49 protein-coding genes and 2 rRNA genes (2 of these 51 only partly in view) are annotated in these 57,671 nt (G+C 45.7%); 20 read left to right on the top strand and 31 right to left on the bottom strand.

What is annotated here, in order from left to right; translation table 11 throughout:
- The 5 genes from pgl to FN124_RS16255 form a co-directional block, all read right to left on the bottom strand.
- Positions 1-221: the 5' portion of a 6-phosphogluconolactonase gene (gene pgl / locus FN124_RS16275; protein ID WP_142685850.1), read on the bottom strand. Its footprint begins 505 nt before the window's first position; 221 of the gene's 726 nt are visible here — the first part of the coding sequence; the start codon lies at positions 219-221; its stop codon lies off the left edge, out of view.
- Between the two features lie 45 nt (positions 222-266).
- Entirely contained in the window at positions 267-1,772 is a 1,506-nt protein-coding gene (zwf, locus tag FN124_RS16270) for a glucose-6-phosphate dehydrogenase (RefSeq protein WP_142685849.1), read from the bottom strand.
- A 24-nt stretch (positions 1,773-1,796) separates the two neighbouring features.
- Positions 1,797-3,215 (bottom strand): NADP-dependent phosphogluconate dehydrogenase, encoded by a 1,419-nt coding sequence (gene gnd / locus FN124_RS16265; RefSeq protein WP_142685848.1) that lies wholly within the window; start codon positions 3,213-3,215, stop codon positions 1,797-1,799.
- 143 nt (positions 3,216-3,358) lie between these two features.
- Positions 3,359-5,938 (bottom strand): phosphoenolpyruvate carboxylase, encoded by a 2,580-nt coding sequence (locus FN124_RS16260; RefSeq protein ID WP_142685847.1) that lies wholly within the window; start codon positions 5,936-5,938, stop codon positions 3,359-3,361.
- Positions 5,939-6,287: 349 nt separating this feature from the next.
- The gene (locus FN124_RS16255) at positions 6,288-7,127 is read right to left on the bottom strand and encodes an energy transducer TonB (RefSeq protein WP_142685846.1); all 840 of its coding nucleotides are present in this window, start codon (positions 7,125-7,127) and stop codon (positions 6,288-6,290) included.
- 1,031 nt (positions 7,128-8,158) lie between these two features.
- Between FN124_RS16255 and FN124_RS16250 the strand changes: the two genes are divergently transcribed.
- Positions 8,159-8,740 carry a YitT family protein gene (locus FN124_RS16250; protein WP_142685845.1) on the top strand — a complete coding sequence of 194 codons (582 nt, stop codon included), beginning with the start codon at positions 8,159-8,161 and terminating at the stop codon, positions 8,738-8,740.
- A 44-nt stretch (positions 8,741-8,784) separates the two neighbouring features.
- On the opposite strand, the gene FN124_RS16245 is transcribed toward FN124_RS16250, so the two are convergent.
- Positions 8,785-9,840: a cellulase family glycosylhydrolase gene (locus tag FN124_RS16245; protein ID WP_185937234.1), complete on the bottom strand. Its 1,056-nt coding sequence runs from the start codon at positions 9,838-9,840 to the stop codon at positions 8,785-8,787.
- A 186-nt stretch (positions 9,841-10,026) separates the two neighbouring features.
- Here FN124_RS16245 and FN124_RS16240 point away from each other — a divergent pair, with 186 nt between their 5' ends.
- On the top strand, positions 10,027-11,148 hold the full coding sequence (locus tag FN124_RS16240) for an acyltransferase family protein (RefSeq protein WP_142685844.1): 1,122 nt from the start codon (positions 10,027-10,029) through the stop codon (positions 11,146-11,148).
- Positions 11,149-11,257: 109 nt separating this feature from the next.
- Entirely contained in the window at positions 11,258-12,043 is a 786-nt protein-coding gene (locus tag FN124_RS16235) for an SDR family oxidoreductase (RefSeq protein WP_142685843.1), read from the top strand.
- 192 nt (positions 12,044-12,235) lie between these two features.
- Here FN124_RS16235 and FN124_RS16230 read toward each other — a convergent pair whose 3' ends face one another.
- Positions 12,236-12,886: a hypothetical protein gene (locus FN124_RS16230; RefSeq protein ID WP_142685842.1), complete on the bottom strand. Its 651-nt coding sequence runs from the start codon at positions 12,884-12,886 to the stop codon at positions 12,236-12,238.
- Between the two features lie 130 nt (positions 12,887-13,016).
- Here FN124_RS16230 and FN124_RS16225 point away from each other — a divergent pair, with 130 nt between their 5' ends.
- Positions 13,017-14,252, top strand: a complete 1,236-nt coding sequence (locus tag FN124_RS16225) for a glycoside hydrolase family 88/105 protein (protein WP_142685841.1) — start codon at positions 13,017-13,019, stop codon at positions 14,250-14,252.
- 56 nt (positions 14,253-14,308) lie between these two features.
- Here FN124_RS16225 and FN124_RS16220 read toward each other — a convergent pair whose 3' ends face one another.
- From FN124_RS16220 to FN124_RS16205, 4 genes are all read right to left on the bottom strand, one after another.
- Positions 14,309-15,739 carry a SusD/RagB family nutrient-binding outer membrane lipoprotein gene (locus FN124_RS16220; protein WP_142685840.1) on the bottom strand — a complete coding sequence of 477 codons (1,431 nt, stop codon included), beginning with the start codon at positions 15,737-15,739 and terminating at the stop codon, positions 14,309-14,311.
- Positions 15,740-15,752: 13 nt separating this feature from the next.
- Positions 15,753-18,935, bottom strand: a complete 3,183-nt coding sequence (locus FN124_RS16215; RefSeq protein ID WP_142685839.1) for a SusC/RagA family TonB-linked outer membrane protein — start codon at positions 18,933-18,935, stop codon at positions 15,753-15,755.
- Between the two features lie 345 nt (positions 18,936-19,280).
- Positions 19,281-19,670 (bottom strand): hypothetical protein, encoded by a 390-nt coding sequence (locus FN124_RS16210; protein WP_142685838.1) that lies wholly within the window; start codon positions 19,668-19,670, stop codon positions 19,281-19,283.
- Between the two features lie 197 nt (positions 19,671-19,867).
- On the bottom strand, positions 19,868-20,701 hold the full coding sequence (locus tag FN124_RS16205; protein WP_260607471.1) for an N-acetylmuramoyl-L-alanine amidase: 834 nt from the start codon (positions 20,699-20,701) through the stop codon (positions 19,868-19,870).
- A gap of 54 nt (positions 20,702-20,755) precedes the next feature.
- Here FN124_RS16205 and FN124_RS16200 point away from each other — a divergent pair, with 54 nt between their 5' ends.
- Complete coding sequence (locus tag FN124_RS16200; protein ID WP_142685837.1) at positions 20,756-21,736, top strand: lysophospholipid acyltransferase family protein; 981 nt, start codon at positions 20,756-20,758, stop codon at positions 21,734-21,736.
- Between the two features lie 45 nt (positions 21,737-21,781).
- Positions 21,782-22,813 carry a fatty acid desaturase family protein gene (locus tag FN124_RS16195; RefSeq protein ID WP_142685836.1) on the top strand — a complete coding sequence of 344 codons (1,032 nt, stop codon included), beginning with the start codon at positions 21,782-21,784 and terminating at the stop codon, positions 22,811-22,813.
- Here FN124_RS16195 and FN124_RS16190 read toward each other — a convergent pair.
- The gene (locus FN124_RS16190) at positions 22,761-23,465 is read right to left on the bottom strand and encodes a DJ-1/PfpI family protein (protein ID WP_142685835.1); all 705 of its coding nucleotides are present in this window, start codon (positions 23,463-23,465) and stop codon (positions 22,761-22,763) included. The two genes, FN124_RS16195 and FN124_RS16190, sit on opposite strands and share 53 nt — an antisense overlap.
- 68 nt (positions 23,466-23,533) lie before the next feature.
- A complete protein-coding gene (locus FN124_RS16185; protein WP_142685834.1) occupies positions 23,534-24,430 on the bottom strand; it encodes an aldo/keto reductase in 897 nt (298 codons plus the stop codon).
- 1,477 nt (positions 24,431-25,907) lie between these two features.
- Here FN124_RS16185 and FN124_RS16180 point away from each other — a divergent pair.
- Entirely contained in the window at positions 25,908-26,861 is a 954-nt protein-coding gene (locus FN124_RS16180) for an ADP-ribosylglycohydrolase family protein (RefSeq protein ID WP_142685833.1), read from the top strand.
- Positions 26,862-26,990: 129 nt separating this feature from the next.
- Positions 26,991-27,812, top strand: a complete 822-nt coding sequence (locus FN124_RS16175) for a DUF6515 family protein (protein WP_142685832.1) — start codon at positions 26,991-26,993, stop codon at positions 27,810-27,812.
- A gap of 71 nt (positions 27,813-27,883) precedes the next feature.
- Here the strand turns inward: FN124_RS16175 and FN124_RS16170 are convergent, their stop codons facing one another.
- Complete coding sequence (locus FN124_RS16170) at positions 27,884-29,557, bottom strand: TPM domain-containing protein (RefSeq protein WP_142685831.1); 1,674 nt, start codon at positions 29,555-29,557, stop codon at positions 27,884-27,886.
- 73 nt (positions 29,558-29,630) lie between these two features.
- Between FN124_RS16170 and FN124_RS16165 the strand changes: the two genes are divergently transcribed.
- From FN124_RS16165 to FN124_RS16150, 4 genes are all read left to right on the top strand, one after another.
- On the top strand, positions 29,631-30,155 hold the full coding sequence (locus FN124_RS16165) for a hypothetical protein (RefSeq protein ID WP_142685830.1): 525 nt from the start codon (positions 29,631-29,633) through the stop codon (positions 30,153-30,155).
- 183 nt (positions 30,156-30,338) lie between these two features.
- On the top strand, positions 30,339-31,427 hold the full coding sequence (locus FN124_RS16160; RefSeq protein ID WP_142685829.1) for a hypothetical protein: 1,089 nt from the start codon (positions 30,339-30,341) through the stop codon (positions 31,425-31,427).
- A 99-nt stretch (positions 31,428-31,526) separates the two neighbouring features.
- Positions 31,527-31,991, top strand: a complete 465-nt coding sequence (locus tag FN124_RS16155) for a VOC family protein (RefSeq protein ID WP_142685828.1) — start codon at positions 31,527-31,529, stop codon at positions 31,989-31,991.
- A 305-nt stretch (positions 31,992-32,296) separates the two neighbouring features.
- Complete coding sequence (locus tag FN124_RS16150; protein WP_142685827.1) at positions 32,297-32,932, top strand: DUF5710 domain-containing protein; 636 nt, start codon at positions 32,297-32,299, stop codon at positions 32,930-32,932.
- Here FN124_RS16150 and FN124_RS31170 read toward each other — a convergent pair.
- The 3 genes from FN124_RS31170 to yhdJ all read right to left on the bottom strand — a co-directional run bounded on the left by FN124_RS31170 (position 32,927) and on the right by yhdJ (position 35,752).
- Entirely contained in the window at positions 32,927-33,778 is an 852-nt protein-coding gene (locus FN124_RS31170) for a tetratricopeptide repeat protein (RefSeq protein WP_221887821.1), read from the bottom strand. The two genes, FN124_RS16150 and FN124_RS31170, sit on opposite strands and share 6 nt — an antisense overlap.
- A gap of 69 nt (positions 33,779-33,847) precedes the next feature.
- Entirely contained in the window at positions 33,848-34,885 is a 1,038-nt protein-coding gene (locus FN124_RS16140) for an endonuclease/exonuclease/phosphatase family protein (RefSeq protein ID WP_142685826.1), read from the bottom strand.
- Positions 34,886-34,924: 39 nt separating this feature from the next.
- Positions 34,925-35,752: an adenine-specific DNA-methyltransferase gene (yhdJ, locus tag FN124_RS16135; RefSeq protein WP_142685825.1), complete on the bottom strand. Its 828-nt coding sequence runs from the start codon at positions 35,750-35,752 to the stop codon at positions 34,925-34,927.
- A 192-nt stretch (positions 35,753-35,944) separates the two neighbouring features.
- Between yhdJ and FN124_RS16130 the strand changes: the two genes are divergently transcribed.
- The gene (locus tag FN124_RS16130) at positions 35,945-36,583 is read left to right on the top strand and encodes a Pr6Pr family membrane protein (RefSeq protein WP_142685824.1); all 639 of its coding nucleotides are present in this window, start codon (positions 35,945-35,947) and stop codon (positions 36,581-36,583) included.
- On the opposite strand, the gene FN124_RS16125 is transcribed toward FN124_RS16130, so the two are convergent.
- Positions 36,584-37,606: a glycoside hydrolase family 5 protein gene (locus FN124_RS16125; protein WP_142685823.1), complete on the bottom strand. Its 1,023-nt coding sequence runs from the start codon at positions 37,604-37,606 to the stop codon at positions 36,584-36,586. It abuts the gene before it with no gap.
- Between the two features lie 12 nt (positions 37,607-37,618).
- Positions 37,619-38,488 (bottom strand): response regulator transcription factor, encoded by an 870-nt coding sequence (locus FN124_RS16120; RefSeq protein ID WP_142685822.1) that lies wholly within the window; start codon positions 38,486-38,488, stop codon positions 37,619-37,621.
- Here FN124_RS16120 and FN124_RS31795 point away from each other — a divergent pair.
- From FN124_RS31795 to FN124_RS31885, 3 genes are all read left to right on the top strand, one after another.
- Complete coding sequence (locus tag FN124_RS31795; RefSeq protein WP_142685821.1) at positions 38,426-38,605, top strand: AraC family transcriptional regulator; 180 nt, start codon at positions 38,426-38,428, stop codon at positions 38,603-38,605. The two genes, FN124_RS16120 and FN124_RS31795, sit on opposite strands and share 63 nt — an antisense overlap.
- Positions 38,606-38,732: 127 nt before the next feature.
- Positions 38,733-39,770, top strand: coding sequence for a TonB-dependent receptor (locus FN124_RS16110; protein WP_142685820.1), 1,038 nt, complete (start codon positions 38,733-38,735; stop codon positions 39,768-39,770).
- Positions 39,764-40,288 (top strand): outer membrane beta-barrel protein, encoded by a 525-nt coding sequence (locus tag FN124_RS31885; protein WP_142685819.1) that lies wholly within the window; start codon positions 39,764-39,766, stop codon positions 40,286-40,288. Before FN124_RS16110 ends, FN124_RS31885 begins: the two co-directional genes overlap by 7 nt.
- Positions 40,289-40,420: 132 nt before the next feature.
- Here FN124_RS31885 and FN124_RS16100 read toward each other — a convergent pair whose 3' ends face one another.
- Complete coding sequence (locus FN124_RS16100; protein WP_142685818.1) at positions 40,421-41,548, bottom strand: tetratricopeptide repeat protein; 1,128 nt, start codon at positions 41,546-41,548, stop codon at positions 40,421-40,423.
- A 257-nt stretch (positions 41,549-41,805) separates the two neighbouring features.
- Here FN124_RS16100 and FN124_RS16095 point away from each other — a divergent pair, with 257 nt between their 5' ends.
- Positions 41,806-42,234, top strand: coding sequence for a hypothetical protein (locus FN124_RS16095; RefSeq protein ID WP_142685817.1), 429 nt, complete (start codon positions 41,806-41,808; stop codon positions 42,232-42,234).
- A 15-nt stretch (positions 42,235-42,249) separates the two neighbouring features.
- Here FN124_RS16095 and FN124_RS16090 read toward each other — a convergent pair whose 3' ends face one another.
- The 9 genes from FN124_RS16090 to FN124_RS16050 form a co-directional block, all read right to left on the bottom strand.
- Positions 42,250-42,996, bottom strand: a complete 747-nt coding sequence (locus FN124_RS16090) for a LytR/AlgR family response regulator transcription factor (protein ID WP_142685816.1) — start codon at positions 42,994-42,996, stop codon at positions 42,250-42,252.
- A 16-nt stretch (positions 42,997-43,012) separates the two neighbouring features.
- Entirely contained in the window at positions 43,013-44,926 is a 1,914-nt protein-coding gene (locus FN124_RS16085; protein ID WP_142685815.1) for a histidine kinase, read from the bottom strand.
- 354 nt (positions 44,927-45,280) lie between these two features.
- Positions 45,281-46,132, bottom strand: coding sequence for a VOC family protein (locus tag FN124_RS16080; RefSeq protein WP_142685814.1), 852 nt, complete (start codon positions 46,130-46,132; stop codon positions 45,281-45,283).
- Positions 46,133-46,190: 58 nt separating this feature from the next.
- Entirely contained in the window at positions 46,191-46,949 is a 759-nt protein-coding gene (locus FN124_RS16075; protein ID WP_142685813.1) for a helix-turn-helix domain-containing protein, read from the bottom strand.
- A 72-nt stretch (positions 46,950-47,021) separates the two neighbouring features.
- Positions 47,022-48,404: a tRNA uridine-5-carboxymethylaminomethyl(34) synthesis GTPase MnmE gene (gene mnmE, locus FN124_RS16070; RefSeq protein WP_142685812.1), complete on the bottom strand. Its 1,383-nt coding sequence runs from the start codon at positions 48,402-48,404 to the stop codon at positions 47,022-47,024.
- 133 nt (positions 48,405-48,537) lie between these two features.
- Complete coding sequence (locus tag FN124_RS16065; RefSeq protein ID WP_142685811.1) at positions 48,538-49,374, bottom strand: energy transducer TonB; 837 nt, start codon at positions 49,372-49,374, stop codon at positions 48,538-48,540.
- 38 nt (positions 49,375-49,412) lie between these two features.
- Positions 49,413-50,027: an ExbD/TolR family protein gene (locus FN124_RS16060; RefSeq protein ID WP_142685810.1), complete on the bottom strand. Its 615-nt coding sequence runs from the start codon at positions 50,025-50,027 to the stop codon at positions 49,413-49,415.
- A 63-nt stretch (positions 50,028-50,090) separates the two neighbouring features.
- Positions 50,091-50,744 (bottom strand): ExbD/TolR family protein, encoded by a 654-nt coding sequence (locus FN124_RS16055; protein ID WP_142685809.1) that lies wholly within the window; start codon positions 50,742-50,744, stop codon positions 50,091-50,093.
- A 68-nt stretch (positions 50,745-50,812) separates the two neighbouring features.
- A complete protein-coding gene (locus FN124_RS16050) occupies positions 50,813-51,667 on the bottom strand; it encodes a MotA/TolQ/ExbB proton channel family protein (RefSeq protein ID WP_079470957.1) in 855 nt (284 codons plus the stop codon).
- A 736-nt stretch (positions 51,668-52,403) separates the two neighbouring features.
- Between FN124_RS16050 and FN124_RS16045 the strand changes: the two genes are divergently transcribed.
- The 3 genes from FN124_RS16045 (at position 52,404) to FN124_RS16035 (ending at position 57,001) form a co-directional block, all read left to right on the top strand.
- Positions 52,404-54,965, top strand: coding sequence for a zinc-dependent metalloprotease (locus FN124_RS16045; protein ID WP_142685808.1), 2,562 nt, complete (start codon positions 52,404-52,406; stop codon positions 54,963-54,965).
- Between the two features lie 138 nt (positions 54,966-55,103).
- Positions 55,104-56,129 (top strand): LacI family DNA-binding transcriptional regulator, encoded by a 1,026-nt coding sequence (locus FN124_RS16040; RefSeq protein WP_142685807.1) that lies wholly within the window; start codon positions 55,104-55,106, stop codon positions 56,127-56,129.
- 32 nt (positions 56,130-56,161) lie between these two features.
- Positions 56,162-57,001 carry a hypothetical protein gene (locus FN124_RS16035; protein WP_142685806.1) on the top strand — a complete coding sequence of 280 codons (840 nt, stop codon included), beginning with the start codon at positions 56,162-56,164 and terminating at the stop codon, positions 56,999-57,001.
- A gap of 113 nt (positions 57,002-57,114) precedes the next feature.
- Here FN124_RS16035 and rrf read toward each other — a convergent pair.
- A 5S ribosomal RNA gene (rrf, locus tag FN124_RS16030) occupies positions 57,115-57,226 on the bottom strand.
- An 84-nt stretch (positions 57,227-57,310) separates the two neighbouring features.
- Positions 57,311-57,671 (bottom strand): 23S ribosomal RNA (locus FN124_RS16025) (it continues 2,526 nt past the right edge of the window).

Below are 57,671 nucleotides of genomic sequence, written 5' to 3'. Positions count from 1 at the left end.
TCTCTTTCATCTCCCCAGAAAAAATGTATTTTCTCCCAGGGTATTACCATATTGTAAGGAGCTTTCGCCAGGAGGCTGTATAACTGCTTTGGCGTATTGCCGCCCGACAGTACAAATGTGAACCGCTCCTGGGTTTGCAATACTTCCAGTATGTAGTTACTGATCCATGCCGCTACATTTTCACTCAGTTGGGCAGGATCTTTTGCGATATGTAGTTCCATAAAACAAAAAGAATTACGGACCATTATACAAATGGTCCGTAATCATTATTTAGTAGGTAAATTAATCCAGGTATGACCGTCGCGGGCAACGAGTGCATCGGCATCGTCGGGTCCCCATGAATCGGGTGCATAGTTCGGAAAGTCTTGCGGCATGCGGTTTTCCCATGTTTCCAGGATAGGCATGATCACTTTCCAGGCAGCATCTACCTGGTCGCCGCGCATAAACAGGGTGGCATCTCCTTCCATTACGTCCAGCAGCAATGTTTCGTATGCTTCCGGCGCATGTTCACCATTAGCGGCATCGTAATTAAAGGTCATGTCTACCGGGTCAAGCGTCATGGTCTGACCGGGACGTTTTGCCTGGAAGCGGATCCGGATATCCATTTCCGGCTGAATGCTGATGGTGAGCCTGTTGGGGCGCCATGTCTGGGCAGCTTCAATCGGGAAGGAATAAGGAGGTGCTTCCTTAAAGGTGACAATAATATTGGTCGCTTTCTGATGGAGGTATTTACCGGTCCGTACATAAATCGGAACGCCCTGCCAGCGCCAGTTATCGATATAAAATTTAACCGCTGCGTAGGTATCGATATTGGATTTGGGATCCACTCCTTTTTCTTCGCGGTAGCCGGCTACTTTATTTCCTTTCATCCAGCCGGAAGAGTACTGTCCGCGTACGGCATGTTCATGTACTTTATCCGGTGTAATGCGGCGGATGGCGTTGAGCACATCCACTTTCTTGTTACGCACTTCGTTGGCATCAAAAGATACCGGTGGCTCCATGGCAAGGATACACATGATCTGCAGGATGTGGTTCTGCACCATATCACGCAGGGCCCCTGCCCTTTCGTAATAACCACCCCGGCCTTCCAATCCTACGCTTTCAGCGGCAGTGATCTGGATGTTATCGATGTAGCTGCGGTTCCATACCGGCTCAAACAATGCGTTTGCGAAGCGGAATGCCAGGATATTCTGGATAGTTTCTTTACCGAGGTAGTGATCGATACGGTAGATCTGCTCTTCTGTAAATTTTTTCGCCAGCAGTTCATTCAGCTCATGCGCACTTTGCAGGTCATGGCCAAATGGTTTTTCCACTACAATGCGCGTACAATGTTTATCGGAACAGAGGTTCAGCTCCCCTAAACGGGTGGCTATATTCGGCACCAGCTGCGGCGCTACGGCCAGGTAAAAGATAACGGTTGGATGTACGCCCCACTCTTCTTCCTTCTTTGTTACAAAATCGGTGATCTTGCTATAGGATGCAGGATCTTCTGCATCCATCTGCAGGTAAGTAACATGATTACTGAAATCTTTCCAGTGACCATTCTGCTCGCCCTTCCGACGGGAAAACTTACTGATCCCTTCCAGCAGGTGATTATTATAGTCTTCGTTGCTGTAAGGGCTGCGGCCCAGGCCTGCAATAGCAAACTGCTCGGGCATCCAATCATCCAAAAAGAGATTATATAACGCAGGCGTTAGTTTCCGGTAGTTTAAATCGCCACTGCCTCCGAATATGAACAGGATGGACGCAGGCGGGCGTTTATGGATCTGCATATGTTTAATTAAAGATGAACATTTTTAGTGTTGCTGCCATTCTGTATGGAAAGTGCCTGGCATATCGATACGCTGGTAGGTATGTGCGCCGAAGTAATCGCGCTGTGCCTGGATCAGGTTGGTAGCCATGCGGCCGGTACGGAATGCATCGAAATAAGACAGCGCAGACATGAATCCGCCTACGGGCACTCCTGCGGAGGCAGCCTGGGCGATTACGCTGCGGGTGTTGCTTTCCACCGATTGTACCAGGTAAGCTACGCCTTCATCCAGCAGGATATTGGCCAGGTCGGCATTTTTCTGGTAAGCCTGGGTAAATATTTCCAGCAGGGAAGAACGGATGATACATCCTCCTCTCCATACTTTCACCACTTCCGGCAACGGGATCTCCATTTTCAGGTCGGCAGAAGCTTCTCTCAGCATAGCCAATCCCTGTGCATAGCTCAGGATGGTAGCAAAGTAGAGGGCATCATGTACCTGTTTGATCCACATTTCTGCGTCGGCGTGAATAGTATTTTCAGGAGCTTTATAGATCGCTTCGGCCTGCAGGCGCTGCTCTTTGTAACCGGAGAGGGTACGCATAGCCACAGCAGTATCAATTACAGGTACGGCTACCGGCAGTTCCATAGCATCCTGTGAGGTCCATTTACCGGTTCCTTTGGAACCTGCTTTATCGGAGATCACATCTACCAGGCGCTTATCGGATTTATCGTCGTTCTGCAGGAAAATGTCGGCGGTAATTTCCACCAGGAACGATTGTAATGCGCCCTGGTTCCAGTTCTTGAACACTTCATGCAGCTGATCGTTGTTCAGTCCGGCCCCTTTTTGCAACAGGGTATAGCTTTCACTGATCAGTTGCATAATGGCATATTCAATACCGTTGTGCACCATTTTCACATAGTGACCGGCGCCTTCTTTACCGAGATAAGCCACGCAGGGAGTACCCTTTACCTTGGCGGAAATTGCTTCCAGCATGGGTTGTACCTTTGCATAGGCATCCTTGTCGCCACCAGGCATAATACTTGGGCCGGTACGGGCGCCCTGCTCACCACCGGAAACACCGATACCCATAAAATGGATACCTTTTTCGCGGAGATGTTGTACACGGCGTAAAGTGTCCGTATAGTGGGAGTTACCACCATCTATTACTACGTCGCCCTGCTCCAGCAGCGGCAACAGGGAAGCTATCACGTCATCTACCGGCTGACCGGCGGGTACCAGCATCATTAATTTGCGGGGACGTTCCAGCAACTGTACCATAGCGGCCAGCTCTGCAACACCTTTAACGGTAGTACCGGGGGTAGCGGCTGCTTCCAGTGCGCTGTTCTTGGCAGCGTCTTTATCAAAGCCGATAACGGAAAAGCCATGATCTGCCATGTTGAGCAACAGGTTTCTGCCCATTACGCCGAGGCCGATCATTCCAAAGTCATATAAGCTGTTTGCCATATATAGAGAAGTTACTTAAGGAGGTGTAAAAGTAGGGAAGAATTACGAAATACGTATTACGAATTACGGAGTCAGATGGAGACAGCCACCGGTATTACCTTCACTGTATCCACATAACTCCGTAACCTGTTTATGAATCATATTTATGCCGAGTTCCTGCCTGCGTTGATAATACCAAAAGAGCAACGCATAATGAGCTTTTCGTAGGTTTCCCTGCCATGCCCGTTGTCGGGATGTGAGTCCAGCTCCCGTATCCGGGTAAGCGCATACTGCTGGGTAGTGAGCAGCGGCAGCACAATTCTTTCCCTCATCTGGATAGACAGCAGGTCGATAGGGCTGCCGGCCATCAGTTCAGATTCATTGGTAAGCCGCAGCAGGTATTTTTTAGTCAGCTCAAATTCATTATAGATCATCTGCCATACCTCTCCATATTGCGGATGTTTCTCCAGGTAGGCAGTGAGCGGGAAATAGCTCTTCTTCATCGCCATTACGCAGTTATCGAGCAGGGTCCTGAAAAACAGGGAGTGTGCGTATAATGCTTCCAGTTCTTCCCATTTGCCTTGCTGGTCCAGCTGTTCCAGGGCGCTGCCCACACCGTAGTAGCCGGGTACATTTTGTTTCAGCTGGCTCCATGCGCCCACGTAAGGTACCGCTCTCAGATCATTGAGATTGAGCTTGGCAGAGGCATTACGCTTGCTGGGGCGGCTGCCTATATTGGCTTCCGCATAATACCGCAGGGGGCTGGCATGATCAAGATAGGCCAGGAAATGCGGATGCGTCTTTAATTTATTGTAAGCTTTATAGCCTTCATCAGCAAGGGATTGCAGCAAATCTTCTTCCGCTTTGCTGAGTGTTACTTCCCGTGAAGAAAACAGTTCATTGCTGATGCCGGCATGTATCAGCTGTTCCATATTAAACTGTGCAGCGTCTATGGTGCCAAAGTTGGAGCTGATAGTTTGCCCCTGTATGGTTTGCTGTATTTCCTTATTGGCAATATTCCTGCCCATGGAAGCATAGAACTGGTGGGTTTTTCCGCCGCCGCGTGCCGGGGGGCCACCCCTGCCATCAAAGAACACCACGTTGATGCCATAATCTTTGGAGATAGCGGTAAGTTCTTCTTTCGCCTTATAGATGCTCCAGTTGGCCATCAGGTATCCACCATCTTTTGTACCATCGGAGAAGCCAAGCATAATAGTTTGTTTACATTGGCGGCGGCGCAGATGTTCCCGGTAATCGGCGTTTTCATACAGCTCTTTCATCACCTGTCCTGCATGGCGCAGGTCATCGATGGTTTCAAACAGCGGTACAATATCTACTGTCATTTCCTCTTTCTTCCAGCCGCTCAGCAGGAACAAACCGTATACTTCCATTACATTAAGTACACTGGTACTATGACTGATGATATATCGGTTGCAGCCTTCTTCCCCGTTGGCTGCCTGTATTTCCCGGATAGCAGCAATGGTTTGCAGCGTATCCTGGTGCAGCGGGTTTTCCAGGGATTGGGGATCTATAGCCTCTTTTATATTAAGTAAAGCACTGATCTTTTCTCTATCATCCAGGGAGGTATAGTTATCCGGCAGCGCCGCTGTTCCGGCGGCTACGGCTTCCAGTACCGCTTCATGAACGGAGCTGTCCTGGCGTATATCCAGGGAAGCAAAGAACAACCCGAAAATCTCCACTTTACTAACCAGGTTATCCACCAGATGGACGAACAGCCCATTCAGGTCGGCCATGATCGTATTTCGTATATCCGCGAGCGTGTCCAGTATTTCCTGGCGGCTGATATCAGCTTTATGCCCTGGCAGGAACAGGTTGCGGGATAATTTGGATTCCAGTGCGGCCACTACATTCTCCACTCCTTTAAAAGTAAGGCGGCGGCGCAGGTTGCGGACTTCCCGGAAATAGCATTTCATGATGGAAGCACGAAGGGCAGCGGCCACTTCAATGGTGGTAGGCGCTTTTACAAACGGGTTCCCATCACGGTCGCCGCCAGGCCAGAAACCCATGCGGATCACGGCATTCTCACTACTGATAGCCCCCGGGAACTGTGCCCGGATAGACGACAGGATGCGGCCGGCCGACTGGTAAAAAATATTTTCGAGGAACCATACCAGGCTGATGGCTTCATCGTATGGTGTTGGTTTTTCCTTTTTGAAGAAGGGCGTTTTACCTAGCTGTTGCAGGTACATATTTACCTGGCTGGTATTTTCATCAATGAGCGCTTTAGACAGATCATTAATAATTCCAAGTACTTCACTGGGATAAAACTGTGTAGGATGCGCAGTCAGCACCAATCTCACGGAAAAATCCTTCAGTTTCTCCTTCAGCTTGTCCTGGGCCTGCTCCTGGATCACTTCAGATTGCAGATGCCGTAAAGTGCCGGCGCCCTGCAGATCGCGGATGTTCCGGAAAGCAGCATCTTCAAGCGCATCAAACAGTACTACCTGTCTTTCAGCATATTGCACAAAGCGGAACAACAGGTCCGTTCGCTGTTTTTCATCTGTATAGGTGGTATACTGAGAGAAAAAAGAGTTCATAATCTCTTCAGGGCTGTTGCCTTTGGAATATCCTTCTTCGCAATGAAGCAGGAACAGGGACAGGAAGATACCTGTCTTTTCCACGCGGTGGAAAGGCAAAGAGGTGAAGAGGCTATTATACAGCTGAAACTTGGTCCCAACAAGGTTTTTGAACTGTTGCAGCGAATTATTTACCGGCGCTTCCATACTAATTATCCGTTTATAGTGCTAAAGAAGAAGACTAAGCGGCTGTTAAATTAATAATTATTATGGTAATTTCTTAGTTTTTTGATTTTTGTTTGACATAAAGTGATAATGTTTGAATATTATCTAATAAGAAGCAGCGGTCTTAAAAAGCAATCCCGGCCGCTAAATGCGGACCGGGACTGGTATCAGGAATCAGAATGCGCCGGTTTATGGATGTAGGCCGGGATAAACAGGATGATAAAAACTTAAAGAGATAATAATATAGGAGGTCACACCGTCATAACGATGACAGCATTTTCCTGGTTAATAATAAAGTTTAATTGAAATGAAAAAGCGGGGGAACTATTTATTAGTTGTCGCTTAACGTGAAACGAACCGGCAAGTTAAAATATACAGCCACATATTCCCCGTTCTGTTTACCGGGTCTCCATTTAGGCATTTTGCTAACCACCCGGATAGCTTCTTCTTCCAGGCCTCCACCTTTTGCAGCACCGGTTGTTTTAACCTGGGAAATACTACCGTCGCGGTTTACAATGAACTGAATAAATACTGTTCCCTGTATGCCGTTCTCCTGGGCGGTGTGCGGGTACCGGATGTTATTGCCAAGATATTTGGCCAATGCGGCTTCACCACCTGGAAATTCGGGCATTATTTCCACGAAGGTGCGCGGCGCATCGGGATTGCTGGCCGGGGGTGCTGCCACTACGCCGACACCTCCGCTACCATTGGCTTTCAGGTCAATATCCGCTCCTCCTTCCACCCCATCTGAAGTAGTAAATCCTACTACGTTATCCTCCTGGTCAGCAATCTTTGGTGGCATTTCATCGGGAGGCACGTCTGTATCAACAATCACGGGTGTAGTGGCCCTGATAGATGCGGCCAATGGCGGGGGCGCGGAGTTTACCGGTGGCGGGGGAATGGTAACAGGAGGTTCCGGCGGCATTTCCAGTGTTTTCAATTCAATTTTCTTTTCCGCCAGCACAGGCCGGTGTACTGCTTCAGCCGCCATCAAAGTGTTATTCAACACATAGCCGCCAATCATTACCAGCATAATAGAAGCGGTGCCCATTACTGCATTGCGAACGCGCCCGTCGTAACGACTGCGCAATTCATAGGCCCCATAATCTTTGTTCCTTCCATAGAAGAGAATGTCGAGGAAATCATTCCCCGGGATTTTAGCTGAGTCCATGGTAATATGTTTTTTTAATTAGATGATGCAGTAAAATATTTTCCATAAGGTTTTTGAAAATATATTTCAGGGAGATGGGTAACGGGACGGGGTATATTATATTGGAACAATTGAACGGGGTATATAAAATAGAAGTCCCGACACGTGTCGGGACTTGCTGGCACTGGGGACCTTACCTGAAAACAAGTGGTTCCTTCATTTTAATTAGGCTTTCCGAAAAAAGTATAGGCGTCTACGTTATTATGTATCAGCCCCGACTGCTTCCGGAAAATATCTTAATGAACGGTTGGCTGGAAGCAGTCTTCAATGATCCGATAATGGCTTCAGTTCCCGGGGCAATCACCAACAAAACCCACCAGTAATGTTTGAGGCAACGCCCCTTTTGAACTGAAGTTGATCGTTTAATCTCAATGGATAGTAACCCAATTCTATTTCGCTACAAACACACAGCTAGCGTGTATTCGTATACGTTATATTTTCTTTCACGCTGCTTAACCGGTTTGCCTGTAAAGGCATTGAGGCCGAACAGATGACATATATCTTCATGTTGAAAAAATGAGAGAGGTCTGGTTTAAGATTTCAGTTGACAAATGCCAGGAGGATGCGGGGAGGTACGTTGCTGATAAATTTACCACCAATAAATTTGCAGCACACCTTTCCCGCAAGCCTGACCAGGCATTCTATTTACAGCTTACAGAACGCAAGATTTTTTCTTCAACAGCGGCTACAATAAGCGCCTGCTATCTGAATGTAACGGGAACTGGTGATATTTACCACTGTATTTTGCGTGTGGTATCGCATTCCACTAGTTAGCGTGTGCCTTTTCATAGTGTATTTTTATTTACACATTTTTCAATAATGATGGCAGCAACACCTTGCTGGTGGATCAAAGGATGCCGGAAGCGTTTGCCTGATGCTTCCCTGTGGTGGTAGATCTTATTAGTCTACTGATTTGGTAGACAAATATACATCGAGTTTTATTAATTCCAAATATTTGCCTGATTTTTTTCTGATTTTTTTGTTTTATCAGCATGGGTAACTCAGCCCTTTGTCTCACTGAAAACACATTCACACCGGTTACCACCAACCCGCTACTGGCGGCTATATTTGCCGGCCTGCTGGTAGGCATTGGCATTGGCCTGGTATTCCTGTCAGGCGGTACCACAGGCGGCTCCGCTATTGTGGCAAGATTATTCAATAAATATTTCGGCTGGTCGTTGGGTAACGCTATGCTCATTTTCGACATTGTTGTGATCATATCTTCTTCCTTTATAATAGGCATAGAAAAAACCATGTATACCTTTATTGCGGTATACATCGGGGCCAGGGCGGTAGATTATATTGTAGATGGCCTTAACACCAAACGCGCCATTACCATTATCTCCGCACGAACAGAAGCCATTGCAGCAAAGATCACCGGCGAAATGAAACGCGGCACTACCGTATTGCACGGGCACGGAGCCTTTACCGGCGCGCCCAAAGAAGTATTATATGTGGTGATCGGCAAACAGGAATTTATGCGCCTCAAGTCACTGGTGCAGGAAACGGATCCCGAAGCTTTTGTTGTGATACACGAAGTACATGAAGTATTGGGAAGGGGATTCTCAAAATAGTTTGGCAGCAGCTTACAGGATATCCTGTAAGCTGCCGGCCTATATTACTTACCGGTTAGCCCACGGATCACTTTCACTTCCTCCTCGCTGTAAGGCGTTCCATCCGGACGGAAAATATCATGAAACCAGGTAGGAGGCTCGCTGCCATCGGGCATTGGAGTGCTCCAGGCATATTTGGTATTGGTTTTACCAGCTACCAGTCCCCAGTTAATGGCGCCGATATTTTCCTTTTTCAGCAAAGGCATAATATTATCGAAACGGCTGCTGCGGGTACGGGCCATATATTCAGTACAGATCAGCGGCCTTCCTAACCGGCGCAAGGTGTCAATATCCCGTTGATGTTCTTCCGGCGGGGAATAGTTATGATAGGTGATCACATCTGAATGCGCCTCCTGGAATGCCGACAGGTCTTTAAGCTTCCAGTCCCAAATACCGGCTGATAGAGGCTGTGAGGGATTCACCTCTCTTCCCCAGGCAAACACTTTTTCCAGCAGGGGTAAGCTTTTGTTACCATGGCCGGAATTGCCGGGCTCATTATAAAGATCCCATAACAGGATACGCTTATCGTCAGCAAAAGATGTCAGTATATCTTTCACATATCTTTCCAATGTATCTACCAATGCGGGGCGCTGATGGATAGCCAGGCCCGGATCCTGCACCCAGCCTGAATTGTGGATACCCGGCCTGGGCGCCCGCTGGGGACCGGCCTGGTAAGTGCTGTCCCAGCAATCATCAAAAAATACGAATAAGGTGGAGATGTGATGCCTGTCGGCGATGTCCAGGTAAGTACTTATCCGTTGCTTAAAACCTGCAGAATCAACCACCCAGGGCACATGGTGCAGGTAAACCCGCATGGTGTTCAGCCCGATGCCTTCGGCATAGCCCAGCTCCCGGTTAATAGTAGCGGTATCAAAAGTTGCAGCCTGCCACATTTCCAGCTGGTTAATAGCTGTACTTGGAATAAAATCGCTTCCCCTGATCCAGTCTTTGCCTGCATACCAGGCATTGGCCTTTTCCTTTGACCATAAACCTTTTTCGGGTTGTTTGCAGCTCATCTGGATAAGCACGGCCACGCACAACGCAATAAATCGGTAATTCATAACGTAACTTTTTAGTGGAGTTACCAAAATAGTAATTATACGTGTCTCACGTTAGTCCATATGTCTCAATTTGTTACTCTCCCCGGGAATTCATATTTGGATTTTGAAATTTAGATGTATATATTGTAGTCAGCTCAACGCTCTTTCATTCCTTACCATCTTATCAACCAATACAATTAAAGGGAAATGACACAAAGCTCTCAACGCTTTTTACCGCTGGATGTATTCCGCGGGCTAACTGTTTGTTTCATGATCATAGTGAATACAGGCGGTACTGGTGGAACTTACTGGCCACTCGACCATGCTGCCTGGCATGGCTGGACACCAACCGACCTGGTATTTCCCTCTTTCCTTTTTGCTGTAGGCAATGCCATGAGCTTCAGCATGAGGAAATATGAACAACTGGGAAATTCAGCGGTGCTGGGAAAGATATTTAAACGTACCCTGATCATTTTCCTTCTCGGATACCTGATGTACTGGTTCCCGTTTGTACATCATACCGATAACGGGCTTGTATTCAAACCATTCAGCGATACCCGCATACTGGGTGTGCTGCAGCGTATTGCCTTATGCTACTGTATTGCTTCCCTTCTCATCCACTACTGCTCTAAAAAAGTGGTATGGGCTGTAAGCGCCGTATTCCTCCTGGGATACTGGGCTATCATGTGGTATTGCGGCACCCCAGGTGAACAGTACACCATGGGAGGCAACGCAGGTATCCTGCTCGATAAACTAATTTTAGGTGAAAGCCACATGTACCATGGTGAAGGCATTGCCTTTGATCCCGAAGGTATCCTCAGCACTATTCCCGCGGTGGTAAATGTAGTGGCAGGTTATTACACCGGGCTGTTTGTTCAGCAGCAAGGCAGAACGAAAGTGGGCCTGGGCCGCATGGTGGGCATGGGTATATTGCTGTTGCTACTGGCCTATGCGTGGAACACAGTATTCCCCATCAATAAAAAACTATGGACCAGTTCCTATGTATTACTTACAGTAGGAATTGATCTGCTGTTATTGTCACTGCTGATTTTTGTGATAGATATCCTCGGCTTTACCAAAGGCAGCGGTTTCTTTACGGTATTTGGCAAAAACCCTTTGTTCCTTTATCTCCTGTCGGAAGTGCTGGCTATCCTGTTCTTTTTCTTTATGGTGAATGGCGATTCACTCTACAAGTGGATCAATGACACCATCTTCCAGCCATTGTCGCCGGGTAAGTTCGGATCGCTGCTGTTTTCGCTGGCGTTCATGCTCACCTGCTGGCTGGTAGGGTTTATCCTCGACAGGAAAAAGATCTATGTTCGCGTATAAATAATATCATCTTACTAAAATAAAGGGAGAAGGGAAGGTCAGCGATCTTCCCTTCTCCTTTTATATACATAACACATTTTTTGCTACATTGTACATAAAATAATTACGGATGGACCTCTCACTTAAAGGAAAAACAGCGCTCGTGTGCGGCAGCTCTCAGGGCATAGGACTGGCTACAGCAACAGAACTGGCTTTGCTGGGCGCTGAATGTATTTTATTTGCAAGGAATGAAGACCGGTTAAAAGCGGCGCTGTCAACACTTAGTACGGCCAGCGGGCAGCAACACAGCTATGCAGTGGCGGATTTTTCCGATATAACACAGGTAACGGCTGCAGCAGAAAAAATCGCGGCAAGCGACCCCGTTCATATACTTATCAATAATACCGGCGGGCCTGCAGGAGGTCCTATCCTGGAAGCCGGCGCTGCTGCATTCACCGCCGCTTTTTCACAGCACCTGCTGTGTAACCAGGCTTTGGCCCAGATATTTGTACCCGGAATGATCAGCGCAGGTTTTGGCCGTATTATCAATATTATTTCTACTTCTGTAAAAGCACCCATAAAAAACCTCGGAGTATCCAATACTACCCGGTGGGCGGTTGCTGCCTGGTCCAAAACCCTTGCCACAGAACTGGCGCCACATGGGATTACGGTGAATAATGTGTTACCCGGCTCCACCTCCACGGCCAGGTTGGAAGGATTATTTAAGAGCAGCGCGGCTGCGCGCAATGTATCGCCCGAAGTGGTAGAAGCTGAATGGCTGAAAGAAATTCCGATGCAGCGTTTTGGAAAAGCCCATGAAATAGCTGCGCTGGCGGCATTCCTGGCATCGCCCGCTGCGGCTTACATTACAGGTACCTCCACTGCTGTGGATGGAGGGAAAACGCCGGTTGTCTGACGCAGGATTAAACTGATTACGCTGATTACGCTGATTTGATTTTTGTAGGATTTTATAACTGATTTAAAAGGACCTGGGGAGATTTAGGCGGATATATTGGCTTAAATCTCCCCAAATCCTTTTAAATCCAAAGTAATCAAATCAGCGTAATCAGCGTAATCAGTTTAATCCTGAGTCAGACAAAATCCGCTCTTAACAAGGTATAAAATTGACCACCCTTACCAGGCGGCCATTTTCAAAATGTAGCTGCACACTGCTATCATTGTCTTTATTATAGGAATCACGGAGTATGATCATATCTTTTTTACCCTCGTTTTCTGCCTGCAATACCGCATTGGGATAAAAACGCTTTACATCTTCCCAGGTAGTGTTGCGGGTGAGCGTAACTTTCCCCGCGGTGAGTGAATTGTTATCTGTAAAAACAAATTCCTCGCAAGCCAGTGAATCCTTACAATGTTCAAAAGTGGATCCGTCTTTATAGAAAAAATCAAAATCTTCCTCAAACTGCGATCCGCAAACATCTTCCCCATTGGCAGAAACTATGCTGTCTGCCGCACCTATGGCTGCTTCCAGGCGCTGCCTGGTGGTAAACAACGGCACTTTATTATTAATAAGCGCTTGGGCAAAAGGGAAAACTTCAATCTGCTCCCAGGAAATATTACGCCTGATCTCCTGCAGGGAATCTTCCTCGTCTGTAAGCGGCCGGATGTTTTCCGAAGGCGCCGCTACCGCAATGTTATCTGCTTCTTCTATACTGTTCTGCCGGCAGGCTGTTAACAGCAACAAGGCCATAGTAAACAAGTATTTTCGTTCTTCGTATAGCCTATACCGTATTTTACGCATGATCCCGATAATTTAAAACCGATCTTAAACACATAATTAAAATAAATTATATTAAGATCCAAGTATTTTTCATGCAATCGTTTGCATAAATCGAGAATGCAGGTTATATTGTACTAATAAAGTTCCGCATATGAAAAAGCAAACCCTTCTCTTCCTGGGCCTGGCCTTACCATTTACCGGTTTGTCGCAGGATAACTCCGCCGATGCTGCAGTTGTAAAAAAAGTAGCCGACTATGCAATTGCCCACGCCGCCTTCCGGTTCAAAGGAGATAATAATGAAACCTGGAGCAGCAGCAGGGAAATACCTGCCGGTACAACGGCCAGGATATCAGATCACCTGAGTGAATGGCATTATCCCAATGGTGTGTTAAATATTGCTATGACAGATCTGGGGGAATACCTGAACGATAAAAAGTATACCGAATTTTCGCAGAAACATGTAGCCTTTGCGTTCGACAACTACGCCTATTTTGAGGCACTCAGTAAAAAAGGAGTTAAATACAAAGGTTTTCCTTTTAACCAGTTAATCAATACCCGTGTACTGGATGATTGCGGCGCCATGGGAGCCAGCCTGATAGACGTTTACGAAAAAATAAAAAGAAGCGATTACAAGGCTTATATCGATAAAGCGGCCAACCATATCAGCAAAGTACAGGAAAGGCTGCCCGACGGCACTTTATGCCGGCCTTACCCTTACAAATGGACCCTATGGGGCGATGACCTGTACATGAGCGTTCCTTTCCTTGCACGCATGGGCAAGCTCACCGGCAACAACTCCTACTTCGACGATGCCGTTGCCCAGGTAAAACATTTTTCACACTACCTCTGGGATGAACGGAATGAATTGTATGTACACTATTACTATGAAGACCTGAAAAGGCAGGGCGTTGCGCACTGGGGCCGTGCCAACGGGTGGATCATGCTGGCAAAGGTGCAGCTGCTCAATTACCTGCCCGTTAATCATCCCGGCAGGCAGGAGGTGATTGCAGATGTTACCCGGCAGATCCTCGGCATCGCCAGATACCAATCGGCCAGTGGCCTGTTCCACCAGGTACTGGACCGTACAGATTCCTATACGGAAACCTCCTGTACCGCCATGTTTGTATATTCTATTGCACGCGGCGTAAATGAGGGCTGGCTCGATAAACGTTATATCACTATTGCGGAAAGGGGCTGGGAAGGATTGGTAAAAGAGAAAATACAGGAAGATGGGCAATTGAAAGACGTTTGCATTGGTACAAACACTTCGGCAGATCTTTCTTTCTATTATAACCGCCCAACAGAATTAAACGACTTTCACGGTATAGGACCCGTGATAGAGGCTGGTATTGAAATCATGCGCTACCGTGCAAATAACAAAAAATAAAAAGTGACGGATCTGCAGGAACAGCTCCTGCAGATCCGCCACCCTGAATACTTCTGTTAGTACATATCAAACCATACCCTGGTAGTCAGCAGATCCGCCCCCTGGCGGGCTACAGCTGCTTTGTAATTGGCGCCGTTCAATGCCTGCTCGCTAGAAGGATATGATAAACGCAGCGGCATTTTACCCTGTAATGCTCCGGTATAAGCAGGCTTTAACTGCGGATAATCCAGCCGCCTCCATTCTGCAAAGGCTTCCAGTCCTTCGCTGAATAATGCCAGCCACTTCTGCTCTCCTATCGATTTTTTATAGTTATTGGCATCATATGCTACAGCAGGCTGTGCAAGGTAAGTGTCTACCTGCGTACCTGTAACACCATACTGTTTGAAGGATGCACGGATAGCCTGTGCGTATAAGTCGGCCGCATTGCCGCTGATCAGGTTGCGCTGTGCCGCTTCCGCCAGGATAAACAGTTGCTCTGCATAGGTGAACACATAGGCAGGCGCCTGCGTAGCTGTAAACGCTGCACCAATATCAGAGGTTTTACTGAAGCCCAGGCGGGAAGCTGAATCGGCCGACAGTCCATTCGTAACACCGATATATGCATTGGTATCAGCTGGTAGTGCAGCGTATATGCTTAACCGTGGGTCGTTCAGCGCTTTCAGTTTATCGATCACAGTTTTACTGATGCGATAATCGTTCCTTGTTTCCCTGTTCCGGCCCACCGGGTTCTGGTTGGGAGAAGTGAGGTAGTTTAGTTTTACCTCACGGTCGCCGGCAGCCAGGAAAAAGTTGCCTTCCGCAGCCAGTTCGGCAAATACTGCCTTTGCAGCAGCCGGATCGCGGTCGGCCAGCCGTAATGCAATACGGGAGCGAAGCCCGTTGGCAAATTTCTTCCAGCCATTCATATTTCCCGCCAGTAAGGAGTCTCCGAGGATAGGATTGTCTGAGGGAGAAATAATGCTTACTGCATTCTTCAGTTCAGCCAGCAATCCCCTGTATACTACCCGCTGACTATCATACACCGGTGTAAGGTATTTATCAATATTGCCTGCCTGTGTGTAAGGAATATCTCCGTACAAATCAGTAAGCACCTGGAAAATCCAGGAACGCATGATGATGCCCACTGCTTTGTAATTGGGATTGTGCAGGGTATCTCCCAGCTCTGCCAGTTTGGTAAAGTCTGCTATACCCTGTGCATAGAAATTATTCCATACCGTCTGGATATTGGTAGAAGCGGGAATATAACGGTCCGGATCAGGATATTGGATCTTAGCCCAGTATTGTATATACAACAGGGTGGTTTCCATGGTGGCATCGCTGCCCCAGTAAGTATCCACGTTGGCTTTAATACCGTTGCTCAGCAGGTAGTCCGGCTGCACAACGACAGGTTCATTCGGATTTATATTAGTGCGCTCCAGGTCCTTCTGGCAACCGGCCAGCCATATTGCAGCGATTAATAAAGAGAAAGATATCAACAACTTTTTCATAATCATTCAATCATTAAAATGAAACATTCAGGTTAAAGCCAAAGCTGCGGGTAGTAGGTATCTGCAGCGTTTCCAGTCCCTGGCCATTACCGGTATTGAAGGCTGTTTCAGGATCTATGTTTGGTGTGTTCTTATGCAGGTATCCCAGGTTCCTGCCTACCAGTGCCACATTCACCGCCTGTAATCCCCACTTCTTCACCAGCGAAACAGGTAAGGTATACCCTACTTTGATTTCACGCAGCTTCACAAAAGAGGCGTCGTATACGGCGCTTTCGTTCAGGTTGCTGCTGTATACGGCTTTATAGTAGTTCTGTGCAGAAAGGATGGCGGTGTTTTTCTTTCCATCTGCTGTATAGCCGTCAAAAATGATCCCGTCGTGCTTTACGGTAGCTCCGCCTGGTGCGGTAGCATTATGGTCCGGCAGCTGGATATTTTTTGAACCGTCGTTATAGTAAGGCAATCCCCCGTGCTCTTCGTCGCGGCCAGGCATTGTTGCGGCCAGTACGCCTGTGCTCATACCTGTAGCGTTGGTTCCCGACCAGATGGAGCCGCCTTGTTTGGTATCTATCAGGAAGCTCAGGTTAAAGCCTTTAAAGGAGAAACTATTGTTAATGCTCCCTGTCCATTTTGGCGTATAGTAGCCCAATATTTTTTTACTCGGGTCTACTGAAGGAGTGCCATCTGCATTCACCAGTATCCTGTTCTCGCTGTCTCTTTTATAAGCAGTACCGTAAAGGGCGCCATAGCGTTGTCCTTTGCTGGCCAGCACCTGGATATTACCCGAGCTGCCAAGTACATAGTTGGTCAGAAATCCATCTGCATCCAGTTCTATTACTTTACTCACATTACGCGCATAATTGATGTTCGCATCCCAGCGGAAGCCAGAGCGTGTAGAGATGGGCGTTAGTCCCAGCATTACTTCCACACCATGATTACTCAGCTCACCTGTATTCAGTAATTTCTTCAGGTAACCGGTAGTGGAGCTTACATCCGCCAGCAGGATCTGGTTGCGGCTATGAGAGCTGTAGTAAGTAACATCCAGCCGTACGCGGTTATCGATGAAACCGGCTTCCACACCTACTTCTGTTGAAGTGGTAATTTCCGGTTTAAGATCTTTGTTCAGATACTTGTCTGATACAGTGAGTAACGGCAGCGAGCCAAACGGTTGGTTAAACGGATAGGTATTAATTTCCTGGTAGGGATCTGTATCCTTTCCTACCTGTGCCCAGCCACCACGCAGTTTCAGCAGGGAGAGCGCCGGGCTCTGGATATGCAGGGCTTCCGACAATATCAGGCTGGCGTTTACCGAAGGATAAAAATATGAGTTGTTGCCTCTTGGCAGTGTAGATGACCAGTCGTTGCGCGCCGTTAAATTCAGGAACGCATAATTGCGGTAGCCTACCTGTGCCGCTGCAAAACCGCTGTATACTTTCTGCCTGTTGAGCAGACTGGTAGAAACAAGCGGATCGCGGGAGTTATTCAGCGTATATACATCTTTTACAGCAAGACGGGGCGCCTGCTGGTAGTTCTGTTCCAGCTGGTTGGAGCGCAGGTTGGCGCCGGCAAGTACATCTATATCAAAATCACTACTCAGCTTTTTCTTTGCATTCAATGTAAACTCCCCGTTTGTTTCACTTACTGCATAAGCGTCTTCTGTATAGGAGCCAAATGGCGTACCATTGGTATAGTAGGCGATCTTATACTTGCGTCTGTCCTGGTAGTAGTCAGTACCAATGCGGAAATTGGCGGTGAGCCAGTCCACGATCTGGTATGATAACCGGGCATTGCCCAGGAAGCGGTTACGCAGCATGCCTACTGTATTTTCATTCTGGATCCAGTAGGGATTGCTGTAATAGCTATGGTTCCAGTTGTAATCTGTACCATCTGCATTCTTATAATTTTTCAGTTTGCTCACATCTACCTGGCGGCCAAACCAGATGAACTGGAGAGTAACGCTGTTACCGCGTCTGCCGTCCACACCAGGAAGATTATCAGCGGAGCTGCGCACATAATTAGCGTAAGTGCTGAGTGTGAGTTTCGGTGTAATACGGAAAGTGTTGCTTGCAGTGAAAGTATTACGGGTAATACCGGTGTTGGGTAAAATACCGCCTTGTTTGGTGTTATTATAAGAGAAACGGTAATCCAGTTTTTCGTTGGTACCACCTACAGATAAACCATTGTTCAGTGTATACCCCGTTACATAAAAATCTTTCACGTTATCAGGATGTGCTACAAATGGTACGGCTTCTCCATTGGAAAAGAATTGCGGGATCAGGCGACCATCCATTTTGGGTCCCCAGCTTTCATCCACTCCATCATTGATACCACCGCCTTTACCGTCTTTATAAGAGAATTGTCCGCCGGTACCCTGACCGTAAGAATTCTGAAAGTCGGGCAGGATCAGGAGCTTATCAATGGTAGCGCCGGAATTTACGGTAATGCCCATGCCTCCTTTCGTATCTTTCCCGGTTTTTGTTTTGATCACAATTACACCGCTGGATGCGCGGGAGCCATATAATGCAGCTGCATTGGGGCCTTTCAGCACACTGATGGAGGCAATATCATCGGGATTGATATCGGAAATGGCGTTGGCAAAATCGCGGCCTGTTCCTATGCCTAACTGGCTGTTGTCTACCGGTACGCCATCCAGCACAAACAGGGGCTGGTTATTACCGGCGATGGAGGTTTCTCCGCGGATAACGATACGGGAAGAGCCGAGGTTACCCTGGCTGTTGGTTACCTGCACACCGGCTATTTTCCCGGACAATGCATTCACGAGGTTGGTTTCCTTTGCTTCAGAAAAATCTTTTGATTTCAGTTCCTGTACGGCATAACCGAGTGATTTCTTTTCGCGGGAAATACCCAACGCGGTTACTACTACTTCTTCCAGCTTCCTGTTACTGTTTTCCAGGGAGATGTTGATCACTTTATTGTTTCCAACAACTGCAAACGTTGTTTCAAAGCCTAGTGAGGAGAATTGCAGCGTATCATTCACCTGTGCGCTGATCGAATATTTTCCATCCGGATCCGATTGTGTGCCGCGTCCTGTTCCTTTCACCTGAACGATTGCGCCGGGTATGCGTTGTGCGTCTGAGCGGGATGTGATGACCCCGTTCACCCTGATTTCCTGGGCCATGCTTTGCTGCAGCCACAATAAAGCGGGCAGCAGCCATAACAGCCTTTTTACGTAATTCATGCTTTGTACTTGATTTATAAGTTGACTCAGATCTTTGCGGAGATGGTACACCGTTCAGATTTTGGCATTTGTTGTTTGGTGTATAATCAATTGGTGATATCGGGGGCAAAAGTAAGCCACAATTATTAATCTACAAAATTTATAGACTATATAGATTGAAAAATACCAGTAGAAGAACATGCTAAACATTTAGCAGAGAATACCCGGTGGGAGCAGATCCTGGCGATAGGAACGGGTTGTTGTATAGGATAAAGTGCCCGGAAAACACTTAACAGAATGAATAAAATAATCTTCGAAAATTTACCGGGAAAAATATCTCCCGGTAAATCATCTTCAAAACATCAGCTATTTAGCTTCCAACAATTTTTTCAGCTCAGCTTTACAATCTTCAATAGTTTGCCAGATCATCCTGTCTTCACACAGAGTGCCTTTGTATTTAATGGTCACCTTTGTTTTGCGCAGCACTACCTGGTAATACTCCGGTGCATCGGGAGAATTTTCCCAGGTAATCTTGCCATTTTCTTCAATACCACCCGCAAGTTTATCTTCTATGATATCATTTACCTTTTTGTGCAGATTATCTGCAAAATCGTAGCTGACATCAGTTTTTACAAGGCAGGAAGAATCATTGGCGTAGTAATTCTTTTTCAGGGCGGCGGCCTGTTTATGAGGCCAGCATAATAGTGCGGAACTGGCTGCAGCCAGCAATAACGGGAACCTCAAAGAATGTTTCATAACAAGAAAGATTAGTATAACATGGAGAATAGGTATATATAACAAGTCCGGGTAACTATCTCTTTGATTGCTGATCTTGGTTTTTATCTCTCTTCAACTCATTATTCATTATCAATATATGATATTTATCTCACTTCACAAAATAATCCTGTGATGCGCGTAGGGGTAAAAACAGAGTTGCGTGTCTTCCTTACAGATCATTGATATTGCTGCTGCAGGTTGAACAGTATTTTCCTGCCGGCATCATTAAGCCCGGGAAGGCTGTCGCCCGGTATAAAATGGCGCTTAAAGGCCATGATAGCGGCCGATGAGTCTTTCACATCGTAACCGATGAGCCGGAGTGAAAGCAGCGGATCGAATGATTCGGGTACAACGGTGGCGCTGGTATCTTTATACCAAAGTCCAAAGCCTTTATCCGCCAGTTGCTTCCATGGGAACCATGCGCTGGGATCTACTTTTCTGCCAGGTGCAATATCGCCGTGACCAATAAAGTTGGCTGCAGGAATATTATATCGGTGCTGCAGTGTATCCAGCAATACCAGCAGGCTGCGGATCTGTGCAGAATCGAAGGGCTCTTTGCCGTTATTGTCCAGCTCTATACCGATGGAAGATGAATTGATATCCGTAAGGTTGCCCCATTTGGCAATACCTCCGTGCCAGGCGCGGAGATAATCGTTCAGCATATGATGGATGGCTCCATTGCGGCATATCACATAATGAGCGCTTACCTGGGTCCTTTGCAGGGTAAACGTTTTCAATGTTTGTTCACACGAATTCTGAGCAGTATGATGTATAATAACAAGATTGGGCTTACGCATATTGAAGTTCACCGTTCCCACCCAGGACGGGGATTCAATGCCACTGGCGCCATTCAGCGCTCCAGGTTGTTGCCGCAGCGTTTTTGCATAGGACCTGGCTTCCTGCCGGTACACCTTGTTAGTAGCAGCATACGGATTTCGGGCACAATAAGAAAGGCCGCCAATCATTGCCAGCAGGCAGCTATATCTCGCAAATCGGGCTATGGTCTTCATCTGCATCTGTTAAAGTTTATACAACACTACACAATAAAGATACTAAATGAACCAATGCGCCGTTTTTTTCATGGATGCTATGAAAAGTGTTCTTTAAGCCATACATTTACATTTTCAATAATACTTTTCGGAGTATCAAAAACCTATGCCATATTGTCTGCTATTGCCTACTACTTGCTGTTACCACTGATTTACGCGTTATCGCTCCTGCCATTTCGTGTTCTTTACCTGGTTTCCGACGCAGTATACCTGTTATTGTATTATGTGATGGGCTACCGTAAAAAAGTAGTTCTCCGGAACCTGCGCAATTCTTTCCCGGAAAAGAGCGATGCGGAGATCCGGCGTATATGTAAGGATTTTTATCACTATCTGTGCGATCTTTTTCTCGAAACATTTAAAACTCTTACCATCAGCAAAACAGCGATGGTGAGGCATTGTAGCTTTACGCCAGCCACGGTGGAGCTTTTTAACCGCCTCGAAGCGGAGAAAAAGAGCGTAGTGCTGGTAATGGGGCACAAAGGCAACTGGGAATGGGCGGGCAATACGTTCAGTATCCTATGCCGGCAGCAATTGTATGTAATTTATCATCCGCTGGCCAATAAACATTTTAACGGGCTCATGTACCGCATGCGCACGCGTTTTGGTACCAAGCTGATTGCCATGCAGGATACCTTCCGCGATATGGTACAAAACCGTGGCGAAGTAAATGCCACTGCATTCATTGCCGACCAGGCGCCTCAACCTAAAACTGCGCAGTGGCTCAGCTTCCTCCATCAGGATACCCCTGTTTTCAAGGGTACGGAGAAAATAGCACAGAAAATGAACTACCCGGTGGTATATGTAACGGTACAACGTGAGAAAAGAGGTTATTATACTGTTTCTGCAGAACTACTCACTGCATCGCCGGCAGAAGAAAAAGATGGGGCGATCACTGCCGCGCATACCCGCAAACTTGAAGAAGATATTGTTGCCCAGCCGGCCACCTGGCTCTGGTCGCACAAAAGATGGAAACATAAACGCACTGCGGCTATATAATTTCTTTACATTACTAAAACTATAGACAGATTATCCTACAACAATATGCTGGAAGGTAAAAAACTGATATTGGCTACAAAGCCATATGCGCGCGAAGAAAGGGCCAAAAGCTGGCTCTATACAATATCAACGCTACTGCTGTTGATAATGGCTTTAACAGGCACCCTGGCATTACCTTACCTGGTGTTGAAAATAATGGCCAGTATTCTTTCAGGATTACTGATTGTAAGGATGTTTGTTATTTATCACGATCATCAGCATCATGCCATCCTGCATAAATCGTGGTTAGCAGAAGTGATCATGGTTACTTTCGGGATTTATGTGCTTGCCCCGTCCAGTATATGGAAACGCTCACATGATTATCACCACAAGCATAATTCTAAATTATTCAGCGCCAGCATTGGCTCATATCCCATTATTACCCGCAAAAAATTTGAATCCATTACACCGGCAGAAAGAAGAACTTACCTGTTCAGCCGCCATCCGATTACCATTGCTGCCGGCTACCTGTCGATGTTTATGATAGGCATGTGTGTGCAGTCTTTTGCCAGCAGTCCCCGTAAACACCTCGACTCTTTACTGGCGCTCATCATCCATATTGGCGGCAGTGCGGGGATAATTTATTTCCTGGGCTGGGAAAGCTGGCTACTGTTTGTACTGGTTCCATTTACCATTGCCTGCGGACTTGGTGCATATCTTTTTTACGCACAACATAATTTCCCGGGTGTCACATTCAACGTGAACAAGGACTGGTGTTACGATAAAGCAGCGCTGCTTTCTTCGAGCTATATGGTGATGAGTCCTGTTATGAAGTGGTTTACGGGCAATATTGGTTATCATCATATTCATCACCTCAACGCACGTATACCATTTTACCGTTTACCGGAAGTAATGCAAAACATCCCGGCCATGCAACAGGTTAAAACCACCAGTCTTGGTTTTCGTGATATCTGTGCCTGTTTCCGGCTGAAAGTATGGGATCCTGAACAAGACCGGATGATCAGTTTGCGGGAAGTACGAACCATCAGGAGGGCTCTGCTGAAGAGGGCGCCCGATCCTGCAATAGTTGCCGGATAATTTTCTTCCGGGTTTCCAGCATATACGCGGTCTGCTCTTTTGCATGCTGCAATACCGGCAACCCTGCAGTATGCGGGGAGCCAGCCCTAAAAGGCGGAGCCGGGTTATACTCAAGCTGCAGCTGTACAATTTTGGCGGCTTCATCTCCACCAATAAGGGCAGTCAACACCAGCCCGAAATCAATACCGGCGGTTACACCTCCTCCGGTAATACGGTTCCTGTCTTTCACCACTCTTTCTTCCAGCGTTTCCACACCAAACATCCGCAGCAGCTCCAGCGAACGCCAGTGTGTAGTGGCTTTAAACCCATCCAACAGCCCGGCGGCTGCAAGCATCAAAGCACCGGTACAAACGGAAGTAATATACTTTGCCTTTACAGCCTGATCCCTCAGGAACTGCAAAATCGCAGGGTTAGTGAGTAAGGCATTGATTCCTGCGCCACCGGGAACAAAAATAACATCCAGCTGCGGGCAATTGGCCAGGGCCACTTCCGGCTGTAAAAGCAGGCCCCCTTCTGCCTGGATAATACCAGTGGTTTCACCGATAATAAGCACTTCAAAGCAGGGCGCTTTTACAAATACATCATAAGGGCCTGTAAAATCAAGGATCGTTAACCCCGGGAACAATAACATTCCCACTTTCAGTTTTTGCATAGCAACATGCTTTAAGATGGAATACAATATAACGCAGACGGTATGAAAACAAGAAGCAGCGGATCGTGTTATCGATGCTGCTCATAAGTATTTATTGCTACTGCCTGTTGTAATTTCTTTATTTCTTCCGGCAATAAAGCGGAGGCATTTACTGCGTTCAGCGCATCTTCCAGTTGAGCAGGGGTACGTATGCCCGCAACGGCACTTGTTACGGCGGGTTGTTGCAATACAAACCGTAACGCAGTTTGTGCTGCGTGCCTTGAAGAAGTACTTGCCTCCTTCACCGCAGCAGCTGCTGTTGCAACCTCTTTCGCCGTATAGTTGAGGTAGGCTGCTGCGGGTTTATCAACCAGCAGCCCTTTGGCCACGGTGCCTCTTGCCAGCACGCCGATATTATTTTCCTGTAACAGCGGGAAGACCGTTTCTTCCGGCCGCCGGTCCAGCAGGCTATATTGCATCATTATGCTCACTATGTGCGACCGTTTAACATATTCACGGATCACATTGGGGCGGATGGAAGAGATACCGTACCAGCGTATTTTCCCGTGCCGTTGTAAAGTTTCAAAAGCATCTATCGTATCGTCGATGGGATCATCAATAGTTCCGCCATGCAGTTGGTACAGATCAATATAGTCTGTTTGCAACCGCTGCAAACTTGCCTCCACAGCGGCCATGATATAGTCTTTACGCGGATTCCAGTCCCACCCGCTGCCGTCTTCCCTCCACTGGTTTCCCACCTTGGTAGCGATGATAACAGATGAACGCCTGTCTTTCAGGGCTTTACCAACAGTGATTTCATTTTGCCCATATTCATACAGATCGGCGGTATCAAAAAAATTAATGCCCCTGTCGCAGGCCTGATGAATGAGACCTGCATTGGCGGCATCATCACTACCGAGCGACATGCAGCCAAACCCGATTTCACTGACAGCGAGATTTGATTTTCCGAGGAGATGATATTGCATGGATTCCGGGTTTATGGTGTTTTTAACAAAGACACTTATGCAGTGTGCCCATAACGAAGTTATAGCCAAAACTTTCATTTTTATATAAATCCGTTTAAAAATTATGGGCCGTTTTGATAAACAGCCCCTGTATCCATTTTTTACGTCCACCTTAAAATAAATTATGTTGCAGTAAGCACGGCTTCCAACCGTATTACCATGAGTTGATCAGTAGAATGGGGCCGCCTGGAAAAACAGCCCCTGCTTTTTTAGTATGTCCGATCCATTGTGAATATGTCTGGTTATTATGATCTGTGGAAGAAATGAGGACCATCTGGAAAGATGGCCCCTTACTTACCCAAAATCAAATTGAACCCATGAAAAGTATTATATCAGGAAGGCTTTCCCAGCCTGGTTTTTAAAAATCGGGGACCGTCTGGAAAAACAGTCCCCCGGATTTTCCGAATCAATCGCAGCATAAATAATCTCTCTGCACCGGTAGGTTTAACATATGGCTTTATATATAAACAACATGCAGGGCTATGAACCTCCATATTGATGATTTCTGTAAGAGGGACCGTCTAGAAAAACGGTCCTGACCTACTATTTCCGTTGTATTTGCACTCCAATTATCGTTTTAAAAAATATACAGGATCAATAATCAGGGGACTACCTGAATAAGTGGTCCCGTTTAGCAAGCGTCGCAAAGACTTCGACTAAATGTTCTGTCTTAATAATCGAATTAACCGGACTGCCTGGAAAAGCTGTCCGTTCTTGTAGTACTATCACCCCTTGTGAAAGTATTTGATTGGTTAACTGTAGCCGGGAACAAACAATGAATACTGTAGCTGCAAGTGCACATGCCATTCCCTTACAGGTAAACCGGTAATACCAGGTCTGACCAGTTGCCGGTGTATCATACCAGCTGCATCTTGTTCCTTATGCCCGTCTGTTCTGTCGTCTGATCAGAACCTGGCATACGGGAAGCAACAATTCTTTCGTTAATTCAATACAAAAGAAAATAACTGGTGATGGTAATGCCCAAGAAATGTGCATGTTTGAAAATGCCTGTTGAACAAAAAAGATTGCATGTGGGTTAATTTTCATTATCATAAAATAAATACATGGAATAGCCCGCTATTCAGCGGAACCAGTAATGGTTGAATAACCTTTATTTTGCAGCCGGGTTAACTGTGATAATAAGGTTATATTAATGCTCAGGACAAACTAAAAAAACAGATTTTCGGTAATTGCATTCAGCGATATATTCATCGTGATAGTGCAAAGATAGGTCGTTGTCATTCTCCGAAACCACGTTCTACAGGCATTATGAGAATGAACAATTCTGAACAGCACAAAAAAATGCTGAATAAAATGAATAATGGCAATTAAGAAAATTATTGTATAAATATCAAATTCCGGTTATCAGAATTAATGAATCAACCGTATATTCATTATCACATTTACATACATCCTTTAACGTTAGTTATTCCATCTCATGCAGCAACAAATTACAGGCGCTTTTTACGGTATCGCTATTGGCGATGCGCTGGGCGTACCGGTAGAATTCAAAACACGCAGTTATCTCTCAGAAAACCCAATCACCACATTCACCGGATATGGATGCTGGAACCAGCCCCCGGGAACCTTTTCAGATGATTCTTCCCTAACTTTCTGCACAGCAGAAAGTCTCATTGCAGGTTATAATCTTCAGAACATGGCGGATACATTCGTCCGCTGGTCGTTGGAAGGCTACTGGGGCGCGCACAACGAGGTTTTCGATATCGGGCATACTACCCGCCGCGCCCTGCAACGCTGTGCCACAGGCACTTCCCCACTGGTTAGCGGCGGCTTTGAGGAATTTGAAAACGGCAACGGATCCCTGATGCGCATGATGCCTCTCGCCTTTTTCCTTATCAATGAAAATGATATTCACGCCCGTTACCAGCTTACCAGGGAGGTATCCGGCATTACGCACCAGCATTTCCGGTCGGTACTAGGCTGTTTTATTTATGTTGAATTCCTGCGTGCGTTGCTTTCCATAAAAAATCCGGGGGATGCGTATTTACAAATGCAGCGGAGTGTAAATGCCTACCTGGGTACCCAACCCTTCAACCCGGCAGAAATAAAGCTTTATGAGCGTGTTTTACAGCAAAACATAGCCGAAATACCGGAACAACAGATTATCAGCTCCGGCTACGTGATACATACCCTGGAAAGTGCGCTCTGGTGCCTGCTGAATACATCCGGCTACAGGGATTGCGTGCTCGCAGCGGTAAATCTCGGCGGAGATACCGACACCACCGGCGCAGTGGCCGGCGCCGCAGCAGGCCTTCATTATGGTTTTGACCAGCTCCCAGCACAATGGGTCGGCCAGGTGGTAAAATCAGTAGAAATAGGGCATCTCGCCAACCGGTTTATGGCCGCCATCAATACTACCAGCACCCAATAAACAGTACCTTTCAGCAAACCGGCCGCATTTTTGCTTTATATGGATTATAGTTAAACTTCAGCTCCCTTTTGCCGTCTAACAAGTAACAGAAAAGAGATACTGAAGAGACGATTACCAAATGTTAAAGAAATGAAAAACAGATTTTATATACTGTTTGTGCTGGTTGGCCTGTTAGGCACATTTACAGTAAACAATGCCAGTGCGCAACGTGTTCATTCAGGCCAGGGCGGAAGCCGGGGTGGCGGCGCTCATTTTGGCGGAGGCGGAGGGTTCCGTTCCAGCGGCCGGGTGTATACATCTCCCCGTTTATATTCTCCCCGGGTGATAGCCCCGGTAAACAGGGGATATTATCACGGATATTATGGTCCCGGACGTGTTTATTACAGGCGTCCCTGGTACCGCCCGTACTACAATCCATTCTTTCCTCCATTAGGATTATATGTTTCCTCACTGCCTTTCGGTTACTTTTCCCTTGGCGCTTCCTTTGGCCCGATGTACTATTACGGCGGAACGTATTATAAGTCCACCGGCGATTCCAAAGGTTATAAGGTAGTGGAAGCCCCTCTTGGCGCTGCAGTTCCGGATCTGCCGGATGGCGCACAGGAAATACAGGTAGACGGCAACACCTACTATGAACTGAATGGTACCTATTACCAGGAATCCATGACAGATAACGGCCGCCGTTATATTGTAGTAGGCAAAAATGGTAAAATAGGCGACAAAACTGTGAATATCACCGATGACCAGGGCAGCAACAACAACAACAATCCCGACAACGGAACCGGTAACACAGATATGATTTCACAGTTACCGGATAACTGCCGCACCGTGAATATCAATGGTCAGCAGTACTTTTTATCACCAGACGGCATGTACTACCAGTCTGTTCTGAACAGCGATAATTCTATCGCAGGATATAAAGTGGTTGGTAAGATGAATGCCGATAATTAAATCAATATAGTTATTCAGTTTAACAGGGGAGCCGGTTTTACACCGGCTCTTTTTTATTCCGGGAACAAGGCTTACCAGCTGCTGCTTGCTCCGCCGCCACCGGAAGATCCGCCGCCCCAGCTGGAAGAAGAGGAAGAAGAAGAAGAGGAACTTCCGGATGAAGAGGAAGAAGAGGATTTGGATATCTTCGGAATAACAAACTGATAATCGTGTGCATAGGCACAGAAGGCGCACACATACTCCCTGATCCCCCATCCTTCCGAGGAAGTAGTAGCCCGCCGTTTGGTCACCGTTTTTTTACATTTATACGTCTTATGCTTACAGGAAGGACAATCTGTAAGCCCTGACCGCATGTTGGTGTAATTCAGTACCGTTTGGGTGTTACAGGTGTCGCAGCGCCATACGTCATAATCCACTGATTCCAGTTTTTCCTCCATCACCTGCCCTTTATCGAGGTAAGTGTTATCTTCTGCTTCATCCAGTTTGTGCATCGGATGGGAGCATTGCGGGCACTCATATACATCATTCCGCAAATGATTGAGCCGGTATTGCAGCCATTTCAGGTAGAGCCATAAATACGGTAATGGAAACACATAACCTGCTATCCGTAAATCGCGGCGCAATACCTCCAGCCGCAGCCATTTGAGATGCCGGTCGTCATTCCGGAGCATCACCGCCGAACGGGCTGCAATAAGGAGTACGGCCACGTGCATAAATGCCAGCCACACCAGGTAATAGATCAGGAATACTTTCAGGAAACCTACATCTGTATGCCGCTTTGTAGTGATGTAATAGATGATATAAAAAGCAACGGCATGAATAATGATCAGCCCTATCCAGCGGGGACGCAGGAATTCATTAGGGATGGCCGATATTTTCAACGGTTCTGCATCAGCATCGTCGTCCCGTCTTTTGGCCTTCATCCCAAAAAAAAGATGCATCATCACCGCCGAAGCGAATAACCAGAATATCACGGACAGGAAGGAGAAATCCCCTGTATAGTCATTAGACACTGAGTTGGTGGCAATGTCTGTTTGGGCGAACGACTGCGGCGCTACGTCCATTGCATCTCCCGACGCCGTGGCCATGTCTGCTACGGCTGCCTCCTGCACATCGCCGTCCGCTGCCTGTGCATCAGCAGATGCCTCCACGGTGCTGTCGGCGGCCATCAGGGAGGCATCGGCAGGGGGAAGCTCCGGCAGCCTGTCGTACGCATAGTTGCCATTATTGAACAGGGAAACCACAGACCTGATGCCATCTGTAAACGCGGCGTCATAGTTATGCTCCTTGATACGCGGTATCATATACTCCTGCTGGATACGGAAACAAATAATATCGGGCATATCGGCCTCCAGCCCGTACCCCGTTTCAAACTCCAGCCGGCGGGCATCTTCCACCATCAATACCAGCAATCCGTTGTTCTTCTCCTTATCCCCGATTTTCCAGTAGTTAAACAGCTTATGGACAAAATCCCTCGATTCATTATCACCGATACTACGCAATATTACCACTGCTACCTGCGCTTTGCCATCCTTATCCAGCACCGATAATTTTTCATTCAGCTCACTTACCGCGGCATCGGAAATAAGATGATCCGGATTGCTTACATAACCCCCGCCTGATTTTTTCGGATCGGGAACATCCTCTACACTGAACTTTTGTTTTTTACTTTGATCACATGACGCCAGGAAACCAGTGAACAGCACCAGCAACAAACATCTGAATAAAAACGATTGATAATTCATCGGGATATTTTCTGTGCCGAAGATATGTTTATTTAATTTTTCCTTTCAGCAGAAAAAAGTATTTTAACTGCTGATGAAGCCTGTTTTAAGCATATGGATACTACTATCCTGCCTTGCAGTCACCCGCAGTTTTGCACAAACCAAACCTGCCGATACCACTGTAAAACCACCCGTACAACTGAAAACAGTGAATATTGTACAGTATAATTTTTTTAAAGATTCTGCCGCTTTCCGGGAAGAGTATAGTAAAGAGATGACTTTCCGTCGTCCAAAATGGTATGAAGTTTACAAGATCACTGCCGTGGATATTCATAAGCTATACCAGGTTACGCAGTTTAAAAAGAATAAAAAGAAAATAGCCTTCCGGCATATGTTATTGAATAAAGAACAGGAGATGTATATCAACAGTATATACACGCCGTCGCTGGTAAATAAGGTGACCCGGCTCGACGGCGACAGCCTGCAACTTTTTATGCAATACTACCAGCCGGATTATTCCTTTATCAAATCCGCGTCCGACTATGACCTGTATGCGGAAATAAAAAAGCAGTACGGGATATTTACCAGGATCCGCGACAGCATACCTCCCCGGCCATAAAACATGGCAGGTCCCATTTCTTTGGCACCCCTGCTGCTAAAAATACTATATTTCAGTATCCATACGTTTTACTATTTCCCGCTATTATTGCGGTAATGGTAACTGCTGTGGCAAAGATTATATAAATTAGTGATCTCAAACCACTTAACGTTGTTAGTTTTAAAGATTCTCAATACAGCTCACATGAAAAGGTTTTTCATATTGGTTGCCCTGCTCGTTCCGGTAGTACTTACCGCGCAAACGAAACTCAGTCAGAATATTGCAGACGATTTCTCCGCACGGGTGGCCGCCCATTACCAGCTGCCGCACGACTCCATCACGGGGTACATTGCCGAACAGCTCACCCGCAGCGGTAATGCCGGCCTGGATATCGACTCCACTGTTTTTGACCTGAAAAAAGACCCGGTAGCCCTGGACGCGGCACTGAAATACCTTTACCAGTACAGTGATTGCAACCGGCAGCGGTTTATTGCCAACCTGCGCAGTATGGGGCTTCAAACCAACAGCGTATTTCCCATCGCCACCTATACCGCCAATAAATACAAAGGAGAGGTGAAAGCCCTCCTGGATGATAAAAAAGATTTCCTGGCTACTTATACAGGACCGGTGACCGGTAAAAAGCCACCTGCGACCATTGCTGAAGTTGCCGCTGCCAACCAGGCAGCAGCCGCCGCACCTACCACCACATCCGGTGGCAATGAAAGTACTGCTGCCGCAGCAACAGGCAACACAGATGCTGCTACCCCGGCTGCGGATACACGAAACTGGGAGGTACGCCCTCTGTTCCAGGTACGCACCCCCGAACAACTGGTAGAAATGTACGGAGCCAACAATGTTACCCAGCATGACGCGATTAACCTCTCCGGCGAAAAAGACGGTGAAGCCTACCTGATATACCCGGATACAGACAATGAACTGGAAGTACAGTTTGACGGTGAAAATGGCAACATCCTTACTTTCTCCCACTACCCCTCCAAATGGAAATCGCCTTATGGCATAAAAGCCGGCGATCCGTTGGATAAACTCATTAAGGTAAACGGCCGCCCCTTTAAACTGAATGCTTTCGAATGGACCAACGGCGGTATGGTAACCAGCTGGAACGGCGGAGCCCTGGAAGGCAAAAACGTGATCGTAATACTGAAAGCCAACAACACCGGCGATCCCAAACAATACGACCAGGCTACTGGTGATAAAATACTCCGCTCGGATATGCCAGCCCTGAAAAAGCTGGATGTTGTCATCGAATCAGTAGCGTTTAAAGCAGCGAATTAAGCTATTGCTGAAAGTGCAGGCAAACATTGGCCGGGACCGGGCTCACCGGTAAGCCAATTTCCGCTTGCACTTTTCATTTAGGCTGATTATCTTGTTTGTATGAAAAAATTTATATTATCCGGCGGCCTCCTTCTGCTGGCGCTTACCGGTATTTCTATTCACATGAACGGACAAACGAAAAAGTATCCATCGCTGAACCACATGGCGCTGTATGTTGTAGACCTGAAAATAAGCACTGAATTTTACAGGGATATTATCGGGCTTGAGCCAATGGAAGAGCCTTTCAAAGATGGCAGGCACAGTTGGTTTAAGGTAGGGCCTCATAGCCATGTACACGTAATTTCCGGCGCAGCCAAAGCCACTACGCACGACAAGAACACGCATCTTTGCTTTAGCGTACCCGATATGGAGGCCTTCATCGGGGTATTGAAAAAACATAATATCGCCTTTGAAGACTGGCCAGGCAAAGCCGGGGCAGTAAATAAAAGGGTGGATGGCGTACAGCAGATCTATCTCCGCGACCCGGACGGATACTGGCTGGAGATCAATGATGATAAATACTGATCATATACACAGGCAGCGTATATGGTTGCCGCAACCTTATTCCAACCGGCATACAACGAAGGCATTGACAGCTTTTTAAGGCCTGATCAATACCTTCGTTCCAGTTATTGCCTGGTATCTATTATACCAAAGCAGGTTTCAAGATCGCCAATGTTTTTGTTGTGATTAACCTCTGTTTGCCCCTTACCGGCCGCTCCGCCGCTACTATCTGAACAGGTCCGTTAAGTAATCGTAAACAGATCTCCAAAATCCCCTTTTTTTCCTTAAATTCATTAACGAGAGTCTTTAGTCATACCCTGCTTCTTATGTCATTACTACTGAATGTTCCCAACGCGGAAAAAGAGCATGCTGCATCTATGGGCGCCCAATGGGACCAGGTAGCGCATACCTGGTATTTACCGGAGGACCGGTACGACCGGCTGATAGACGTGGCCCGGTGGATACCGGAAAAACATCCCGCGATTATCCTGCCCACTGAAATAAGTATTGTACATGCAGGCAGGCCGTGCTGGAAATGCCAGCATCATAACCGTGTGATAGCTATTGCGGGTAATTATTTTTATGAGAAAGATATGAATGAGCGGGATGAACTGGTATGGCTGGCCCAGGATTTCTTTACTGTATTCCAGCAGGTATCTGCTATTTCTGAAAATCTTCAAACACTGCTGAACGATCACTATCCGCGTTATAAGCGGGCCTGGTCAAATACGCAGGAAGATCACTGCTGGTCTAACCACTGTGAATCCTGCAACAGTGTTCAGGGCGACTGGTTCCTTTTCGATGAAGCCGGCAGCGTATTCAACCCAACAGAAAGAACCGAAGCCTCACAGCTGATGATCCGCAATTACACCCTGAAATACGCTCCATTGATAGATGCAGTATATTCCTTAGGCGATCATGCACGGCTTATTAATGAATTTGCGGAAAGACCCGATCTATAACTGTACCCTTGTTCTCAGGAACTCAAAATAACGGGCATCTTCTTCTGCAAAAATCTCTTCTCCCTCCAGCATATACGCCCTTAAAAGATATTCCAGCGATTGCTCCATCTGCTTCAGCTCAAACAGGCTTTCTCCCAGGCGCAGGTTTACAAAGCCGTTAGCCTGTGCATCCGGGCCATTAAGCGCATCAAAAAAGTTATTGGCCGCAGCCTGGTAATCGCCTTTAAAATAGTACATATCGCCTATGCTGGCATACAACCAGGTACTGGCTTCCCAATGCTGCGCCGGTGGAGGCAGAAGTTGCAGCGCTTCGGAGAACCGGGCAATGGCGCCGTCAAAGTCATCTGCATCGGCCAGGTTGTTGCCCGCTTCAGATAAAGCCTCTATCTGTTCGTAAATATCTGCGGGCAGCTTTTCCACCAGGACAGCCAGGCCGGGAAATGCATGGAGGTATTTTTCGTCAGCGCCTTCAAATACCCGCCCGTTGGACTTATGCAGAGCAGTTGTAAAATGCGTTCGCGCGCCTTCCATATTACCGGTTTCAAACAGTGCTTTCCCCATCACGAATTCACGTTCGCCATCGCCGGGACGTGCAGGATCGCACCGCTGCAATATGCTGGCCCAGCGTATTAATGCGTCAGGATTTTTTAAAATAAAATAAGTTTCCGCAATTGCAAGAGCAATATCATAGCTCTCTTCATACCCTTCTTTGGGGGCTGGCAATAGCTCCCATGCTTCTTCCAGCTTCAGTGCGTACCGGGCAGGATCATTGTTTTCAAACAAAACCTCTGCCTCCTGCCAAATGCCTTCAATAGCGGCTACTATTTTCTGATCGGCTAATTCCATATATCCTGGTTTAAAATAAAGTCCCTGTACAACCGGAACTGTACAGGGACAAAAATAAGATGGAATATCTTAAATACTTAGTCTGAATATACTTAGCACTCCTTTATGATCTGTAGGCCAGGTACCGGTTGGCGGCAGAAAGTAATCCTGCCCCTGTTCTTTCTCCCGCCGGTTCCTGATAATACTTCCTGAAGGGCCTACCACGGCGCTCTTTCGCAGGGTGAGCTTCTTGTCGGGATAAAAATAAATATAATCTATCCTTTCCCTTTCATCTGCATCCGGCGCCCAGGCCAGGTTTTTCACATCTACTGCTTTATTATCTGCAGGAAAAGTAAAACCCGGATGGGTAACAGCAGACGGATAAATAACCCGATAGCTGTCTTTAAACCCTTTATCCTGCAACATTACAGAACAGGTCCAGGGCGCAACCACACCATGATGATCGTAAAGATCTTTTGTGGCAGCGGTCCAGTCGAGGTGACTGGCCTCATTAAAATCGCCACCCAGGAATACGATCCGGTTGCGGCTAATATCATCTGCTGCTGCCTGTAAAAACACCGCAACGCCTTCATCCCTTTTGGATGCAAGGTTAGAGGCCATGATAGTATCGAGGTTAGTACAGGGTGCTGCCATTTTTCTCCATGTAACGCCATCATATCCTCTTGGCAGATACACTGCATAATTCAGGTAATCGAGATGAGCTGAATACACCGCTACTTCCCGGCCATGCACATTGGCTACCAGTTTGCAGATTGCGCCATTGTCGCTGAAGATAACAGAGCTGTCTGTGATCGGGTACCTGCTAAGCAGCCCCGCGCCCTGGCTCAGAAAAGAATAATACTTTTTACCTTTTGCATTCAATGAAGCCACCAGCCTGTCGCACAGCCGGGTGTTATTATAATTCCTTACTTCGCTCAATGTTACAAAGTCGGCATCTACAGCAGCTATTTCATCTACAATAGCATTGTAACCACCGGGCACCACGGTTCCCTCCTGCCAGATGTTGAGCTGAAACACCGATAAGCGGATATCTTCCGAAATTCCTTTAAAAGAGAAAAACAATATGTTTCCTGCAATGAGCAGAAATGTTCTCAGATGTCTGATCATATGATGCTGTTCATTTGTCACTGTTTATTGAAACGGTGGTTAGATAATACCGTTTTCAAAGGAGCGCATTTCACGTTGTAATTTTTCTCCCTTGTATTCTTCAGCGAGCTGCAATCTTCTCAGCCCGATCTTTATATATTCTTCCTGCATCTCAATACCGGTGCAGTTCCTTCCCAGGGCTTTGGCCACAGCGCAGGTGGTAAAAGTACCAGAAAAAGGATCCAGTATCCTGTCGCCGGGATTAGAACTGGCTTTAATAATACGTTCCAGGAGCGCCACGGGCTTTTGTGTGGGATGATTTTCATATTCATCCATGCGGTAGCGTACCCGTGGAAAGTCCCATACATTCCCCGGCACCTTTTGCGTGTTATAGGCAGCAGGCGTGCTTTTGCGGTAGTCGATCAGCTTTCTTTTTGCGCCGGTTTTTGCTTCAACCAGTATATCGGCAGCGTTGAAAGTGTAATTACTTTTATCGTTCACGCAAAACAGGATGGGCTCATACATAGACCCAAAATATTTCCGGGCCTGTACGCCGGAGCTATCGTAGCTCCATACAATACGGGACAGGATATTTATTTTTCCACGCAGGTAAATATCGAAATATGGCATAAACTGGGTAGCCGTCATTACATAGAAGCAACCAGTCGGTTTGAGCTTCCTGATACAAAGATCCAGCCACTGGTAGCACCATGTAAGGTATTCTTCTTCCGTATCCCATTTCTCAATATGCCCGTTAAAGTTTTTACCGATATTATAGGGAGGATCGGCGAAGATGAGATCCACTGAATGATCCGGCACCTGTGTTTGCAGGGCCTGCAAAGCATCTCCATGTATTATTGTATGACTCTGGGTACCGAAAACTTCCATTTCCTTCTTTTCTACCGATAAATTTAGCTAAAAAAGGCCAGGATAAAATATCCTGACCTTTTTCCGGAAGGTATTGTAAAAAATGAGTACAGGAATAAATAAACAGTGCTGCAAGTTAGAAATAACTTATTCAACCTGAAATAACACTAAGTGGGGATTATATGATTATATTCGTATAAATACTAATGGGAGATGAGCCTTCAAAAACCCATTTCAATAAAAATCTTCCTGGTGATCTTATCCTGTTTCGCCTGGTTTGCACTTATTCCACAGTTTTTTATCACTATCGGCAACGGCAACGCTCCATGGTTTGAGAATTTCATCCGGTATTTCAGTTACTTCACCCTGCTTACCAACGCCATGGTAGCGGTTTACTGCACGGTACTGCTGGTTGCTCCAAACAGCCGCTGGGGCCGGTTCTTCACGCGTACAGGCACTGCTACCGCGATAGCCGTGTATATTACCATTGTAGGCCTGATCTATAATATAATACTCCGGAAGCTTGCGCTATTTGAGGGGTTACAAAAGATATTAAACGAGGTACAGCATGTAATAGTGCCGGTACTATTTGTTTTGTACTGGTGTGTGTTTGTAAACAAAAGTTCCCTCCGGTGGAAGGATTTTCTTCCCTGGTTGTGGTATCCTTTTATTTATCTTTTGTTTGTACTGGTGCGCGGTTCCTTTTCAAATTTTTACCCCTACCCGTTTATCCATTTAGGCAATATAGGTTTGCAGCAAACGCTGATTAATGCCGCACTGATGGGTGTTTTATTTATTTTAATGTCCCTCGCATTCATTGGCATAGGAAAACTGTGGTCCCGGAAAAAATAGCTATTTACGGGTGCTGTATCCCCTCAGTTTCGCGCGGATATACTTTCCTGATTCCGTAAGCTGATTGGCTGTCCATCCGCCATTGGCAGGAGCTCCCGGCAAAAGGATAGAACATAGTTCATTTGGTTTGTCGGACACCGACCAATTGATCCAGCTCACCTGATTGTTTTCCAGGAAAGAAAACCATGCTTCCCATTGCGGATAGTCGATACGCCCGCTGCCAGTGGCTTCGGAGCCATTGCACTCCGTTACAAATACCGGGATATTTTTACTGAGTGCATAGGCGCAGTCGTCCCGTAACCACTGCCCATGCGACGCCGCATAAAAATGAACGGTATACATAATATTACTGTAACCGGTTAAAGGCGCATCTGCTACTTCACGGATCTTTTGGTCCCAGTGCGGGCAGCCTACAATGATAATGTTATCCGGGTCATATGCGCGGATGCCTGCAATCACTGCGGCGGCGTAGGCTTTTACCTGTTCCCATGTTTGCGTTTTACTGGGCTCGTTGATGATCTCATAAAGGATATGCGGATGATGACCATAAGTTTGGGCCATCTCTTTAAAGAAAGCCACCGCTTCTTTCTGGTGAAATGCTTCACAGTGCCAGTCAATAATTACATAACTGCCTTTTGCCAGCGCAGCATCCACCACGTTCTTCAGCAATGCAAGCTGATGTGCACGGTCGTTCAGATAGGCAGGCTTTACATCTACCCCCATAGCAGCGCGGACAATATCTGTTTTAAAATCATCGGTGAGCCAGTTCACCACCCCCTGGTTCCAGAACTGCGGCCACCAGGTGCTCCAACCGAAGCTTTGTCCACGCAGGGTGATGGTGTTGTTATGCTGATCTTTCAGGTAACGGCCTGATACATGCAGCGCTCCATAACGCTGCACCGGTGAGCCGGCAGGCAACGTATAGTCATCAGGGTTAGTAAATACAGGCCGTGCCGGCTTTGCCTCCGCAAAAAATCCGGCAAGAAATATTGCAACGAAGAAATAACATTTTAGCGTTTTCATATCTGCTATAATTTATCCTGCTTTCTTCGGTGAATCTTTACCGGACTGCCGGATATAGGCAGATGGTAATACCCCGAATTCAGCTTTAAAAGATTTGGTGAAATAATGTGGGGTATTGAAGCCCACTTCATAAGATATCTCTGCAATGCTCAGCTGGCTCTTTTCCAGCATCTGCGCCGCTTTCCGTAGCCGGATGGAACGTATAAAATCAACCGGCGTTTTGCCGGTAAGCAACAGCATCTTTTTATACAGCGATACCCGGCTGATGCAAAGATGCTTACTCAGCTCAGCTACGCTCAGGTTGGCATTCTGCAGGTTTTCTTCCACAAATGCCAGTGCTGCGGCCATAAACTTTTCATCTACCGACTGAATGCTGATATCCGCTACCTGTACTTCTACCTGTTTCGTATATACTTTCTTGATAGTGGTTTGCAAAGTAAGCAGGTTCCTGATCTTAGACAACAGCATTTCAAAATTGAATGGCTTGCAGAGGTAGTCGTTAGCACCGGTTTCCAGTCCTTTCATTTGGTACTCTTCTCCTACCAGTGCGGTAAGCAGGATAATCGGGATATGCGAGGTTCTTTTATCCTGTTTGATTTTTGTACATAGCTCAAGGCCATTCATTTCGGGCATGCTCACATCGCTCACAATCAGGTCGGGATGCAAGGCCAGCGCTTTCTGCCATCCTTCCTTTCCATTGGCGGCTTCCAGCAAACAAAAATGTTCCTGTAAATTGTCTTTCAGGTAAAACCTGAAATCCTCATTGTCTTCTACCAGTAAAACAGTTGGCTTCTTGTTCTTTTCCCGTTGAGGATCGCCATGCTGCTGGTATTCTTCTACTACTACCTCCTTGCCGGCCGGCTGATCTCCAGCAATGATCATTTAACACTTGAAGCCATCGGGTATGAAGTGGGCTATAACTCCAAATCTACTTTTTATGCCGCTTTCCGGAAAATAAAAGATACAACCCCGGCACTGTACAAAGAAAAAATCTCCTGACCCGCTCACTGGTTATCAACCTGTTAAAATTTCAAACAGTACGGTTTTATAAATCCGTACGCCTGATTTCTGCAAATGAAACTACCGGAGGCAAATCACTTTCTAGGTTTGCAGGAAACTGTTATTCATGATAAAATTTTCAGGTGCGCTCGGTATCCTGTTGATCTTCTGCTGTACTGTTCGCTGCCAGGTAATGGTCACCGGGAAGGTGACAGATGAGAAAACCGGGCAAGGCATAGGATTCGCTTCCGTTAGTATTTTGTCGGTAAAGGACTCGGGGCTTATTAAAGGACAGGTAGCCGATTCAACCGGTGAGTTCGTGTTACAAAACGTTCCTATGGGAAAATATATAATCCTTCTATCTTCCTATGGTTATAAAAAAATTTACAGAGATGTATTACCGGTAAACAACCTCATTAACCTGGGACAGCTGGCCATGACAGCCGATCTTACATTACTCAGCGAAATAACAGTTGCGGGGCAAAAACCGGTATTCCGCCGGATGGGCGATAAACTCATTGTTTCTGTTTCAGGAAACCCGCTTTTCCAAACGGCGGCCAATACATTCGATATCCTGAAAAAAGTACCCGGCATCGACATAAACGGAGATGGGAGTATCCAGATGTCAGGCAGAACAACTCCCGCTATATTTATTAATGGCAAGCCGGTCCAGATGAGCCCGGAGGAACTTCAACAGTATCTTGGAAGTATTGCGCCCGACCTGATTGCCTCCATTGAAGTGATCAATAACCCCTCTTCCCGGTATGACGGCGAGTACAAAGGAATTATTGATATTAAACTGAAACAGGACCTTTCGCTCGGCTGGAAAGGGAATGCCGGCGTAGTAGTGCAGCAAAACGCCTATACTACTGCAGACAATAATTTTTCGCTGAGCTATAAAACAAGGAAGCTGGTATATAGCATCCGCCTGGGTTATATGACCGGTGAGAGAAACTACCGGTATACCGGCTTGCAGCATCTGGCTAATACCAATATAATGGCCACCAATACGCAAACAATTACCAGCAACAATAATCTTAGCTACCAGCTGGGTATAGACTATCAGCTATCCAAAACCCAACAGTTGAGCATTACGCCGCCAATCTTAACTATACCGGTAAGGCCGGTGGAGTTACACTGGAGGTACTTGGCAATCTCATGGTGATCCACAATCACCAGAGAGAGGATATCCGGACAAAAAATACGCTCACAGATCATCTGCTGGACTACTGGAAAACCAACCTGTATAACAACATCCTGATACGGTCTGCACAGGCAGACCTTTCAGGAAATGCAGGCAATGGAAAATGGGCGGCAGGCGGCAGATTTGCATTTACTACCACGAAAAATAATTTATACTATGATACCCTCCATACCACCGGTGTATTTATGCCCGACGCCAACCGCTCCAATAGTTTCCAATACGACGAATATATTTCAGCCGTTATTACAATATTACCGGCAGCCAGGTATTTTCCCTGCCACAGCAGGTTACTATTGATATTTCCTATTACTACCGCTCCAGGAGCGGTACAGGATTATACATCTCCAAACCTACGGCAAGTGTGGATGCCGGTATCAGGAAAAGCTGGGCAAAGGGGAAATTTAATACAGGGATCAATTGTTATGATCTGTTTGATACTTATCGGTAAGATATATTTTCCGGGAGAAGAAAATCATTGACAATGCCTTCACTCACTGGTTCGGCAACCGCAGGGCCGCGCTTACGCTCAGCTACAGCTTTGGAAGCTCCACGCATAACAGTAAACAACGTGGTAAAAATGAGGAGGAAAACCGTGCAGGGATATAACATCCCTATCTACTTTGAGCCACTGCGTTATATTTCCTTTCCAGGATCTTAATAACAGCACTCTTCAAATCATCATACTTAAGATCATCGTTAAACCCGATACCGTAGTTGAAATGCGTACGCCCCTGTGAACCACAGAGAATATATTTTGGGCCTCCCATCTCCACGGAAATAGGCGAATATTCCGTTTGTATGGTGAATTCCATGTTTCCTATGCTATCAATCACATAAAATACCTGCTTATAGAAGATCCTCTCTTTAGGCCCTTCTTCATAACGTTCATATGCCTGGATGGCTTTATCTTTCCACCTGAACTGGTCAAAGCAAAACATATCTTCCATATTCCCCTGCAGCATTCTCTGTTTATGGGCATCATATAAAATAGTTTTGTAGGGCTTTGCTTTTTCATATGTTTTATTATGAAAATACACCTGTATCAGTTTAGCATATGCATGAAAATCAGACGAATCTGATTGTATAACGCAGAGAAAAGCCGTTTCTGCCTTATCATAGTGCCCGCCTGAAGCTTCCATCTGGCCGATGTTGTACCACGACTTCGTATATCCTTCCGTTCCACGCGGGAGTCTTGTTGTATTATCGTATAGTGCCTGCAATGCTTTTTCTTCCTGGTTCAGGTTAAAATACACCTGTGCCACCATTAAAAACGGGCGCTCTCCCGGGGTTTTCTTTTCCGTTGCCATCTTGTAATTTTCAAGCGCCGATTCATATAAGTGCAGGTTATAGTAAGCATCTCCCAGCCCTGTATAATACACTGCGGTATCCGGTTTTAAAGCAATAGCCGTCTTGAAGCATTTAATTGCCTGGTCGAACCGGTCCATATAATTAAGTGTGGATGCTTTTATGAAATGTGCCCTGTGATCACCAGCGTCTTTAGCTATAGAAAGATCCATAAATTTCAGGCAACTATCATCCTGCTGCTTCATAAAGCAGGCGTATCCAACATAGTATAATGCCGGCGCAGACAAACGACCTGGCTCCGGTGCATACTGCCGGATAACTTCATCAAACTGCCTGTTATCAATTAGCTTCTGCAGATTTGATACAATAGTATCCTGTGCAAAAGAGACTAACCAGAGGAGGGTTAGCGCTATTGTAAGGAATGCTTTATTCATGGTATTGAGAAATAAAATTAAATATTGTCGGTGCTCATTTGCAGGTATTTGCCCATGTTTTGCAGGAGCAATGCCCGCGCCTTCAAATATTTCCTTCGGAACATATATGAGCGTTTGCAGGGGTTGTTTTAAAAGATAAATATACCGGTTTCTCGCCGACCAACATCCCGCCAAAAAAATTTTTATCCGGTAAAAATTTGTGGAGATACCCCGATGATTGCCGGGAATTTAATAATTTAGGGATAAACCCCAAAAACATGAATCGATACAAACCACTGAAAATTACACTGCCGGATCAATACCACTGGTCAGAAGAACACAATAATTCGAATGGAATTAGCTTTCGCGGAAAATACTGGGGCCAGGAAGACAGTCCTTTCCATGTAATATACATATCCCTTACTATTCTTCCTCCCGCGATATTAAATCATACTGGTGACAGCATCATCGAGACTGTGAGCTACCTGTTACCAGATACGGGTGTCAGACTTGAAAAGCACCAGGCAAATGACCATTATGAAGATTGGTTCTATTCTTTTCGGAATGCTCCCCAACATCCACAGCTCTTTGCGTTTTACAGGAAGAAAGAGACCTGCGTTTACTGCGCAAAAATAGAAATCGCCAGGCGTGAACTTTATGTTGTTACAGTTGAAGACTGGATAAATATTTTCTTCAACAGCAGATAGGCTGCTTTTACTTTATCAGGATATATTCTCCAGGTACCTCAGCACCTCCTCTCTCTTCCTGCTGGAAACCGGTACCTGTTCATTATTCTGCATTTGCAAAATGCCTTCCCTGTAATATTTCTTTACATACTGGAAGTTGACCAGGTAAGACTGGTGGCAGCGAATAAAGCCAAAGGGGATCAGGATGCTTTCGTATTCTATCAGCCCTTTCGAAACAAGGATCTCACGTTTATCTTTCAGGTAAAAAGTTGTATATCCTTTATCGCTTTTGCAAAACATAATATCCTCTATAGATACAATTTCCATATACTCCACCCGCTTCAGTGCAATACGCCTGGTGGCGGTCGCTCCCTGCGCCGCGTAGTGTTGCCTGGCTATTTCCAGCTGCTGCTGGTCAAACTGCTCTTGCTGCCGGTGATGATAGCATTTGTTCAGTATAGCTGCCAAAGCTACTTCGTCTATCGGCTTCAGCAGGTAGCCGAAAGCTCCCATATTGAGCGCCTGTATAGCGTATTGATCATAAGCGGTGAGAAAAATAACCTGGAAACCATCATTCCCTATTTCATGAAACAAGCGGAAACTGTCGCCGTCTTTCAGCCTGATATCCGCCAGAATAATATCAGGTTTCAATGCAGGGATTTCCCTGGCCGCCTTAGCTATTTCTGCGGCATGCCCAACTACTTCTACATATGGAATGTCTTGTATAACCTGCAAAAGATGTTGCAGAATACGTACTTCATCTTCAAGAATATAAAGCTTCATGCGTATTTATTTCTGATTAGTCTTTAAGTTCAGGAATAACGATGTGTACCGCCACTCCTTGTCCGCCGCTGTCCTTTCTATCCTCGATATCAAATTTCGCGTATTGTCCTTGTGATTTAAAAAGGACTTCCAGTCTTTCTTTAAGGATAGTTCCCGCGAGGGATTGTTTCTTTTGCTCACCCGGCTCTTTAGTAGTCATCCCCTTTCCATTATCTTCTATCGTTATAAACATCTGGTGATTATCTGTTTTAAAAAAGATCGTCAAGATACCTTTATAATCAATATTCCGGAAACCATGTTCTATCGCGTTCTCCACAAATGGCTGCACGAGCATGGGAGGTATCAGCACATTCTCGGGGGAGAGATGTTTATCCACATCAATCCGGTAGTCAAAAAGCCCCGAAAAGCGCATTTTATTCAGCTGCAGGTAATTCTCCAGGGAAGTGATTTCTTCATCCAGGCCAATGAAATCCCTTCTGCTCTGTTCCAGCACATTCCGCAATAATCCTGAAAAAGCAGACAGATATCGTACAGACTCTTTTGTATCTCCTGAGGCAACAAGACTTTGCAGGTTAGCAATGGAATTAAAGATAAAATGCGGGTTCAACTGTGCCTGCAATAATTTCTGTTCCATATTCAGACGTCTGTTCTCCGATTGCAGCAACCTGTTTCTTTCTTTCAAACGGTACTGACGATGAATAAAATAAAAGACTAAAAGCCCTCCGAGGAATACCAGGAGCGCCAACACAAGTGTCCATCTCTGCTGCCGGATGATCTTTTCATTGAGCGCATTCCTGCTGCTAAGTTCTGCGATATTCCTGTCTTTCTTCTCCGTTTCATATTTCGCTTGTATTTCTGCCACTTTAACGGCTTCTATCTGTTTTATATCCCTTGTTTCTATTTCATAGGCGGAGTCGGCCACCTGCAATGCGCTGGCATAATCACCTTTTAATTTATACGCTTCTATAAGCCCTTTGTAATAAATCGGGGATGGCTTTTTCCTGGGGCCTTTTTGTGCAAAGCTGATTGCCTCTCTAAAATAATGGATGGCGGAGTCGAACTGGTGATTGTGAACAAAGCTGGTCGCTAAATTATTATACGCGAGCTCGTTCAGGTTATTTGTTCTGGCAAGATAATCAATATACTTCCTGCTACTTGCAAGCGCTTTTGCATTCTGTCCCTGGCGAACAAAGATCCAGGCTTCATTGTCGTACGTGCGGGCAATGGCCAGGCTATCGCCTGTTTGGTTGGCAAGGTTACGTGCCTGGACATTGTACAACATCATCTTATCAAAATCATTCAGTCTTGAAGCTAACAGGAAAGAGATATCATAATACCGCTGCATGATTACGGGGTGCGATTTATATGGATGATGCTTATAGTAACGTTCCGCGTATACCAGTGATTCATTCTCATTATTATTCTGATAATATGCTTTGGCCATCAGATCATAAAACTGGTAGGTGAACCTGCTATGAGCGCTTTCCGCAGTTTTCATGGCTGAAAGTACCTGGTTCATCAGGTTTGCCTCCACGGCTCCGGAATTGGGAATTTTTTGATTCAAAATACCGTAGGTTTTCAGCAGCTCAATCTCATCGTTGTTCTGCACTCCCTTCATTTTCTGGTATTCTGCCATAGCGCTATCCCACTTCTTTTCCTGGCGGTACCTTCCGCCCCTGAAATAATGGGCAAACGGTATAATACTGCTGTCGGCAGTATTTCTCAGTAAACTGTCTTCCCTACGGACCGCTTTCCTGGCATCAGCTGTAGATAAGGTATCCAGAGAAATAATAAAAGAAAGGTAATCCCTTCTGTGAGTGGTATCAGTAATGCTTTGCTGATTCTTTTGAGAGGCGCCTTTCTGTTTACAGGAAGCCATAAATAAAAGAATGATTACCGTTAAAGCAGCATATGCGGTTCTTGCATTCATTAAAGTAATATATTAAGCATATTTCAGCATGGTGAAACATACTGAAATATTCCTTAAATGTATCAATAGAAATTAAAATGTAAGAAGCCGGGTATATATTCGGTGGGTTTGGGGCAATATCCGTGGTGATTGGGGGCGTTTTTTATGCAGGTATTTGATCAATTAACCAATAATGGATTTGGTTCCTGTATTTATCCGAATTTAAATATGGTTTGAAGTAAAGAAATAAATACAGCACATGACCGTGATTCAAATTACAGTACTGATTACAGGCGGCGATGCTTATAAAACAAAGCCGCCTGTACTTATTAACTATGATTGTTCTACTTTTTCGGGTTATGGCCTTTCCAAAATTCACTCAATCGTTGCCTGTACAATCTGTTCTATGTCAAATTTCCGCATTTGCATAAACGCCTGGGCTGCCTTACCGGCCTTATTGGGATCGGTCATTAATTTTCCGAGAATGGTAGGTATTACTTGCCAGGATACTCCAAATTTATCTTTTAACCAGCCGCACCTGCTTTCTTCACCACTTTCGGTTAATTTTTCCCAATAGTGATCTATTTCTTCCTGCGTGTTGCAATGGATGGTTAAGGAAACGCCTTCGTTAAAAGCGAATTTGTGAGCATGTGCACTTTCCATCAGCATAAACTTTTGTCCGTTGAGGGTTATTATGGCGTGCTTTACTTTTCCCTCTATATCGGGCTGTTCATTCTGCGAGTAACGGAGTATTCCATCTGTTTCTGAATTTTGGAATATGGAAGTATAGTGCTGGATGGCTTCTTCCACACGGCCATATTGGTCTCCAACGAACATCAAAAAGGGGGTGATCTTTTGCCCCACTGCGGCTATTGTTCCAAGAGTAACCTGCCATGAAATGCCAAACCGGTCGCTCACCCAGCCGTATTTTTCACTCCAGGGATATTTATCCAAAGGCATCATAATAAAGCCTTCACTGGATAATCCTTCCCAGGTGTTCTTTAATTCTTCTTCTGTTTCACAGATGTAATACAGTGAAATGGATGGATTGGGTCTGTACATCGGACCGCCATCTAATAAAGTAATGTGTTGCCCGGCTATCTCTATTTCGGTGACGATAGGCGATTGCGTCACTATTTTCGCACCGGGAATTAATTTGCAGTACAAAGCTGCGGCTTCTTTTGCCTGGTTATCGAACCATAAGCAAGGTGTGATCAGTTCTTTCATACATTTTTTTATGTAAAGGTGAATCAACCATCAAACATGGCCTTGTACAAAACCGACATTATTTTTTCTTTAGTCCAAATTGCAGGTAATCATTGGGGGTTGTTGCTGTAAATTCCTTAAAAGAACGGATATAATGACTTTGATCAAAATAACCGTTTGTATATGCCACATCGGTCAGTTTATCAAATTGTCCTGACTTTAACTGGTAAAAAGCCATCTGGAACTGACAGATCCGCCGGTATTCGCTGGCTGTTATACCTACATATTTTTTAAAGATTCGTTGAAATGTTCTTTCCGTAAGGTTGAGTTCCCGCAGCATCTGAGCTAACACATCCGTTTCCGGGTTCTCCAACATTTTGTCAGTAGCATATCGGATGATCATACATTCCCGTTGGTTGGCTGTAACCTGGGAAAGAACAAACTGGTGCAGCACCTCTACCTTTTCGGCTGTTGATTGAGCATAGGCCAGTTGAATGGTCAGTGCCATTGCCTTTTGCGGATTCCAACGATTTAACTCGATGGCTTCATTTTTTAATTGCTGTACAGGTATTTTGAAAGCTGGGCCTATAGCAAATGGTTTGAAGAAAAATGCGATCAGTGTAGCATCGCCCCATTCAGCCCATCTTTCTGCAGGAACGGTCTTTCCGAACAGTGACAGGCGGTTCTCCTTGTTCTGTGATGTACACAATAAAGCCGACATGCCGTTGGTAAATATGGGCAAGTCTTCGGGCTCCGGGGGATCGGCACTATCAAGAATTAAGATAGTTTGAACGAAGCCTTTTAATACCGGGTCTATTTTGCTGTACCACTGTTGCATATAGAATCATAGTAACTATTTTAAGATAGCCCTTTTTTTGGCAAAAACATAGTAGTCTAAGGCGGAAAGGGGTTATTTCCCGATACAAAACTTACTAAAAATATAATCCAACCTATCCTCATTTGTCACCTCTCCGGTTATCTCTCCAAGGTAATGCAAGCAAAGCCGGATATCCAGTGCCAGCAAATCGCCCGGCAGCCCGTTGTCCATTCCCTGTTTCGCATCCAGCAACGACTTCAACACTTCCTGCAAGGCTGCATGGTGACGGGCATTAGTGATGATGGTATCTTCTGTATTAACATCTCCGGCCAGTACTTTGTGCACGAGTGCATCTTTCAGTTCCTGGATATGTGCATGATTCTTTGCGGAGATAAAAAGTATTTCGGGAATAGCGGAAAACTTAGCTCGGATAACTGCTTCGCCGGTAACATCTGTTTTATTTCCTACCAGGAGATAGTTAACGTTTTGTGTTTCAAAAGCAGCAACCTGATTACGTATATCCGTTTCAGTGAGTTCATTCACATCAAACAGGTAAACGACAACACCCGCTTCACGGATTTTTTCCATGGTTTTCTGTACACCAATGCTTTCAATGGTATCCAGGCTTTCGCGGATACCGGCAGTGTCTATGAGCCGGAAAAGGATACCGTCTATATTCAATACTTCCTCAATGGTATCGCGGGTGGTACCGGCAATATCGCTCACGATCGCGCGGTTCTCGTTCAGGAGGGTATTCAGCAAGGTGGATTTACCCGCATTGGGTTTTCCTACTATTGCAGTATTTACACCATTCTTGATAACATTCCCCATTCGGAAGGAATCAATGAGATGCTTAACTACCCTGGTGGCATTGGAAATAAGCGTATATAAGCCTGTACGATCGGCAAACTCCACATCTTCCTGGCTGAAATCCAGCTCAAGTTCGATGAGGGCAGAAAAGGTGATTAATTGCTCACGCAGGGCATGTAATTCTTTGGAGAATCCACCCCGCATCTGTTGCATGGCTGTTTGGTGCGAGGCAGCTGAATTGCTGGCAATCAGATCAGCTACCGACTCTGCCTGGGTAAGATCCAATTTGCCATTCAGGAATGCCCGTTGGGTAAATTCACCGGGTTTGGCCAGCCTTGCACCTGCCTTAACAGTAGCGTCAATGATCTGTTGTTGTATATAGGGAGAACCATGACAGGATATTTCTATCACATCTTCCCCGGTATAGGAACGGGGCCCTTTATAGAGGCTAAGTACTACTTCATCAATAATATGCCCATTGGAAACGAGGTTACCAAAATGCAGGGTATGACTGGCCTGCTGCAGGAGATCTTTGCTGGGGAACAGGCTATTACAGATGGTGTAGGTATTGGGGCCGCTCAGCCGTATTACAGCAATAGCGCCAAGGCCGGGAGCTGTTGCCACCGCTACAATTGTATCATCAAATCCTGTTAGTTTCCCCAGCATACCGTTTTAATTTACCAATTCTTAAAGGGCACAAATTTACGCACAATCGGGGCTATCACCAATTCCAGAAAATCAAAAGTCCCGTTCCAACAATGTTGAAACGGGACCTTTGAAAAATATGCTTGATACAGTACTACTCCTGCAAAGTAAAGCGGATCGGGAGATTGAACTGTACAGAAACCTGGCGGCCATTTTGCTTACCAGCTTTCCACTTAGGCATGGTTTTCACCACACGTACGGCTTCTTCTTCCAGGCCACCACCTTTTGCGGCACCTACTGTTTTTACATCTTTAATGTTTCCTTCAGAATCTACTACGAACTGAACGAATACTGTACCGGAGATACCGTTTTCCTGCGCAACGCGTGGGTAACGGATGTTTTTGCTCAGGTACTTGGCCAGTGCTTCCTCACCACCAGGGAAGGTAGGAGGCTGCTCTACGAAAGTGAAGATTTCTTCTTTTGCAGGAGCAGGAGGCGGGCCTACCACACCGGTACCTTTACTGTCTTCCAGTAATCCCGGATCAATACCGTTCGGATCACCGTCTACAGTTTTGGTGCTGATGGCTTTATCTTTAATGTCCTCATGTTTCGGAGGTTCCTCATCCGGTGGTACTTCATTATCCTTCTTAATTACAGGAGGAGTGAACTGTACTGACGGTTTTACCGGTGGCGGTGGTGCGGGCGGTGGAGGTGGTGGAGGTGGCGTTTTCGGATCATCCGGTAACTTCACATCCTCCATCTTAATTTCCTGGATCACCGGCTTCTTCGTGTTTTCACCCTCAGAAGCTTTAACCCACTGTGATATCATATACGTTGCGAAGAATATTACAAACAATGACACGGTACCCAAAATGGCATTCCGCACACGCTTATTATACTGTCTCCGCAAATCGTACGCCCCATAGTCCTTGTTCCTGCCGTCAAACAGGATATCAAGAAAATCGGACTTTAAGACTTTAGCAGAATCCATTGTTGTTGTTTTATGATGGATGCAAAAAAATAAATTAGTTATTTAGCCGGCGGAGCTGCAGGAGTACTAGGAACACCGTTAGCTGCTTCTGTAGACTGTATCCATTTTTTATCCTGGTCACTGATATCTACAGTTGCGTAACGTTGAATTCTGTTGATGGCCATTTCATCAAGAATATCTACGAAATTCTTGTAATTAGCCTGATCATCAGCTTTAATAATCACCACAACATCTTCTGGTTCACCTTTTGCATTTCTCAGTTTGGCAACTTCGTCCCTTTTCCTGATGATCTCATCTCTGATTCCCCCCGTGTTGGCAAAAGATGTTGCCTTGAAGAAGTCAGGATTAGCAGAGGCATTCGGGTCTTGTGCCAAACCTTCGTAATAGTAAACACGATTATCTTTTCCGAGTAAAATGGTAAGGGCCGTACTTTCTTTTACCTTGTTCTGGTCCTTTTCATTTTCGGTATCCTTTGGCATGATCAAGTCCATTGTTTTGGGCTTGGACATGGTAGTGGTTAGCATGAAGAAGGTAATCAGGAGAAAACCTAAATCCACCATTGGTGTCATATCCACACGGGTCGACTGTTTCTTCGATTTCGTTCCGCCGTGTTTCTTTCCACTGCCACTACTGCTGGTATCCATTTCTGCCATAGTAGCCAATTTTTTTAGTTCTTAAATCAGCAGTCTTCCAGGTCAGGAAGTATTTACTGCCGTTTACTTCTTAGGTGCATTTGCCTCTTCCCAGGCAGCTGTACCTTTGGGAGCTTCTTCCAGGTTAGTAACCAGGTTCAGCTTCTGAATATGCTTCTTTTTGAAGGTATCCAGGATTTCCTTGATCTTAGGATAAGGAGTCTGGTTATCTGCTTTAATACAGTATTTCAGCTTAGCAACGCTTCCGCCCTGTGCTGCAACACCATATTCGATCCAGGCACCTAACTCATTATTTGCAGAATCCGTAGGAATTCCCTTATCCAGTCCTGATTTTTTACGCTCGTCCTCAGAGAGGGAAAGATATTGTTTCAGGTCTTTAATAGGTGCTCCTACGCTGGCTCCGGTCACAAAGCTTTTAATTTCTTTATCGCCCAGGCCCAGTTTGTACTGCGTGTTCAGATCTTCTATCAGCTTCTTTCTTTTGGGCTGACCATCCATGCTGAAAAACACTCTGCCATCCTTATCTACTGTGAATAATAACACATCAGAATCAGGTAAAAGGGTGGTGTTAATAGAGGATGGGGTAACTACTGTTACCGGTTCATCCGGTTTGAACTTAGTCGCCAGCATAAAGAAAGTTAACAGCAGGAAAGCCACATCACACATTGCTGTCATGTCAATGGCGGTGCTTTTCCTTGGCATTTTAACTTTAGGCATCTTTACTCTGTTTTATGATTTACTTTAAATAGATTCAAAACCGCTCAAATTCCATAAATAATCCCCGATTATTTGTGGTTTGCAGCGAAGCTCTGAGTTAAAGTAAAGCCAGACTCATCGATTGCGTAAGTGATGCTGTCGATATTGGTAGTGAAGTAGTTGTACATTACGATCGCAATAGCAGATGTACCGATACCCAGTGCAGTGTTGATCAACGCCTCGGAGATACCTAACGCCAGCTGTGCAGAATCCGGAGCACCACCAGAAGACATCGCAGAGAACGCCTTGATCATACCCAATACTGTACCGAACAGACCCAGCAGGGTTGCTACCGATGCAATGGTAGACAGGAACACCAGGTTCTTTTCCATCATTGGCAGTTCCAGTGCAGTAGTTTCTTCAATTTCATTCTTAATGGTCAGGATTTTCTGTTCTGTATCCAGATCAGCATTGGTAACCATTTCTTTGTACTTTTTCAGACCTGCTTTTAATACGTTTCCTACAGAGCCTTTCTGTTTGTCACACTCAGCCAGTGCTGCGTCTACATTTTTGTTAGCCAGGTGGTACTGTACTTTACGTACCAGCTCAGAACCACTGAATTTACCTTTTGCTTTTGACAGGTACAGGAAGCGCTCGATCACGAAAGTCAGACACACCAGTAATACGGAAATCAATACCGGTACTACATAACCACCCTTGTAAACAGTACCAAACCATTTACCGATACCTGAATCTATAGGATGTCCATCGGGATTATTACCCTGGAAATTGGCTGGATTACCTAATACAAAAAAGAAAAACAGGAATCCTATCACTAAGCAGATAGGCACAGCCAACGTAGCGAACAGGTTGGATGACTTTTTAGGTTGATGAGAAGAAGCCTTAGCTGTAGCTGCAGTCACAGTTGTTTTAGTCTCAGCCATGTTGATTGAAATTTTAGTGTTAAAAATTAAACTATTGTTTGTTAGAAGTTTCTATTCTCTTTAGAATGCCCCTCAGCACTCAATTTACTGTTTTAATCAGTGATTCGCAAAGTTATACGGTTGGTCCAAAAAAACAAGTGCAGCCCAAAAAAACCCACAAAAATTAACCTTCACACGCAAAAGCCCCACCACAGGGCTTTTAGACCACTCGTTTTTTTAGAGCAAACACTTACATAAGCGAATAAACCAATATTGCAGTTCTCACAACTTATTGTTACTGTCCCAATACTTGAAATCGTTTGATTTTTTTCAAAGTTGGACGCACAATTTAAGAAAAAATTCAAATGTTCCAACAGAAATCTTACAATTCTGCTAACTTATTTATTCCCGCGCCAGTAAACAGTTTCAGGCGACGCTAATAGCATTTAGCAACACAACATCGAATATTTCCCTGATCCATAACTCGAAATTCAGTACGGCAGCGGCAATCAACACATCTCCTTCCGTCTCTGCCATATGAAATTATTATTTTCTATAACAATAAATACTTACATTAAAAAAGTTGCCACCGCAACTATTGTTTTAACTCCTACCCTCAATTTTACTTCTTTTTTTCCATTCCTACAGCCTTTACTGCGCTTATGGATTTTCCTGATAAGTTAATACTTAATATACTTACTTGCAAAGGTTTTTAAAAAAACATAACAACTAATCAAGAACCAATTATTAAATCGTAATGAGCAAACTATTTTACCGCCAACTGATAATAGCTGTGGCAGGCGCACTTTGCCTGGGTATTACAGCTTATCAACCTGCCAGCGCACAGCGGAAAAAACACAACCGCAACGCCGCACCAACTACTCCTGCTCCTGCAAAAGACTCTACCGGGAAGGGCCCCATGATCAAACCAGGTCCAAAACCAGGTCCAAAACCCTTCGCTGAAGTAATTACCGATAAAGCCAAAGCGGATTCCGGCCTGTTTAATGTCTACAAACAAGATGACCGCTTTTTCTTTGAGATCCCCGATTCCCTGCTGGGAAGAGATGTACTGGTAGTGAACAGGATCTCCAAATCCGCTGCCGGTCTCCGCGCCATGATGATGGGTTTCAGCGGCGATATCATCGGCGAAAATGTGATCCGCTTCGAAAAAGGCCCCAACTATCGCATCTTTCTGAAAAATATCTCCTACGCCGATGTGTCAAAAGATTCTACCCAGCCAATGTTCACCTCTGTGAACAACTCAAACCTGCAGCCTATCGTGGCAGCATTTGATGTAAAGGCCACCTCCAAAAACGGGAAAGGTACCGTTATTGACCTGACTGAATACATCAGTGGCGACAACGATATCCTTTTCTTCGACGGACAGGTTAAAAATATGCTCAAAATCGGTGGCGTTCAACCGGATAAATCTTACATCTCTGATGTAAAATCATACCCGATGAACACCGAAATCAAAACGGTAAAAACATACAGCAAATCAGGCGGCTCTGCCGGTCCGGGTATGCCCCCTTCCCCGGGAGGCAATGCTACCGTGGAACTGAACAGCTCTATGGTATTACTCCCTGCAGTACCAATGCAGCCCCGCTACTTTGATCCCCGTGTAGGTTACTTCACTACCAGCGTTACCGACTTTGATGCGGATCCGCAGGGCGTAAAGAAACTCCAGATGATCACCCGCTGGCGCCTGGAACCAAAGCCGGAAGACATGGAAAAATATAAACGCGGGGAACTGGTGGAACCTGTTAAACCCATCGTGTTTTATATTGACCCTGCTACCCCTGTAAAATGGCGTAAATACCTTATCATGGGTGTGAACGACTGGCAGTCGGCTTTTGAACAGGCGGGCTTTAAAAATGCTATTATCGCTAAAATGGCGCCTACTCCCCAGGAAGATTCCACCTGGTCTATCGAAGACGCCCGGTTCTCTGCCATCGTATACAAACCGTCTGACGTACCGAATGCAAGCGGCCCCCATGTACACGATCCCCGCTCCGGCGAAATCATTGAAAGCCATATCAACTGGTATCACAATGTAATGCGTTTGCTGCGCAACTGGTACTTTGTACAGGCATCTCCCAACGATTCCCGCGCCCGTAATATGCAGTTCAGCGATGAACTGATGGGTGAACTGATCCGCTTCGTATCATCCCATGAGGTAGGCCATACCCTGGGCTTACGTCATAACTTCGGATCAAGTTCCACTTATCCGGTTGAAAAACTGCGTGACAAAGAATGGGTGAAAAAGAATGGCCACGCTGCATCTATTATGGATTACGCCCGTTTTAACTACGTAGCACAACCCGGCGATGGCATCACCGGAGCTGATCTTTATCCCCGTATTAACTACTATGATAAATGGGCTATTGAATGGGGCTATAAACTGTTGCCACAGGCTAAATCATCCGAAGCTGAAGTACCTATCCTCAATAAAATAACGATAGAAAAACTGAAGGATAAGAAGTTCTGGTTTGGTACTGAAATGAACCCGGATGACCCAAGGTCCCAGAACGAAGACCTGGGCGACAATGCCATGATAGCCAGTGGCTACGGCATAAAGAACCTCCAGTATATTATGCCTAACCTTCTTAGCTGGACAAAAGTAGAGAACGAAGGTTATACTAACCTGTCTGAGTTGTATAAAGAAGTAGCCGGTCAGTTCAGCCGTTACATGGGCCATGTAGCCAAAAACGTAGGCGGTATTTATGAAACACCTAAAACGGTAGAACAGGCAGGCGCAGTATATGAATACGTGCCAAAGGCAATCCAGAAGGAAGCAGTGGCTTTCCTGAACAAGCAGCTGTTTACCACACCCAAATGGCTGATTAACCAGGATCTGCTAAGCCGCATAGGCAGCGACGGCGTTTCCCTGATCAGTTCACGCCAGGCTCCGATCCTGGACAGGCTGATGAGCACCAATACCATCAATAAACTGATCACTGGTGAAGCCGCGCTGGGAGCAAAAGCTTACGACCCGGTTGAAATGCTGAATGACCTGAAAAAATCCATCTTCTCAGAAATTTATACACACCAGTCTATAGACGTATACCGCAGGAACCTGCAACGCGACTATGTGGATAACCTCACTGAGCTGGTAGCACCTTCGGCTCCTGCCAACCCGATGATGGGCGGCTATACACCTCCAAGTGCGTCCCGGTCAGATGCGGCTGGCATTGGCCGTGCCCAGCTGGTGGCCCTGAGAACTGAGCTTCGTGCCGCCGCCGGTAGTGGCGACAGTATGAGCCGCAATCATCTCCAGGACCTTATAGCCCGTATCAATAAGGCGCTGGATCCTAAATAACGAATCTGTATATATACATATCGACGCCCTTCCAGGTAATTCCCGGAAGGGCGTCTTCCTTTATATATATTCAAAACCTTATAAATTATTGCGGAAAATGCTTAATATCGCTGCATTATTAACCTAGACGCCTCAAAAGTGAAAGATCGGACTAACAAAATCACGATATACGATATTGCGCATAAACTGAATCTGTCGGCATCTACTGTTTCACGTGCATTACAAAACAATCCTCTTATCAACCTGGAAACGCGCGAAAAAGTTCAGGCAACGGCTACAGAAATGGGCTATGTTCCAAACTGGATAGCTTCCAGTTTGCGCAAAAAGAGGTCGAATATTCTTGGTCTTATCGTACCTCGTACTTCCATGTACTTCCAGAGCACTGCTATCAGCGGCATTCAGCATGAGGCGCATAAATATGGGTTCAGTATTGTTATTGGCCAGTCGGATGAAACCGTGGCGATGGAGAAGGAACTGGTGCACACTTTTTATTCTCTCCGTGTAGATGGTTTGCTTGCAGTGGCCTCTATGTTTACCACTAACTTTGATCATTTCAGTCCGTTTATTAAGAATAATATTCCACTGGTATTTTATGACCGCGTGCCTACTGATTTCCAGGGGTATACTATTACAGGTGATGATTTCAGGGGTGGCTTTCTTGCCACCGAGCACCTGATCAAACAAGGCTGCAAACGCATTGCCCACTTCTCAGGTGTGCTTACTTGTAACCTTTACCAGCAAAGGCTTTCAGGTTATAAAGAAGCATTGGCACAATACAATATTCCATTTGATGAACAGCTGGTTTATATACATGATCTGACTATGGATTCTGCTACCGTTGCTGCACAACAGTTATTTGATGAACAGAAAATACCGGATGGCATGTTTGCTGCCAATGATAGTTCTGCAGTTGCTTTTATCCGCGAAGCGAAGAAAAGAAATATTGCTGTTCCTGAGCAGATCAAAGTAGTAGGCTATTCCAACGATCTTTCTTCCAGAATTATTTCGCCTTCTTTAACTACCATTGAGCAATCGGGTTATAATATGGGTCAGAAAGCGGTGGAAACCATCGTTCAGCTGATCAATCATGAAGAAACAGTAAAAGTGACAAAAAATTACGTATTCCCGGTGGAGCTGATCAAACGGGAATCTACCGGCTCATAAATTCAATAGTAAAACTGATAACCTACAACTATATGAAATCTTCCATTTATGCAGCATTACTATGCACTGCTGCAATTGCTGTATCCTCCTGTAACAAGCGTATTTATGTACCTAACCAGGTGAATGTTCCATTGCTGAAAGAGAAGTATGAATTCAAAGGCAGTATCACGCCTACTAACCTCCAGGGCGCCTTTGCCATCACTGATAACATAGGTATCATGGCCAATGGCCAGTATCTCTGGGGATGGAATTATGCTGATCCAACTAACAGCTATGATGATGATGGCGTATTTAAGGATAATAATACACGTGGGGGAATGGTAGAAGGCGCAATTGGTTTCTTTAAGCCAATAGGACCCAATAAGAAAACTGTTTTTGATGTGTATGCAGGCTATGGCAGTGGTCATTTTAAAACACTTTCCGGCGATTACAGATCAGATAACAATGGTACAGGCAATATAAACCTGAATGACTATGTAATTAAAAACCGCTTTAGTAAGGTATTTATACAACCCAGTTTCGGGCTTGCCCACCGGGTGGTGGAAACAGCGTTCAGCAGCCGGTTTTCATTTGTAAACTTTTACAATAGCAGTATTGGTGCAAAAGCGTTTGAAAACAACGAGGCAGAACAGACCAAGTTTATGCGGATTCACGATAAAACGGTTGTGTTCTATGAGCCGGCGTTTACTGTCAGGGTAGGATTCAAATACGTAAAATTCCAGGCACAGCTGCAGTTTTCAACTCCATTGAACAATAACAGTTTTTACGACAATAGTGGTTCTTACGATAAGAATTTCAACGAGTATTTCCAGCCTGTAAATTTCAACATGGGGGTTGCGATAGATCTGGCGCAGTGGTATAACCGGAGATAATAATTAAATTAATAAGGATGATTTTTCCGGGGAGATGATATACGGTAAGATCACAAATGATATAAAATAAAAAAGCCTTAGTGTATGAAACACTAAGGCTTTTCTCTTAATAAGTATGGCAGCTACCTACTCTCCCGCATGATAGTGCAGTACCATCGGCCATGAGGGGCTTAACTTCTCTGTTCGGAATGGGAAGAGGTGAACACCCTCGGCATAACCACCATAAGATCTTCTTTGCTGTTACAGCAAACTAATAAGATAACATATCGGGAAAGTTGTATTCAAAACTTTTTAGCGTAATAATTGAAAAAATTAAAGCTTACGGGCAATTAGTATTACTCGGCTGCGATGTTACCACCCTTACACCTGTAACCTATCAACGTCGTAGTCTCCGACGGCCCTTAAAAGTAAACTCATCTTGAAGCAGGTTTCACGCTTAGATGCTTTCAGCGTTTATCCTATCCGTACATAGCTACTCTGCACTGCACCTGGCGGCACAACAGATACACCAGCGGTACGTACGACCCGGTCCTCTCGTACTAAGGTCATGTCCTCTCAATTTACTAACGATCACAACAGATAGGGACCGAACTGTCTTGCGACGTTCTGAACCCAGTTCACGTGCCACTTTAATCGGCGAACAGCCGAACCCTTGGGACCTTCTCCAGCC

It is taken from the genome of Chitinophaga polysaccharea (assembly GCF_902150045.1).
Classification (GTDB): domain Bacteria; phylum Bacteroidota; class Bacteroidia; order Chitinophagales; family Chitinophagaceae; genus Chitinophaga; species Chitinophaga polysaccharea_A.
This window is presented reverse-complemented; position numbering and strand designations above follow the sequence as displayed.

Bases quoted from the DNA above. Each gene is read 5' to 3' on its own strand.
- zwf (WP_142685849.1), bottom strand. From the start codon at position 1,772: ATGCAGATCCATAAACGCCCGCCTGCGTCCATCCTGTTCATATTCGGA.
- gnd (WP_142685848.1), bottom strand. From the start codon at position 3,215: ATGGCAAACAGCTTATATGACTTTGGAATGATCGGCCTCGGCGTAATG.
- FN124_RS16260 (WP_142685847.1), bottom strand. From the start codon at position 5,938: ATGGAAGCGCCGGTAAATAATTCGCTGCAACAGTTCAAAAACCTTGTT.
- FN124_RS16255 (WP_142685846.1), bottom strand. From the start codon at position 7,127: ATGGACTCAGCTAAAATCCCGGGGAATGATTTCCTCGACATTCTCTTC.
- FN124_RS16250 (WP_142685845.1), top strand. From the start codon at position 8,159: ATGGGTAACTCAGCCCTTTGTCTCACTGAAAACACATTCACACCGGTT.
- FN124_RS16245 (WP_185937234.1), bottom strand. From the start codon at position 9,840: ATGAATTACCGATTTATTGCGTTGTGCGTGGCCGTGCTTATCCAGATG.
- FN124_RS16240 (WP_142685844.1), top strand. From the start codon at position 10,027: ATGACACAAAGCTCTCAACGCTTTTTACCGCTGGATGTATTCCGCGGG.
- FN124_RS16235 (WP_142685843.1), top strand. From the start codon at position 11,258: ATGGACCTCTCACTTAAAGGAAAAACAGCGCTCGTGTGCGGCAGCTCT.
- FN124_RS16230 (WP_142685842.1), bottom strand. From the start codon at position 12,886: ATGCGTAAAATACGGTATAGGCTATACGAAGAACGAAAATACTTGTTT.
- FN124_RS16225 (WP_142685841.1), top strand. From the start codon at position 13,017: ATGAAAAAGCAAACCCTTCTCTTCCTGGGCCTGGCCTTACCATTTACC.
- FN124_RS16220 (WP_142685840.1), bottom strand. From the start codon at position 15,739: ATGAAAAAGTTGTTGATATCTTTCTCTTTATTAATCGCTGCAATATGG.
- FN124_RS16215 (WP_142685839.1), bottom strand. From the start codon at position 18,935: ATGAATTACGTAAAAAGGCTGTTATGGCTGCTGCCCGCTTTATTGTGG.
- FN124_RS16210 (WP_142685838.1), bottom strand. From the start codon at position 19,670: ATGAAACATTCTTTGAGGTTCCCGTTATTGCTGGCTGCAGCCAGTTCC.
- FN124_RS16205 (WP_260607471.1), bottom strand. From the start codon at position 20,701: ATGAAGACCATAGCCCGATTTGCGAGATATAGCTGCCTGCTGGCAATG.
- FN124_RS16200 (WP_142685837.1), top strand. From the start codon at position 20,756: ATGCGCCGTTTTTTTCATGGATGCTATGAAAAGTGTTCTTTAAGCCAT.
- FN124_RS16195 (WP_142685836.1), top strand. From the start codon at position 21,782: ATGCTGGAAGGTAAAAAACTGATATTGGCTACAAAGCCATATGCGCGC.
- FN124_RS16190 (WP_142685835.1), bottom strand. From the start codon at position 23,465: ATGCAAAAACTGAAAGTGGGAATGTTATTGTTCCCGGGGTTAACGATC.
- FN124_RS16185 (WP_142685834.1), bottom strand. From the start codon at position 24,430: ATGCAATATCATCTCCTCGGAAAATCAAATCTCGCTGTCAGTGAAATC.
- FN124_RS16180 (WP_142685833.1), top strand. From the start codon at position 25,908: ATGCAGCAACAAATTACAGGCGCTTTTTACGGTATCGCTATTGGCGAT.
- FN124_RS16175 (WP_142685832.1), top strand. From the start codon at position 26,991: ATGAAAAACAGATTTTATATACTGTTTGTGCTGGTTGGCCTGTTAGGC.
- FN124_RS16170 (WP_142685831.1), bottom strand. From the start codon at position 29,557: ATGAATTATCAATCGTTTTTATTCAGATGTTTGTTGCTGGTGCTGTTC.
- FN124_RS16165 (WP_142685830.1), top strand. From the start codon at position 29,631: ATGAAGCCTGTTTTAAGCATATGGATACTACTATCCTGCCTTGCAGTC.
- FN124_RS16160 (WP_142685829.1), top strand. From the start codon at position 30,339: ATGAAAAGGTTTTTCATATTGGTTGCCCTGCTCGTTCCGGTAGTACTT.
- FN124_RS16155 (WP_142685828.1), top strand. From the start codon at position 31,527: ATGAAAAAATTTATATTATCCGGCGGCCTCCTTCTGCTGGCGCTTACC.
- FN124_RS16150 (WP_142685827.1), top strand. From the start codon at position 32,297: ATGTCATTACTACTGAATGTTCCCAACGCGGAAAAAGAGCATGCTGCA.
- FN124_RS31170 (WP_221887821.1), bottom strand. From the start codon at position 33,778: ATGGAATTAGCCGATCAGAAAATAGTAGCCGCTATTGAAGGCATTTGG.
- FN124_RS16140 (WP_142685826.1), bottom strand. From the start codon at position 34,885: ATGATCAGACATCTGAGAACATTTCTGCTCATTGCAGGAAACATATTG.
- yhdJ (WP_142685825.1), bottom strand. From the start codon at position 35,752: ATGGAAGTTTTCGGTACCCAGAGTCATACAATAATACATGGAGATGCT.
- FN124_RS16130 (WP_142685824.1), top strand. From the start codon at position 35,945: ATGAGCCTTCAAAAACCCATTTCAATAAAAATCTTCCTGGTGATCTTA.
- FN124_RS16125 (WP_142685823.1), bottom strand. From the start codon at position 37,606: ATGAAAACGCTAAAATGTTATTTCTTCGTTGCAATATTTCTTGCCGGA.
- FN124_RS31795 (WP_142685821.1), top strand. From the start codon at position 38,426: ATGCTGCTGGTATTCTTCTACTACTACCTCCTTGCCGGCCGGCTGATC.
- FN124_RS16120 (WP_142685822.1), bottom strand. From the start codon at position 38,488: ATGATCATTGCTGGAGATCAGCCGGCCGGCAAGGAGGTAGTAGTAGAA.
- FN124_RS16110 (WP_142685820.1), top strand. From the start codon at position 38,733: ATGATAAAATTTTCAGGTGCGCTCGGTATCCTGTTGATCTTCTGCTGT.
- FN124_RS31885 (WP_142685819.1), top strand. From the start codon at position 39,764: ATGGTGATCCACAATCACCAGAGAGAGGATATCCGGACAAAAAATACG.
- FN124_RS16100 (WP_142685818.1), bottom strand. From the start codon at position 41,548: ATGAATAAAGCATTCCTTACAATAGCGCTAACCCTCCTCTGGTTAGTC.
- FN124_RS16095 (WP_142685817.1), top strand. From the start codon at position 41,806: ATGAATCGATACAAACCACTGAAAATTACACTGCCGGATCAATACCAC.
- FN124_RS16090 (WP_142685816.1), bottom strand. From the start codon at position 42,996: ATGAAGCTTTATATTCTTGAAGATGAAGTACGTATTCTGCAACATCTT.
- FN124_RS16085 (WP_142685815.1), bottom strand. From the start codon at position 44,926: ATGAATGCAAGAACCGCATATGCTGCTTTAACGGTAATCATTCTTTTA.
- FN124_RS16080 (WP_142685814.1), bottom strand. From the start codon at position 46,132: ATGAAAGAACTGATCACACCTTGCTTATGGTTCGATAACCAGGCAAAA.
- FN124_RS16075 (WP_142685813.1), bottom strand. From the start codon at position 46,949: ATGCAACAGTGGTACAGCAAAATAGACCCGGTATTAAAAGGCTTCGTT.
- mnmE (WP_142685812.1), bottom strand. From the start codon at position 48,404: ATGCTGGGGAAACTAACAGGATTTGATGATACAATTGTAGCGGTGGCA.
- FN124_RS16065 (WP_142685811.1), bottom strand. From the start codon at position 49,374: ATGGATTCTGCTAAAGTCTTAAAGTCCGATTTTCTTGATATCCTGTTT.
- FN124_RS16060 (WP_142685810.1), bottom strand. From the start codon at position 50,027: ATGGCAGAAATGGATACCAGCAGTAGTGGCAGTGGAAAGAAACACGGC.
- FN124_RS16055 (WP_142685809.1), bottom strand. From the start codon at position 50,744: ATGCCTAAAGTTAAAATGCCAAGGAAAAGCACCGCCATTGACATGACA.
- FN124_RS16050 (WP_079470957.1), bottom strand. From the start codon at position 51,667: ATGGCTGAGACTAAAACAACTGTGACTGCAGCTACAGCTAAGGCTTCT.
- FN124_RS16045 (WP_142685808.1), top strand. From the start codon at position 52,404: ATGAGCAAACTATTTTACCGCCAACTGATAATAGCTGTGGCAGGCGCA.
- FN124_RS16035 (WP_142685806.1), top strand. From the start codon at position 56,162: ATGAAATCTTCCATTTATGCAGCATTACTATGCACTGCTGCAATTGCT.